Genomic DNA, 57,671 nt, shown 5'->3' on the forward strand with positions numbered 1-57,671 from the left:
CTATGGCAGTGGATGGCATCAGAAACAGATGCTAGCAACCAAGGTTGGGATCGAGATTTTCATCCAGCATTGATGTGATCGAGGAATGAATGGATCATCGGATGGACTTGAGCTCCTTTAACGAGTTTACCGCCATTTCAGGGTGAGAAGGGGACGGCATGGTGCCGATCCAGCCAGAGGCCGACGGCAAGTACCGCCAGCAGCAGGCTGAGCTCCAGGGCCAGGCCCTGGAGGAGGAGGGCCCCGCCCAGCAGGGCGGTGGCACCGATGTACAGGCTGGCCACCCGGCTGTGGGGCCAGCCGGCCTGATGCAGGCGTTGGTACAGATGCAGCCGATGGGCCTGGAAGATGGGTTGTCCTGCCTGCCAGCGGCGCAAAACGCAGAGGCAGGGGTCGCCCAGCAGGGGAAAGCCAGCGAGCAGCAGGCCCAGGGCCATGGCCGAGGTGGCCTGCTGCAGCGCCATGCCGGCGATGACCGCCCCGAGGAACGTGCTGCCCACATCCCCCATGAACACCCGGGCCGGACTCCAGTTCCAGGCCAGGAAGCTCAGCAGGGCCCCGATCAAGGGGAGCATGCCGTTGCCGCCGATGGGAGCCATCGCCAGCACCGCAACGCTCAGCAGCACGGAGGCGCAGCCGGCGACGAGTCCATCGAGGCCATCACTGAAGTTGACGAAATTGATCACCGCCGTGACGGCGAACCAGGCCACGGGCAGCAGCCACCACGCCAGAGGAAGCGGGGTGATCGCCACCAGGGCCAGGGCTGTGGCGATCTGGATGCCGTAACGCCCTGCTGCCGGCAGATCGAGGCGGTCGTCCAGCAGACCCACGAGGGCCAGTGGCAGGCAGATCAGCGGAATCCAGGCCGGCCAGCCTCCACCGGCCAGGGGAGCCAGTCCACTGCCGACCAGGACAAAGGCCAGGCCCCCGCCCCGAGGGGTGGGCCGCTTGTGGGAGCTGCGGGCGTTGGGCTGATCCACCAGTCCGCGCCGCAGCAGCGGCAGCAGCAGGTGCAGGAGCAGCGCCCCCAGGCCCCCGCCCAGCAGCAGAACGGCCGGACTGTGAAGGGCGGTCATGGTGCCAGCGGCAGCACGGGAAAGGGTTCAGGTGGTACCCCCAGGATGCGATGGGCTGGGGTGAACCTGGCCAGGTCGGCACCCATGCGCTGCACCGCCTCGAAGCGCTTCGGGGAGAGCAGCAACAGTGGCGAGGCGAGGGACAGAAAGAGGCGCGGCGGCAGGGCCAGCAGACGGCAGCGACGGGCCCGATCCCCCGGGTCGGTCGCCTCCTGAAGACGCCGCAGCATGGTGGCGTAGGTCAGGGTGTCATCACCGCCGAGGGGGAGGTGGACCGGCTGGGACGGGTCAAAGCCTTCCTGGGCCAGTTGGTCGGCCAGGTGCAGGGTCACGGCGGCCAGTTGGCGGCAGTGGATCGGTTGCCGCAGACCACCCTGCCCGGGCAGGGGCAGGATGGGCAGGCGGCGCAGCAACTGGCGCAGTCGGCTGAGGTTGCGGTCGCCCAGGCGGCCCGATTGGCCGTAGATGAGGGTGGGCGCCAGGATGCGCAGGGGGAGGGCCTGGGCCGCGCAGGTCAGGGTCAGCTGCTCTTCCGCCTGTCGCAGCCGTTGCACCAGATCCCGGTCGAAGCCGTTGGCGGCGAACCGTTTGGTGATCACCGAGGAGGAGGAGCAGGCGATCACCCCCCGCAGGGCGGTGACGCCGGCCGGGTCCCTGGCGGCCCAGCGGGCCAACCAAGGGGCGAACGTCCAGATGGGGGCAAAACTGATCAGCATCCCCAGCGGCGCCTCGCCCGTCTCGCCGGCTTGCTCCAGATCACAGGGCAGAAACGGTTGTGGATCGCCGCCCCAGGCCGGCGGCAGAGGAGGACGTCGGCCCGCTACCACCAGCGGCCGTCCCCTGGCCAGTTCGATCAGGGCCTGGCCGCTCGGGCTGGTGGCTCCGAAGAGAGTGATCGGCACGGGGGAGGGGAGGGCCAAGGGAGGGATCAGAGGCATTCGTTGCCATCCAGACGGCCATCCCACCCCGTCAGGCGCCAGAGGGAGGCGCGCAGCTGGTCGCGCCAGAGCCGCAGTTGGGATTCGGGCCGCAGATCACCGGTTTCGGCATCGGAGCCCGTCACCTGCCAGCCGGTGCCGGCATAGACGATCCGGGCGATCGCCAGGGTACGGGCCATGTGGGTTCCGGCTGTCACGAAGGTGAGCTGTCCGGGTCCGGGCCTGGTCTCCAGGATTCGGGCCAGGGCGGTCACCTGGCCGACGGTGTCGCAACCGGGAAGCAGGCGCAACAGATTCGAGGTGTCCTGGGGCCAGAGCCTTCGGTTGCGGAGGTGGTTGTAGGTGATGGCCTGGTACTCGGCATTGCCCTGCAGGACGAGCAACGCCCCTGGCCGCTCCCGCCAGAGCAGCAGGGCCGATTGGCTCCGCCAGGGATCCTCGATGAAAGCGGTGATCACCTGGGTTCCTTGTCTCTTGTTCGCCTTGGGCTCCGCGATGGTGTCTCTCGTCGGCCGTGACCCCGGTCCCCTCGTTTTCTGCCAGGCAGGAGCGAAGAACCAGGCGACCATGGCGAGGCCGGCCAGGGCCACGGACCCGAAGCGGGCTCGGCGGTTGGCCCAGAAGCGTTGCAGGGGGGTGGCCTGGATGGTCCGGGGGGCGCTACGACGCACCCGTTGCCGCTGCCGTTTCCGGTCTGCCCCGGCCGGCCCGCTCTGCTCTGGCAAGGGAATTGACGCGCAGGCTCAGGGGAGTTTATCCGCCCCGTCCCGGTCGCTTCCACGCGCCGCTCAGCGACGGCATCCGACTCCAGAGACGCCTGACGTAGCGAAGCAGGAAGGGGATCCACCAGAGCCAGCCGAACGCCCGCCCATAGGCCAGCCGGACCTCCTGAAGCCGCCGGCGGGTCTGCTGGCCGCTGACACCCGCCTCGCCCATGTGCACCAGCTCCAGATCCAGGGCCCGGTACGAAAGGTCGGCGCAGGCACTCAGGCGGAGGAAGTAGTCGAGGTCGGCGGAGAGCCGGAAGGGTGCGGCGAACTGATCGACGCGGCGGCGGGCCCCCGGCCCGATCAGGGTGGCTTGATGGGGTGGGGTGGAGCCCAGAAACAGGTTGAGGCGATAGGCCCCACAGCTGGAGAAGGCCGTCCTGCGTCCCAGCCGGACCGCCCCGTCCTTCCCGGGCCCTGCATAACGGCCACGGCAAACCACCAGATCGGGTGGGTCGCCCCCTGGCGTGGCCGGACGGGTCGCCTTGAGCGCCTCCTCGAGTGCGCTGGGGCTGGGCGCCCAGTCGTCACTGCCCCAGCACAACAGCCAGTGGTCCGCGGGCGCGGCAAGGAAGCCCTGGTTCATGGCCCCGAAGATGCCGGGAAACGCCGGCTCCTGGGGCTGCCAGGTGAAGCGCTTGTCCCGGTGGCAGAGGGCCTCCAGCCAGGCCCGGTGCTCAGAGCCGCTGGGGCCATCGATGAACAGCACCCGCCAGTGGGGCCAGCTCTGACGCTGCAGGGAGGTGACCAGCCGGGGCAGCAGCCGGTGGGAATCGAGGGTGGGAACGATCAGGCTGAGCCCGGTGGCGGCTCCAGGGGGCAGCGGGGCGCCTGCGGCAGCGGGGGAGCTCACCCCTGGCGGCGGATCAGCACATCACCCAGGACCAGCAGGTCCATGCGGGTGCGCAGGAAGCAGTCGAGGGCCTGGGAGGGGGTGCAGACGATCGGCTCGTTTTCGTTGAACGAGGTGTTGAGCACCATCGGCACACCCGTCTGATCGGCGAAGGCCCGGATCAGGCGGTAGTAGCGGCCGTTGTCCGCCGCGTTAACGGTCTGGAGACGGCCGCTGCCGTCCACGTGGGTGACGGCCGGGATGCGGGCGCGCTGCTCCTCGCGGATCGGATACACCTGCATCATGAAGGGCACCTCCCCATCGAGGCTGAACCAGTCGCCCACCGCCTCCTCGAGCACCGAAGGGGCGAACGGACGGAACGATTCCCTCCGTTTGATCTTGAGGTTGAGGATGTCCTTCATGTCGGCGCGGCGGGGGTCGCCGAGGATCGAACGGTGGCCGAGGGCCCGCGGTCCCCATTCCATACGTCCATCGAACCAGCCGATCACCAGCCCCTCGGCGATCGCCGCCGCCACCTGCTCACAGAGGGCGTCTTCCTCCGGTCGCTCCAGGCTGCACTGGGCCTGCTCCAGGGCCGCGCAGGTGTTAGGGCTGGCGAGCAGCTCCTCCACTTCTCCTGGTGCCGGCTGGCTGCCCAGGTAGGCATGGCGCATCGGCGCGCTGCGGGACCGTCCCAGGCCGTGCCACACATCCAGGGCGGCGCCGAGGGCGCCCCCGGCGTCACCGGCGGCCGCCTGCACATAGACCCGCTGGAACGGGGTGGCCAGGGTCACCTTGCCGTTGGCGACCGAGTTGGCACCGCAGCCGCCGGCGATGCAGAGCTGGTCGCTGGGGTGGCTTCGGTGCAGGGCCCGCAGCAAGTGGAAGAAGGCTTCCTCGTACATCGCCTGGGCCGAACGGGCGATGTCCATGTGGTGCTGCTGGAGTGGCTCCTCCGCCTGGCGGGCAGGGCCGAGCAGGGCTTCCAGCTCCGGGCTCCAGTGGCCGCCCACCACCGGGGCCCCGTTGCTCCACTGGTGTGGCAGCTTCTGGGTGGCGTGCAGGAAATAGCGCAGATCCAGCCGATAGGTGCCGTCGGACTGGAGCCTCACGATGCGGCGCATGGCCTCCATCCGGGTGGGCTGGCCGTAGGGCGCCAGTCCCATCACCTTGTATTCGTCGCCGTAGTTGGGGAAGCCCAGGTACTGGGTGATGGCTGTGTAGAAGGCGCCCAGGGAATGGGGGAACCAGATCTGACCATCGAGGCTGAGCTGGTTGCCCTGGCCATGGCCCCAGGCGCCGCTGGCGAAGTCGCCGAAGCCATCCACCGAGATCACGGCCGCCTCCTGGAAGGGGGAGGCGAAAAAGGCCGAGGCCAGGTGGGCTCGGTGGTGCTCCACGAAGTGCAGTCGGGCCCCGATCTCGGCCCCTGGGAAGGCCAGGGCCAGCTGCTGGGCCAGGCCGGCCCGTTCGCGTTTGTTGCGCCAGCGCGCCACCAGGAAGCGGGGATCGGGGCGGTGCCCCAGGGTGTAAGCCACCTTGCGCCAGCGGTGGGCCCCCGGCTGGGAGTTGATGGCGATGTGGTCGAGATCGGCCGGCCCCACGCCGGCATCGGCCAGACACCAGGCCATGGCCTCGGAGGGAAAACCGGCCCAATGCTTGATGCGACGGAAGCGCTCCTCCTCGGCGGCGGCGACGATCACCCCATCCCGGACCAGGGCGGCGGCCGCATCGGCGTGGAAGGCATTGATGCCCAGGATGAGCGTCATGAAGCGGGTGAACCGGTTGGCGGGGGCGGGGTGTCGCTGGAGGCGTCGGCCAGCCTCGGACGGGTCCGAGGCTCCACGCACCGTTGCAGCGTCATGGAGCCGGGAGGCCGGCTCTCAGGATCGGATCGGCCTCGACATCCCCGAATGGAAGGACGGAACACGGGAGCCAATGACCCGGCGGGTTGGGCATCCAGCGGCAGCCGGATCCTAGGGGACATGTCCAGGGGCAACCTGAGGGCGCAAGGCGGCGTGTCGTTCACGGGTGTGGGGCCGCAGACAGGCTGACGCCGAGGTGAACCTCCAGCCAGTGCTGCAGCACCATCAGGCTCCAGCGCCGGTACCAGGGCGCCAGGTCGATTCCCCGGGGGGTCGTGGGCAGTCGCAGGGCCAGGGGTGAGGCCGGGTCGTCGAGCCACAACTGGAACGGGAAGCGGAACCCCTGCTTGGGGCGGTTCAGAAACCAGCCGGGCAGCTCCGGCAGGCTGTCCGCCAGCAGCTGCTTGCCTTCCGCCAGCCGCAGGGCGGCGGGGATCGGCGCCAGCCGGCGCTGCAGCTGGGCATCGACCAGGGGCAGGCGCAATTCCAGGCCGGCAGCCATGGCCATCACATCGCTGTCCGGCAGCAGCTGGTTGCGCAGGTAGCGGGTGCCTTCCAGCCAGGCCACCCCTTCGCGCCCGCCCGGTGCCTCTCCCCCGCCAGCTTCGCCGGCCGCCGGCGCGCCAGGAGAGGCGCTGAGCCCCCAGTGCGCCAGTAGGCGCTCGGTTTCGGTGGGGGAGAACAGTCCCCGGAAACATCCGTAGGCCTGGCCGAGAGACGCGGGGGCCTCCAGCAACCCCGTGATCCGCTGCAGCCTGGCCCGGCGCCCCTGGGGCAGCCGGTGCAGGAGCCACGCCGCCGGCGGACCGGCCGGCCCGATGCGGCGGCGCCAGCGGCAGAGTTTCGGCACCATCCGGAAGCTGGGGTAGCCCCCGAACAGTTCATCGCCGCCAAGACCGGAGAGGGCCACCTTCAGCCCGTGTTCCGTGGCCAGCCGGGCCACACACCAGGTGTTGTATCCGTCGATGGAGGGCTGGTCCTGGCTGGCCAGGAAGGCGGGCAGCCACTGCCGGGCCTGGTCGGCCGTGAGGTTCAGGGGCGTGTGATGGGCCCCGAAGTGAGCGGCGATGCGGCCCGCCGGCCCGGATTCATCGAAGCCGTCGGCTCCTGCCGCCTCGAACCCGATGGTGAAGGTGTGCAGGCCCCGGGGTGCCAGCGCCAGCAGGGAGGCGGAGTCGAGTCCGGCGCTGAGGAACAGCCCCACGGGCACATCGCTGACCATGTGGGCGGCCACGGAGTCCTCGAGCGCCGAGCGGGTGAGGGCCACGGCCTCGGCCGCCGTCATGCCGGTGTCGGTGGTGGCACCGGCGAGGCTCTCTGGCAGGGCCCCCCAGGGATGCACGGCGAGCTCACCCTCGCGCCAGCTGGCGGCGTGGCCGCAGGGCAGGCGCTGGACCCCTGCCACCATGGTGGCGGGCTCCGGCACCGATCCGGTGGCCAGGTAGCGAGCCAGGGACTGGCGATCCAGCTCGGGCTGCTGTGGATCCGCCGCCAGCAAGGCCCGCAGTTCCGAGGCGAAGGACAGGGACCCCCCAGCACCGCTGCGCAGGTAGAGGGGTTTGATGCCGTGGGGATCACGGGCGAGCAGGGCGCTGCGCTCGCGGCTGTCGTACAGGCAGAAGGCGAACATGCCGCGCAACGCCTCCAGCCCGTCCCGTCCCCAGCGGATCAGCCAGGCCAGCAGCACCTCGGTGTCGCCGCTGCCTCGGAACTGCTGCCCCTCCGCTTCCAGCCGGCGGCGCAGCTCGGCGTGGTTGTAGATCTCGCCGTTGAAGACCAGCTGCCAGCGGCCGCAGGGGGAGGCCATCGGCTGGTGGCCCAGGGGAGAGAGGTCCAGGATCGCCAGGCGCCGGTGGACCAGGCAGGCGCCGGCGTCCTGCCAGACGCCGGCGTCATCGGGTCCCCGGTGGGCGAGGCGGGGGCCGACCCTGGCGGCGAAGTCGCCCGGTTCCCGGCCCAGCTGGCCCGCGATGCCGCACATCCGCTCTAGGCCTCCAGGTGGGCCCGAAAGGTGCGGCGGGCCGCCTCCGGGCTGGCCTGCTCCCGCACCCAGGCCAGCGCCCCAGCGGAGAGGCGGTCGCGGAGGCCGCGATCGGCACAGACCGCCGCGATCGCCGCCGCCATGGCGGTGGGCTCGTTGGCCACCAGCTGGCCCGTGCAGCCGGCGATCACGTAATCCTCGGGGCCGCCACAGCGGGTGCTGACCACGGGGACCCCGCAGGCCATCGCCTCGAGGGCCGCGATGCAGAGGCCCTCCTGGTGGGAGGGGATCACAAACAGATCCAGTTCCTGCAGCACCTCCGCCAGGGCGCTGGGGCCAAGACAAGGGTGGCACTGCACCCGTCCTTCGAGTCCCATCGCCGCCAGGGGGCCCTCAAGGCGATGGACGTCCTGTTCGCCCGCCAGGACGAGTTGCACCGGACGCCCCCCCGCGACGAGTCGGGCCACGGCCTCGAGCAACAGGGTGATGTGTTTGCGCGGGTCGCCATAGCGACCGGCAAAGCCAATGCGCCAGGGCACCAGGCGATCGGGGGCGGGATGGAAAATGGCGGGATTCACCGGCATGCGCATCACCCCGTCCATGGGGCGGTGGGCGATGGCCTCAAGGGCCGCTGCCGTGTAGCCGCTCAACGCCAGGATCCTCCCCCGGGGGGCCTGGAGCACCTGACGTTCCAGCCGTCGCAGCACCGGGCCGTTGAGGCTCCGGTCAAGCAGCCGCCTCGGCCTGGAGAAGCGTTTGACGCGGTCGACCCGGTCGTCCTGCCAGGGGGTGGCCACCCAGGCCAGAAAGGGGATCCCCAGCCTGGCGAAGGGGGTGGCGCAGAGGGGATTGCCGGTGACCGACAGATGCAGATCGCAGCTGGCGATCAGCTGGCGCCAGGCGCGCCTGGGCAGGTAATGGGTGAACTCCAGCTCCGGCAGCCAGGCCCCCAGGCCATGGCCTTCATGGCCTCCATAGACCTGCCGCTCCATCTGGCCAGGCCGCCGGCCGCTGGGGATGGCATGCAGGGGAACGGACAGCCGTCGATGGGTGCTCCAGGGGGCATACCAGGCGAAGACAGGCTCGATGTCGAGCTCTTCGAGCATCCTGGCGACGGCGGCGGTCATGGCGGGTACACCCCCATCCACCGGCTCGATGGTGCTGATCAGGGCCCGTGGCCGCCTCATTGTTTGAGCCAGCCGAACAGGTCCCGGTTGTCGCGAACCCAGCGGATGAGATGGCGCACGCCCGCATCGACGCTGATCTCCGGCGACCAGCCCAGCTGCTCGGCGGCCTTGGTGACGTCGCAGATGAACACGGGCTGGTCGCCTGGTCGGGACTGGCCGCTGAGGGGGGAGAGGGTGATGGCCAGCTCCTCCTCGAGAAAGCGCAGAAGATCCCGCAGACAGAGGGTGTTGACGGGGCCGCCGCCGATGTTGAAGGCCTGGCCGCTGATCGTGTCGCGGTGGTTCCAGGCGGCTTCGTAGGCCCGGGCCAGGTCTCGCACGTCGAGCACGTCCCGGGTCTGCCAGCCGTCGCCGTAAAGGGTGATCGGCCGCTCCAGCAGGGCGGCGATGCTGAACCAGGCCACCCAGCCCTGGTCCTCGATGCCGAACTGGCGGGTGCCGTAGATGCAGGACTGCCGGAAGGCACAGGTGTGCAGGTCGTAGATGCGGGCGTAGTCGATCGTGTACTGATCGGCGACCCCCTTGGAGCAGCCGTAGGGGGAGTGGAAGTCGAGGGGCTGGCTCTCCGGGACGCCGGCGGGCAGATCCCGGAAGCGATAGCCATGGGCTGTCAGTTCCACCGGCACGGTTTCCATGCCGCCGTAGACCTTGTTGGTGGAGGCGTAGAGCACGAAGCTCTCGGGGGAATGGAGCCTGACGGCCTCCATCACGTTGAAGGTCCCCAGGGCGTTGATCTCGAAGTCTTCCCGCGGGTTGGTGTAGGAGGTGGTAACCGCCACCTGGGCCGCCAGGTGCAGCAGCATCGAGGGGCGCAGGCTGGCCACGACGTCGGCAAGGGCCTCGGCCTGGCGGATGTCGACCCGATGAAAAACGATGGCGGGATGCTTCTCCAGCAGCCAGCGGAGGTTGTCCTCGGTGCCCCGACGGGACAGGTTATCGAGGACCACGACCTCCCACCCCAGGGAGGCGAAGTGCTGGGCGGCGTTGACACCGATGAAACCGGCGCCGCCGGTGATCAGGATCGAAGGCATCGAGATGGACGAGGCGAGGGAACCGACGGGAACAGGGCGGCGGGCGGAGGAGACTTCCGATCGCGAAGGGTATGGAAGAGCGGCGGAGAGTGGAAGCCTCCGGCGGTCAGGCCGGACCTTAATCCAACATCCAGATCCTTAGGGATCTTGCGCTCTCTCACGGTGGCGTTGAGAGGCGGGGGTGATCCTCCAGAAGCATGAGATGCAGCAGGAGTTCGGCATACATGCGCTGCTGGGCATAGGCCCAGCCGCGCCAGCCCTCGAGCAACCCTCCTTTCCAGAGCAGACAGAACAAAAGGGCGGCGAAGGGAGCCAGGGGTGTGTGCTTGCGGAGTCGATCCGCCAGCGACAGTTGGCCGGAGGGAGTGACGCGCAGTTTGGCGGCTTCGATCGCCAGGTAGGTCCCCTGGGAGGTCAGCCAGCGCTGCAAGGGTTTGCGGTCGTCGTGGAAGATCGGCTGCCGCAGGGGTTTGATCAGGCCCGGAAGAGCGATGCGGTGCCCATGGCCGTCGTTCTGATAGCGGCCCAGTCCCCGGCGGTAGAGGCTGATCCTGGGTGGCAGCATGCCGCTGCGCAGGGGACGGCCGCCGATGCAGTAGCGGAACGGGATGGCGAAGCCTGAGACTTCTGTGTTGTCCGGATCCCTGATCACCGTTTGGATTTCGCTCGCCAGCGACGGCGGGATCCGGTAGTCCGCATCAAGGCTGAGGACCCAGGGGGTGTCGATCTGATCCAGACCGAAATTGCACTGGTCAGCGAAGTTGTCGAAGGGTCGGTGGAGCACCCGTACGGCGGCATTCGTGGCGAGGATCGAGAGAGTGGCGTCGCTGCTGCCACTGTCAATCACCACGATGGAGTCCAGCCAGCCCAGATGATCGAGTGTGCGGGCAATATTCGCCTCCTCATTGTAGGTGAGAATCAGTGCACTCAGGAGATTGCCTGGGTTCTCTGACACTCTCATGCCAGGGGCTGGGAGCGTTGCTCCATAAGGATCTGCCGCTGCTGAAGTTGTTGCTGTTGCCACTGAGCCCACTGTTCCTGTTGCTGGGAGGCCAGAGTGGGAATGGCCAGGAAGGAACCCAGGGAAAGACTCATCAGAATCAGCACGAAGGGGTCGCCATAGAGCTGGGCGGCAGAGAAGAACGCTGGGACATTGGCCAGAGCGAAGGACATGAGTCCCATCAACAGGGCCGAGGTGGACTGAGGTAACTGCTTGAGGAGTCGGAAGTTGCGCAGCAGCACCAGGCCCAGCAGCACAAGGATCACCCCGAGAATCACCATGCCAGGGATGCCGAGTTCCAGGATCAGGCGCCCGCCGCCACCTTCGGAGACGAAGGCCACACTCTGGATCGCGTCACGGGCGGCATTTCGGACAAGGCCGCCCGTGCTGGCGCCTGCTCCCACCCCCATGCCAATGCCATCGGAGATCTCGATGGCCCTCAGGGTGGCGCCGATGCCCTGGGAGTCGAAGCGCTCGACCAGATCCTGTTGGATCGTGAGGGTGCGGTTGGTGTATTCACCGAAGTTCTCACCAAGATTCTCCGAAAGGATGAACGCGTAGAGGGGGTAGGAGATCCCTGCCACTCCAAGCACACTGGAGATCACCCGCTCCTTGGAGGCGGGGCTGGCCCTGCGGCTGAAGAGCAGCAGATAGATGGCCACGAAGGCCATGATCAGCACCTGGGCTTTGCGACGACCGGTCAGGAGGGTGAGGAAGGCAAACCCTGCCGCCATCAGCAACAGCCCGAACTGGTTGGTCGGCTTCTGGCTGGCAATGCCCATCGAGGCGGCAATGCAGGCGGCGGCCGACAGCTGCCAGGAGGCGATTTCACTGGTGCGCCAGAACCCCGAGGCCCCCTGGGCCGAGAATCCAAAGCGGAAGGTGATCAACAGCCCCTCGCCCACTTCCTTGAGAGTGGGATGGTCGACCCCCTGAAAACTGAGATAGACCGTGAACGCCATCACTGCCGAGCCGACCAGATACACGGTCAGCAAACGTTTCAGCAAGGGCAGGTTGCATCCCACCTGGAAACCCACCCACAGGCCAAAGGCCGGCGCCAGATAGAAGGCGGCTCCGATGGCGGTGAGGCGGATATCGGAAAAGCGGGCGAAACTATTGAGGCTTTGCAGTGCGATCAGGCTGAAGTAGATCGTTACCCAGCCATCGAATTGCGGTACGGTCCAGAACATCGCCCGCAGATTGAAGCGTCCCGCCCGTTCCAGGAGCACCACGCCACACAGAGCGAAGCCGATCAGCACCAGGCCGACCATGTAGGCAGGTTGGTCGGGCGTGATCTTGCGCAGGGGGTCCTGGACGAAGCCGATGATCAGCGTGACCACCAGACCGGCGCGCCAGTCACCATCGAGGAGCACGGCGGCGAGAGCTCCGAAGAGCACGATCAGCAGCAGGATGGTCATCGGCCGGCGGAGGGGGGCAGCACCTGGCGGTAGGCGTCACGCAGCTGAAGGGCGATCGTGCTCCAGGAAAAATCCGATTCCGCCAGGTTAAAGGCGGACGTCCGCATTGACAGCGAAGGCCGCACCAACGCGGTGGACAGGGTCATTGCCAGCGCTTCCGGGTCGCTGGCACAGACGAGGCCGGCTCCGGCGCGGGCCACGTCGGCAGCCACGGCCACCTCAGGAGAAAGGATGACGGGGGTGCCCATGGCAAGGGCTTCAACGGCAGCAATGCCGAAGTTCTCCGCCGCCGACGGCAGGACGTACCAGTCGGCGGCGCCCAGAGCCCGCCATTTCTCGTCCCCCTCCACGAAACCCAGCCAGCGGCAGCGGGTGTCGATGCCCAGCTCTCTGGTCTGCACCTGCAGCGCGGTGACATAACGGGGGTCCCCATCGCCGGCGATGGCCAGTTCCCAGCTGGCTTCGGGCCGCTGCCGCTGCAGCAGGGCCAGGGCCTCCAGCAACTTCTCCAGTTGCTTCTTCGGGTGCAACCGCGAGAGGAAGAGGAAGCGGACGGGCGTCGAAGGCTTCCGGACAGCCGCTGGCGCTGCCAGTGGGTCAGGGCCGCGCACCCCCAGGGGCAGCACCAGGCTCGGCGGGGCCAGGCCGAGGGCGGCCGCTTCGTCCCGCTCGGCCGTGGTGGTGAAGTGCAAGGCAGCCGCCTGATTGAGGTTGCGCCGTTCGATCAGGCGCAACAACAGACGTTTGCGGCCGCGGCTCTGGGCCAGGCTCCACGGGCTCAGCTGGCCGATGCTGCGCAGGATGTAGGGAACTCCGGCCCAGCGGGCCTGGACCATGGCGCTGGTGGAGGGATAGGAGAAAAGGGCATGGATGTGGAGCAGGTCGTACTGCTTCAGATGCCGGGCCAGCCAGAGGCTGAGCGCAGGGCTGAAGGCGAACTCCCGCAGGGCGGCCACCGGCGGACTCCAGCGGGGAAAGGCCAGCACCGGCACCCCCTGGTGCCACTGCCAGCGTCCGGTGACCAGATCCGGGTGCAGGCCTGGGCCATGGTCGTTGGTGGTGAGGATGGCGGCGTCCACGTCCTGGAGGCGCAGGGCCGCCACCATGTCGATCACGGCCCGGCTGGGGCCGCCCCGCAGCGGGCTGATCGAGGGGATGACATGCAGGATCCTCATGGCAAGGGGCGAGACGCCAGGAAGCCATCGAACGCCGCGGCCCAGGATCTGGCCACCCGGGGGGCGGCATAGGCATCGATGGCGTCCGGGTTGTGGCGCTGGTGGTCCCGGTAGGAGCCGGCCTGGCGTTGCAAGGTCACGAAGGCCTCGAAGATGGCCTCGCTGCTTTCAATGTCGCAATAGAGGCCCTTGTGCAGGTCGTTGAGGATGGCCTCGAGCGGGTTGCCAGACGGACCGGCCACCAGCACCGGGGTGGCGTGGGGGAGGTATTCGAAGAATTTCGAGGGCAGGTTGTCCGTGTGGCGAGGCCCGATCAGCACCAACAGGGCATCGGCTTGTTCGGCCAGTTGATGGGAGCGCTCGTTGCTCACGGCGGCATGGACCCGAATGCTGGTGCTCAGGCTGGGGTCGCTGCGGATGGCCGTTGTGGCCGCTTTGTAGAGATAGCCGTAGAGAAGGATTCTCAGCTCTCCGAGCCCCTCCCGCTGCCAGCGCCGCACGGCCTCCAGCAGGGGCTCGATCGGCCGCCAGGGGCCCAGGTTGCCGGGGTGGAACAGGGTCAGCGGGGTGCCGGCCGCCACCGTTGGCTCCCCGGGGACTGGCAGGCTTCTCCTGGCGGCTGGTGGCGGAAACGTGTCGACCTCGAAGCAGTCCGGCAGGAAGCGGGCGGGGGTGGCTCCCAGCAGCCCCTGCTCCCGATAGCGCTGCAGGGTGAGGGGTGAGGCGAACACCGCCCCCGTCGCCGCGGTCAGCACGGCCCGCTGGCGCTCGGGGTGGGCCGGGTGAAAGTCGCCCTTCTCCCGATGGCCGCAAGGATCGTCATAGATGGCGATGAAGGGTTTGCCGAGCTGGCTGGCCACGTCCCGGGCCACCTCAAGCACCCGGAAATCCGGGCAGATCCCCGCCACGACATCGAAGGGGATCGCCGCTGCCGTCTCCAGGGCTGTGCCCCTGAGGCCCTCGAGGGCGTGGGTCTGGGGGTCGTGGCCACCCAGCCGCTCCAGCCGCTGGTGGATCAGCTGGCGCAGGCCGAACCACAGGTGGAGCGGGTTGCCGGCCCTGCGGCGGTTCTTGCGGATGGCGCAGCGATGGGAGCGCGAGACCCGCTGGCTGTAGTGGCAGAACCGTTCCTGGCCGGGGAAGGGCTCCGGTGTGATGGCATCCAGCCGGGGATCGGGACCGACGACATGGAACTCCCAGCCCGCCGCTGGCAGATGGGGCAGCAACTTGGCGTAGCGACGGGCCTGCACGCCGCCACCCCCCGGGGGTTGCAGGGACAGGATCAGGGCCCTGGCCATCTCAGCGCGGCTCCAGCAGGGCCAGCCCCTCCAGGATGCCCTCGGCGGCGTTCCGCACGCTGAAATGGGCCTGGACGAGCTCTTTGGCCGTTGCTCCCATGCGGGCGGCCGCGGCCGGATCGGCGGCCATCTGCCCCATGGCGGCGGCCAGGGCCGCTGGCTGGCCGACGGGGCTCACCAGGCCCGTGCGGCCTTCCAGCACCAGGTCTTCGGCGCATCCCACCTGGTCGCTCACGATCGCCGGCAGGCCGCAGGCCATGGCCTCGTTCACCACCAGGCCCCAGGTTTCGCCGTGGTCGGAGGGCAACACCAGGCTGTCGGCCACCGCGTAGGCCGACGGCATTTCGGATTGATTCAGGAAGCCGGCGAAACTCACCGGCAGGCGGTGCTGGGCGGCCAATGCTCGGCAGGCCTCCTCCAGGGGGCCGCTGCCCACGAGCAGCAGATGCACCATCGGGACCAGGGGGTCGACCAGGAGTAACCGCAACGCTTCGAGCAGGTCGAGGGGACGCTTCTTGGGCTGGAGTTTGCCGGCGAACAGAAAGCAGAACGCCCCCTGGGGGATGGCCCAGCCCTGGCGCAGCTCATCCCGGCGCGGGCGCAGGGCGCTGGCCCGGTCACTGAAGTAGGCGTTGTCCACGAAGTGGGGCGAGGGCACCAGCCGCTTCTGGGGGACGCCGAACTGGCGGTACCAGCGGGCATTGGCCGTGCCGACGGGAAGCCCGACCGAGACGCCCCGGAACAGGAACCAGTAGGCGAGCGTCAGGGGCCAGGGCCTGGGGCGGAAGGCATTGGAATCCATGCGCAGCAGCACCGGCAGGCCCTGCAGGCGGGCGGCGATGAACAGCTGAACCATCCCCAGGAAATGCCAGCCGGTCAGCAGCAGGGCATCGGGCCGCTCCCGGCCGGGACCGAACCCCAGCTCCGCCAGGGGGCGTGCCAGCCAGACGCCCCGGTAGCCGGAGGTGATGCCGCGGCCGCGGCCGCTGCTGGCTTCGTGCCAGGCGTAGCCCTCCAACAGAGGCACGTCCCACTCGAAGTTGACCCCGAACCCCAGCCCCTGGGTCCGGGCGTCCGGAAGGGTGAGATACAGCACATCGCTGCGCACACCAGGGGAGGCGGCGAGGGTCTGGAACAGGGGTGTCTGGTATTGCACCGGATGGCTGCCGGCGATCAGCAACCGACGTCGGCGCGTCGGCAGCAGGGCCGGACCCCGCTTCTGCAGCCTCAGGGCCCAGACCAGGCCACGCCCTTCGGCGACCAGGGTGGGGGGGATCCACCAGGGATGGCGCAGATGGTGACGGCTGCGCACCGACCCCAGCCAGCCGCGCAGGCACCCCGCCAGGGCCGCCGGCAGGGGCTGGGTGCGCAGCTGGAAGTAGTAGCGCCCCACGGCGTGGTCGGGCTTGACGGTGGTGAGGTGCTTGCCGTAACTGCGGGTACCGCCCCGCTCGGCCCTGAGGTGGTGGATCAGGGCGCCGGGCACGTACTGGATCGGATGGCCGGCCTGGCGCCAGCGAAAGGCGAATTCAGCCTCGAAGCGGTAGGCCACCCGCACGAAGTTCTGGTCGAACCCGCCCAGGTCGAGGGCCAGCCGGCGGGGGATGGCCACGTTGCCCCCCATGAACTCCTGCACCGAGCGGGGCCGCAGGCTGTTGAACAGGAACGGTCCCTCCTCCGGATCGCTGCAGCCCCGGTGCCAGGGCTGCAGCACCCGTCCGGCGAGCATGGCCTCGGGGTCAGCGGCACCGGCCTGTGCGTGGGCGTTGAGCAGGTCCGGGTCCGGCAGGATGTCGTCGTCGAGGAACAGCACCCGCTCGCCGCTGGCCTCCTGCAGGGCCACGTTCATGGCGCCGGTGATCGAGGGGGTCGGCAGCCGCAGCCACCGGATCCGTCCCTCCGCCTGCCAGGCGTCCAGGCGCGCTTCGCAGTCGGGATCGTGGCGGGGCGTCTGGTCGACGACGAGCAGCTCGAACGGGGGGGGATCCAGCGCCAGCAGGGCGGCGACGCTGTCAATCAGCACCTGATCGCGGCCGTAGGTGGGAATCGCGACGCTGAGGGTCATGGCAGGGTGGCCAGCTTGAGCCGGGCCTTGAGGTGCCAGGGGTTGAGGCTGAGGGCCTGGCGCAGGTACTGGCGGGCCAGGTCCGGACGCTCCTGGCTGAGGCAGGCGCCAATGAAATAAGCCCCATCGGCCTGCCGACGGGGTTGGGCCCGCGAGCCGCGGCAACGGTCGCTCAGGGCCTCGGCCTCGGCCAGGACGGGCGCCTCGGGCTGGCCGCCGCGGCGGGCCTGGGTGGCCGCCACGATCAGGGCGTGGAAGGCCTCCTGTTCCTGGCGCCGCGAGCCGCTGATCGATCCTGGGGAGAGGGTGGCCTCGTAGAGCACCTCCGGCACCACCAGGTGGCTGCCGAACTCCACCATGCGGCTCCACAGATCGATGTCCTGGGCGAAATAAAACATCGGCCGATAGCCTCCGGCCCGCTCGTAGGCGCTGCGGCGCAGCATCACCGAGCCGTGGATGGCCGGTCCGGTGAGGCCATCGGCGAGCTCCTCTGGCTTCGGTGCGTTCACCCGGACCGTGGCACCCTCGGGCACCACCAGGCGCACGTGGGTGGAGCAGAGGCTGGCGTCCGGGTTCTCCTCCAGGTAGCGCAGCTGGCGCTGCAGCCGGCCCGGCAGGGAGATGTCTCCCGCATCCTGACGGGCGATGAAGCGACCGCGGGCCACCTGGCAGCCTTCGATCAGCGAGCGGGTGAGGCCCCGACCCTGCCGCTCCAGTACCCGCAGGCGCGGCTCCAAGGCGGCGCGGGCCGCCAGCAGGGCGCCGGTGTCATCGCTGGAGCCGTCGTTGATCACCACGATTTCCAGATCCACCCCCTCCTGGCTGGTAAGGGAATCGAGGGTGGCGGTGAGGCCGGCGCCGCCATTGCGAACGCCCATCACCACTGACACCAACGGTGCCGTGCCGGATTCGTGCTCCACAGGCTCCTGCATCACCTCAGGTCATGTTCCCCCCTGGGCGGGATCCTGGAGGCAGCCGTGTCCGGACCCCCATGCTCAACCGGGCCGCCCGTCCCCAGCCCAGGACGGCGGCCAGCAGCCCGTACAGGACGAACTCCAGCCGCCGGCGCCCCTGCCAGGCCCCGGTGCGGCGGGCGAGCTGGAACAGCCGCTCTGAGGCCTGCTCCGCTCCGGCGGCGCCGCACTGGCGGCTGAGCAGGAAGGCGGAGCGTGAGAAACGCGCCATCTCCGGGCTGCGGCGATCGACGCCGGCGGCCAGGGCGCTGCGCAGCAGGGAGTCCTGCGCCCTGGCCCGGTCCGCCAACTTGCGGGGGTCGAGGTGGCCCCGGTCGCTGAGGTGATCGTCGCCCATGTGGATCCGCCGCACCGATACCTCGCCTGGCACCCACACCAGCGGGGCTCCGGCGGCACCGGCCCTGCCGTCGTACTCCCAGTCCTCCTCATTGATCCACGGCTGCCAGGGGCCGATGCGGTCGAGCAGCTCGCGCCGATACAGCGGACAGCTGGTGGTCCACCAGCGCTCCAGCAGCAGCAGCGGGAACAGGCGCCCCAGGGGCTTGCCGGTGGCCCGCATCGGGCCGCGGCGCTGGATCGGGCGCCGCGAATGGTCCTCCTCCAGGCTGGGGCCATAGGCGATCTGGGCCTCGGCAGACCGCTCCAGGGCCGCCACCTGGGCGCTGAACTTGCCGGGCAGCAGCAGGTCGTCGCTGTCGAGATACTGCACGAACTCGCCGCGGCTGTGGTCGAGCCCCCGCTGGCGGGCGGCGCCGGGCCCGCCATTGGGCTGGTGGATCACCCGGATGAGGTCCGGATGGGTGGCGGCCAGGCCATCGGCCACCTCGGCGGTGTCGTCGCTGGAGCCGTCGTCGACGATGACGATCTCGATCGGCCGGTGGTCCTGGGCCAGAACGCTCGCCACCGCTTCCCGCAGCAGGGCGGAGCGGTTGTGCACCGGGATGATCGTGCTCACCAGACCGGGGGTCGCTGCGGGCCGCAGGGCAGCGATGCGCTCGAGGGCAGGACGCTGCATCACGGCGCGGGCCCGCTCCAGGTTGGGGTTGTCCCGCTGGTGCTTGAGCGGCTGGCCGCGGTGCCAGAGGTGCACGATCGGCTCGTAGCCCCAGATCCAGGTGGGACGGGTGAGGCAGCGGTCCCAGAACTCGTTGTCTTCGCCGCCCCAGCCGACGAAGCCCTCATCCATGCCCCCGATCGCGGCATAGGCCTCGGCGGTGATCGCCATCGAGCCCCCGGCCTCCAGGTTCTGCACGATCGCTTCGGCGGGCCGCTCGGCGTAGGTCTCCGAACCGGCGAGCACCGAGGCGCTATGGACCGCATCGAGATAGAAGACGAATCGCTTCGGGTTCACCACCGCATAGCCGCGGCCGATTCTCTCCAGCAGGCGGCTGGCGTAGCCGGCCGGCACCAGCATGTCGTTGTCGTGCAGCAGCAGCACCGGAGCGTGGGCCTGGCGGGCGCCCAGGTTGAACGTGTGGGAGCGGTTGTAGGGGGCGCCGGGGTCGGGCAGGGGCCCGTGGATGTGGCGCACCCAGGGGGGGAGCTGCCCGGCGATGCGGGGTTCGCTGTCCTGCTCGATCACCAGGCACTCCAGGCGCACGTCCTCCTGGGCGGCGAAGGAGTCCAGGGTGGCCAGCAGCAGGGGCAGCCGCTCGAGGCCCCGGTGGCCGATCAGCACGCTCAGCTCCGGCGGCCCCTCACTCCAGAGGGGCGCGGCGCGGCGCCGGATCGGCGCGGCCACCAGGCAGCGCTCCAGCAGGCGCCTGCCCAGTTCCGGCTGCAGCCGGGGCGCATGCAGGCGGGAGGTGAAGCGCCACAGACAGGACTGGCCAACGCCATCGGGGGCCGCTTCCAGCCGCTCGTCGCGGTTGGCGATCGCCAGGTGGGCTGGCAACGGACGGCGCAGCAACCACTCGTAGCGCAGCCGCTCCTTCAGCCAGACGCCCAGCCATTCCTTCCGGGAGGGTCCTGTCGTTTCAGTCATGGGGAGCACCGGGATGATCGAGCTGGCCCGCCGCCGCCAGCAGGTCCGCTTCTGCCGCCCCATCGGCCTCGCCACCGGAATGGGGCCACTCGCTGCCGGCGCTGCCGTGGCGGAAGCGCTGCCCCAGCAGCCGGCGCAGATCCTCGCCGCGGCGCCGGCCCAGCCAGCGATCCAGCCGTCCCGCGGGTGCCGGTGCCGGTTCAGGGGACATCTCTGAGAGCGGGGGCAGCTCCATCACCTGATGAAGCGCCCGCCGCCAGGCCGCCAGTGAGGCCGCCTCGCTGTAGCGCCCGGCCACCAGGGCGTGACCGGCCCTGGACAGCCGCTCCAGCAGGGCGCCCTGCCGCAGTCGTGCCAGCTGGGCGGCGGCGGCGGCGACATCGCCGCAGGGGAAGAGCAGGGCCGTGGCGTCGTGCTCCAGGGCCCCCTCCAGGCCCGACCCCACATAGCGGCTGCTCACCACCGCCATGCCGCTGGCCATGGCTTGCCAGGCCACGATCGGCCCCGTCTCCCAGGCGGAGGTGATCACCAGGGCATGGTGATGGCCGTAGATCTCCTCCGCCAGCCGGCGCTGGTCGACGTGGCCCAGCAGTCGCACCGTGCCGCCTGCGATCCAGGGCGCCAGGGATCGCTCCAGGGCCGGGCGCTCCTCGCCATCGCCGGCGACGCTGAGCTGCACCTCGACCCCCAGGGCCTCGAGCGCCGCCAGCAGCGGCGGCAGATCGTGCACCCGTTTCTGGGCCTGCTCCAGCCGGCCCACCCAGGCCAGCCGCAGCGTTGTGGCCGGATCGCCGCCAGGGGCCTGCCATGGCGGCACCGGCACGCCGTAGGGGGCATAGAGCACCCGGGCGGGGTCGATCCGGCCCCGCTCGCTCGCCAGCCGGCAGGCCAGCCGATTGGTGGCGATCACCGCATCGATGCCGGCGCCGTGGCGCTGCAGGTCGTCGAAGTACTCCGCCTGCAGCGCATGCAGGGTCATCACCACCCGTCCGTGAAAGCGTCCCTGGCGGCGGGCCCGCTGGGCCGCGGGGTAGAGGTCGACCAGATTGACCCCGAGTACGAGCTCGGGATTGAGACTCCCAAGCAGGGTGGCGATGGCGCGAACCCTTCCCTCGACGCTGCCGCTGGGGTTGCAAAGCGGTTGGGCGGCAAGCGCCGGATAGGCCCGGGCGTAGGGGCCATGGCGGTGATGGTCGCCGTCGGGCACCGCCACCGTCACTTCCAGTCCGCCGGCCCGCAGCCCCGGTACCAGACTCGCCAGCCAGTCCTGAACCCCGCCGAGCAGGTAGGCGGAGGGGGCGAGCACCAGCACCTTCATGGCGTTCGATCCAGATACACGACCCCCGCCCCGGACGGGATGAGGGGTGGCGTGGTCAGGAGCGGCAGGGGGGCGATGGGGCGCACGTGGTGGCCTAGCTGGCGGATATAGATCCCCTCCGGCGCCGGGCAGCTTTCCCACTTGCGGAAGAAACTCTCCTGGTTGGCGGAGGTGTATTTGCCCCAGACCCGCGCCGATTGATCATCGAAGGAGGTGGTGACCGGCTGGTCGTTCGCATGGTGCAGATAGGGGCAGTCCACTCCTCTGATCTCGACCCCGGCCAGGCTCGCCCGGGCGGTGTAGTCCATGTCCTCGAAGCCGATGCCGCTGAAGCTCTGGTCGAAGGCGCCGATGCGCTCCCAGCAGCGCCGGCCGATGGCGAAATGGGACCAGGTGTTGTTGAGCAGGGTGAGATCCACCGACTCCCAGGCCATGGCCTCGGCCCAGCGCCGCAGGTAGGGGTCGATGCGCAGATCGTCGTTGAGCACCAGGGTGGTGGCCGTCGGGCTGGCCTGGAGCAGTTCGTTCCAGAGCTGGCAGAGCCCTACCACCCGATCGTGCAGCAGGAAGCGGCGATGGGACGGCTCGCCGCTGGCCAGTTCACCGCAGATCCGCTCCAGATAACGGCTCTGGCTGGCCTGATCGCCGTGGCCGTTGACGGCCACCAGGATCGGCACCTCGGGGAACGTGCGTCGCAGGGAGCGGTAGAGGGGACGGAAGTAGCTCTCGTAGCGGGCCTCGAAGGTGGTGATCGCGATCGTGAAGCGATCGCCGAGGGGCCGCCGTGGCGGCAGCAGTGCCCTCGGAATGCGGCGACGGCCGCCATGGAGCACGGCCCGGGTGGCGAGGTAAAGACGAAGGTTGAGGCTGGAGCGGTTCATGGTGTTGGTGGTGGCTCCCGCCTCAGGGGTGCCCGAGGGCGCCGATCGCCTCCACCAGGGCGCGGTAGCGCTCCTGGGGGCGGATGTGATCGTGGAAGCAGCGGGCGCAGTCCTCCCGCCGGGCGTCCAGGTCGGCCCCCAGGTGGTGGGCTGCCGCCAGAAAGCCGGCGCCGTCGTCGACCATCACGCCGCAGCCGAAGTTTTCGACGAACTGGAAACTGGCCTGGCGGCTGCAGATCACCGGCACTCCCATGGCCAGGTACATGCAGAGTCGGTTGGAGCTGACCCCCATGGCCTGGAACTGGGGCGCCGGATTGGTGTAAACGGCCAGGCCGATGTCGTAGCCGACGGCCGATCGCCAGGCCTCCTGCCAGGACAGCCGCTCGGTCTCGATGTGGAGTCGGCCGCCCAGGCTCAGGCGCCGCAGCAGGTAGAGGGCCAGGGGATCCACCCCCAGGGGCTGGATCACAGCGCAGAGCGCCGGATCCTCATGCAGGGCATCGAGCAGCCAGTCGGCACCGGCGGTGAGGTTGAAGCCCCCGGAGATGGCCAGGGTGAGGGCTTGTGGCGCGAGGCCCCAGCGCTGACGGAGCCGCTGACGCACGAGCGAATCCCGTTCCGGCGGGTTGCGGAAACAGCCGGGGTAGACCAGCACCGGCTGGGCCGCCGGCAGGCCGGCGTAGTCACGCACCAGGGGCACCCGATGGGTGTCGTTGACGATGGTGAAGCGCGCCCGCCGGTAGGCCTGCAGGCAGAGCTGCTTCCAGCGTTTCGAGCGGGGGCCCCGGTAGCTGCCGGCGCGGATCTCGTCCCCCAGCACGAAGCTGGCTCGGCGGTGCAGACGGGCCAGGACGCCCACCACGGCGATCGGATCCTCGGTGGTGCCCGAAAAGCAGCTGTAGCGGCGCCAATGGGGACGCCAGGCCTGGCCCAGCAGCCAGCGCATCGAATAGGAGACCCGGTGGGTGGTGACTCGCTCGCCGTAGGGAGCGGTGCTGCCGCAGGGCCCCGGGGCATAGACGTGGACATCAAACCCGTTCTCCAGCAGGGCCGAGATGATCGCCTCGTTGGGGGGCGAATGCAGCAGCTCCGGCACCAGGAGGAAGTGGGCGGCGATCGGCCGTGGTGGCGAGGGACCGGTCATGGAGGAAGGGATGGCTAAAGCGCTCGGGGGGTGCGGGTGGTGCTGAGGTCGGTGGGTAGCTCCAGCCTGCCGGCGCTGTAGTCCTCCAGCAGGCGATGGGTGTAGGAGCGGATGAACTCCACCGGAAAATCCTTGCGGCCAGGCGTCGGTGCCGGTTCGCTCTTCTCCCGGGCGGCGATCCGGTCGTACCAATTGTGGTAATGGGTGATCGTGCCGTCGAGGCCGTAGAAGTTGCCGAGGCCGTAACGCAGATAGGCCAGCTCGTCGCTCCAGACCGCCGGCGGTGAGGCTGGCGTGAACAGTGGTTCGCTGGCCCGGTTGGAGACGAACACGTCCATGGGCACCCAGGTCAGCTGGCGCCGCTCCAACTCCATCGGCAGGTGGTGGGTGATGTGTGGGCCGTGGAAGTCGATCTCCAAGCGGGGACGCGGCCAGCGCCCCTTACGTCGCCAGTGAAGGCGCCGGCAGCGGCGGAAGCGCTGCGTGTGCATCAGCAGGAAGGAGCTCTCCGGCATGCCGGCCCCGAAGGGGCGGGTGAGCGGCCCGCAGCCGATGTCCTGCGGCGACACCAGCGCCACCCCATCGGTGAGACGGGAACGGCAGAGGCTGAACCACTGCTGGGACAGCAGGATCACATCCGCATGCAGCAGCAGCGTGTAGGGGGAGCGGGAGCGGCCCAGCAGGGCATTGAGCGCCTCGGGCTGGCTACAGGAGCGCTGCACCACCTCGGCGCCTCGCTCCCGGGCGATCGCCACGGAGCGGTCGGTGGAGCCGTTGTCCAGCACGCAGATCCGGGTGTTGAGCCCCCGGGTGGTGGCTTGTAGCGCCTCCAGGCAGTGGGGCAGGAACAGCTCGCTGTTCCAGCTGGTGATGCCGACGAAGAGTTCCGGTGTCGTCATGGTCGGGGAAGGAGGCGCAGGCGCCGCAACAGCCGCACCGGCAGCTGACGTTCCAGGGCCTGGAGGCGCTCGCCGAGGGCAGATTTTTCCTTCAGCAGCCGCTGCACCAGCCGCTCCAGCGGCTCGCTGGCCCCGTAGCGGGCGTAGATGGTGGCCAGTTCGGACGGAAAGCGTTCCCCCTGGCGCCGGGTCTTCACGGTGGCGTAGTAGCGCATGGCCCCCAGTTTCTCCTGGGTGACCAGGCCGCTGCAGCGCTGGGAAAAGCGCCACCAGAGGTCGTAGTCCATCAGCAGGCTCAGGCCCTCGTCCACCCCGCCGGCCTCTTGCCAGAGGGAGGCACTCCAGAAGCAGCTCTGCTGCAGCAGGAAGCAGTCGTTCTCGATGGCCAGCAGGGTCTGCTCCGATCCCTCCCGGGCGGGCACATGGCGCAGAAACTGCTGGTCGGCACTGATGATGTCGCCGCTGCCGATCACCCAGCGGCCGGAGGGGTCGGCGGCGAAGCAGGCCAGAACGGAGTGGAAGGCTCCCGGCAGGTAGAAGTCGTCGGAGTTGAGCCAGGCGAGGACCGACCCGCTGGCTCGGCGGAACCCCTTGTTGATGGCGTCAGACTGGCCCCGGTCGGGTTCGCTGATCAGCACCCTGATCCAGGGCCGGTAGCGCTCAAGCACTGCCGGGGTGGCATCGGTGCTGCCCCCGTCCACCACGATGATCTCGACGTTGTCGTAGCCCTGCCAGAGAATCGAGAGCAGGGTGTCCTCGATGTAGGGCCCCTGGTTGAGGGTGGGGATAACGATCGAGAACAGGGGCCGGCTAGGGTCCTTGCTGAACCGTTCGGGCACGCTGGGCGGGGCGGCTGAGGTCCAGCCGTAGAGGGGATGAGTGGCGGGCAGGGGGGCCTCAACCATGGTGGGGCCGCTCCACCGAGATGGCCCGTCCCATGCACCCCGACGGCAGGAGAACCACGTCATCTATGCCGGACTCCCGGCGTGCCCTGGCCCGACTTCGTTCCCAAGGGCCGTCGCTGTCGCTGAAACCCACGCTGGCCGCGGCCGCGGCAGCCCCGTCATGAGAGGAAACTTCGCGGCAGAGAAGGCCATGGACGGCATGGCGCCGGAGGATGGCCATGCCCCAGGTCGGAGTCGGAAGCCGAATGAGGTGCCGCCCCAGCTTCAACATCGGAAGGTCGTGTCCAGCCATAATTACCGCCGGCTGGGTCCGGGATGCGCCGGGTGGGGGATCGGCGAGAATGCGCTTTGCACAGACGATGAGAAGATCCAGCGGCTGCTTTTCGTGTAAGGAGTGCTTGTATGAATGTACCCATTCGGAAGGTGAAGCTGCATTGATCAACACCCATGGTGACGATGGCACTGTCATCGACTTATATGTAGGCGTGATGAATGGCGTCCATGAAATCCGCCGACCTCACATCTCGCATGGCGAACAGGGCAGCAGGATTTCGAAGCAAAGCGGCATCTTCATGGCGTGGTCGAGGCTTGACGCTGTCTGTTGGTCAGGGAATTGCATTGCCCCCATGCATGGAAGTTTAGCTGAACAAAAGCATGCTGTGTTCCGTGATTGATTCCGTCATGAAGTCACCCCCAGAACCATAATTTACCACCTGCGTCGGGAAGATCAACAAAGTCCTCCCGATCCGGGCGAAACGGTGGCGGCACCCAAGCCGTCGGTTGCCACCTGGGCGGAACACAATCTCCGAACTTCCCTTTTCGGCGGGTTTGAGTCAGGGGGCATCCTCCGCTCCCTGCAGAACCAGGGGATCAAGCCCCAACTGATCGCGATAGGGAGCAAGCACCTGTCCACCGATGCGTGGGTAGCCCTTCGCATGGCCCTTGACGACGGGGGCCAGCATGATCCGTTCAGCCTTTGATTGGAAGTCTGCAGGCCCGCATCTTGCAGACCCACTTCCGCACCTTTGTCGCAGCTGCCTCCGAAGACCCCATCACCTTGACGAATCCCGCCGATGCGGCGGGGCCGCTGCGTCTTCTGCGGACTCCGCTCGAAAGTGGTATCAGGATCCACACACTCAGCACATCTTCGATGCCCACCGATCTGGCATCGCTCGCGCTCTAATCCTGGTCTTGCGACTCACCATGATCCACCGGCCATTCTCTTCATCCTGCGGAGACGTCACCCAGACTCCCTACGCCTCTTCGCTGTGGGTCCTCATCAAAGGCCACCGGCCTGGTTCCCAGTCTGATGAGCAATGGAGAGAGCTCCAAAGCCACGCTCCAAAGAGCCGCAATCGCACTGATGATTCACCGTGATCACCGCCCGCACTGGAATCGGTGTAGTGCCAGTTGCTAGCTGATCTCAAGGTGGACTTCTTGCTCAGTACCGATACGGCCCAACAAGCCGCCTAGGTGAAGTACTTTCTCTGCCAGCAAAATATCCGTCACCCAAGGCTGACTCAAGTGAATGTCGGTCCCCCCACGGTTGCGATGTGCTGCCTTTCCGATGTTGTCTCCAGCAATGCCCACGAGCCATTCAGGTCAACGGCTTCATCCGACTCCATTTCCACCAGGGTCTCCATCTGGTGATGGGTATGCAGGAAGAGTAGGGACAGGGTTGGCTACTTCCCATTCCCCCGCCTTCTCCTTGGTCGTATGGCTGAGGACTGCCATCGAAATTGGTGCAAGCAGCAGGGATCGCAGAAAACGCAGCGTCGAGCTCATAGTCCTGGCGATTCAGCCGATGTTTTCTGCTGGCAAGACTGCCATCCGCAAGTCCTCTCTAGTTGCTCAATTCGCATCCTTTCCTGGTGAGACCTGGATCTTCAAGGTGGTGGAGAAAATATATTCTGTCTGATCTTTTTTAAGGGGCTTTAGGAGCGCCCATGGTCTCCATTCCAGAATCGACTTCTTGGCAAATGAGAGTAGCGTTCCATATCCTTCTGGCAGCTAAGCGGGTACGGGATTGATGTGAACAGCTCACGAGCAGGGTTCTTGACGGATGGTTGAAGCTCCGAGCCATTCTTCATCATCGCGATCTGGATCAAACAGGGATGCTTGGAGGGTTGTCCATAGAGCCTCCATCAACGAGAACTGAGCTGGCGGCTGGCCTGCTTTCATGGGGCCTGAATCGCATCCGATGCTGAAGCAGGAACATCTCTGTTGAGGATCGCCTCCAGGAGTTGAGGCAGCAGTTTCTCAAGTGAGTACCGTTGCTCACATTCCTTGCGGGCACGCCTTCCAAGCGCCTTCCTCCTGTCGTGGTTTTCCAGCAGCTCCTTGATCGCCTCGGCCATGGCATTGGGATCTGATCGCTCTACAACGACGCCGCATCCCCTGGTGATGAACGATTCCGCACCTGCACAGCCCCGATAGCAGATACTCGGAATCTCCAGTGCCCCGGCCTCAAGGCAGACAGCTCCGAAAGGTTCTTCCCGCGATGAGAGTAGAAATAAATCCATGGAATCGTAGTAAGGATAGGGATTCTCCTTGGGGCCTAGAAATAGCACTGTAGACTCTAGGCCCAGTTGCTTGATATCACAACGCATCTGATACTCGAACAGCTCGTCATTGAATCTGCCAACCCAGACGAACAATGGTGGGTATTCCATCGTATCAGCAAGTTGTTTGGCTATCATTAAGAAAAGGTCAGGACCTTTTCTCCATTCAATCGTGCCAGCCATCCCAACGATGGGCCGGCTTGGTGAAATGCCATGCTCTTTGCGAATCAGGTCCTGGCCTTTCCATCTGAGCACTTCCTTGACATCGCAGTATTCATCAATCACAATATAGTCTGAGATACCTAATGTTAGTTCAAGATTTCTGCCGGTCAGGCTTGAATCAGCAATTATGGTTGAATTGAGGCCCTGGAAGCTTTCCCTTTTTATGCCTGAACGCTGTACCCAATAGCCCAGCTCTCTTACGTGGATGGTTGTCTTTGGCAGGGGCAAGCCCGTGTTGTTACCAATGAAGTCTTCAAGCCATTTCAAGGCCGGCAAGGTATTGCAGTAGAGAGCATGAGGCGTGATTAATAATCGTACCAGCTTTCTGCGATGCAGCGGTGACTCTATTCGGTGAATCAAGCGACGCTTCCTTGGGGCCAGATGAATAACTTCTTCCACATTGGATAATTGTTCAAGCTTTTTTCTTACTTCGCCATCATACCGATAAAGAATATCGAAGCCATATTCAGGGTGAGCGGAGGCAGCCCATCTTAGGAACCGGTAGAGCAGTAAGGACGATCCATCATAATGAAGATACGGAGTGATTACCGTCACGCGCTTAGGAGTCGTCGTTGTCATTTCTCGATAACTCGCTTCATCGCTGCAAACTTTCTAAGCATAGAGAGACTCCCAAGGTAGCAGAACATTCGCAGCGGAGTTGTGCAGCGAACCACACTTGCTGGCCATGCGAACAGCAGCAATGGGGCCAGCCTCAAACCATGGAGCCTCCAGAGGACCCCGTATGCATCACGACATTTTGCCCAGTTCACTGGAGAAGCTGGCTCCAGTCCAATCCCCAGCCACAACGCTAAGAGATGCTGTTTCAATGACAATAGCTCAGTGGGAGATTGCCAGGCATTTGTGTGATCAAGAATAAAACGAGTGCAACGTACGCATTCTTCAAAATAAACATTATGACGGCTATTGCGAACGCTCCCCGCCAGGAATCGGAAATGATTCAGTGGCTCAGCGACGAAGGAGATCCTGCGGTTTAGCATTATTCTCGTCCACAACATCCAATCGCCGGCCAAGAGAAGAAAAGGTGGCACGGTCACAGGGCTGATGTAATAGTCTCTCCGGAACACCACGGCACTTGCATTGGGAATGACGCACTTGACTGCCATGTACTGGATGCAAAAAAAGTTGCCATCCATTGAAAAGTCCTGGTTCCATAGATGATGGCTGTAGCAATCAGTCCATCCTTTGATTTCTGAAATGACAGTAGACGTCTCGTCAATGCCCCGTGATTGGCAATACGCCAGGGCCGAGTCCGTGCGTTCGATACTGCTGATCAGCTTCTCCAGTAGCATCGGCTCTGCCACGTCATCTGATTCCGCCATCCAGATATATTTGCCTGCTGCCAAAGAGAGGCCTTTGTCCCACTGCATGAAGGTGGAGCCGGAGTTTCTTTCGTTTATAGCTAGTTGATAGTCATGGCCGGAAAGGCAGGCTTTGATGATCTGCAGCGAGTGATCCGTAGATGCATCGTCAAGCACGATAAGTTCAAAGTCCTGGAAGGTTTGACGAAGTATGGACTCGAGACGCTCTTCCAGGTAGAGAGCATGATTGTAATTTGGAACGATAACGCTGACCAGTGGATTCTCGTGAGTTGTCTTCATAATTGCTTCAGCGGCGATAGTTTCAAGGATCGGGCCTTTGTAAATCTATTCCCCCTAGTCGAGGCTCTTGTGACGCTACCAATGGCTCTCGCCCGGAATGAATTCAAGGCGTGTTGGATCAGCTTCCGCTGGGTCAACATGAGACACCTGCTTCCAACCGGTGGAACCCTTCCGCCAAGTCCCACTATACTCCTTGTTCTCATGATGAACCAGATGGCGCGTCTGGGAAGCACCTCGCCGTGAATAGTTGAGAAGTCATGGCAAGTCATTGCCCATGGCCAGTCATTGATTGGCCTTTGAACTGGAACGTCGACCATTGCAAGCTTATGTTGTCCATTGGTGAGTCCCGTCTTCACTGCATGCCAGGAAGAAAGCCACATGCTTTTGGTTTGGCGCTCTGCCAGCAAAGAGTCAAGTCTTGAGCCTTGATCCTGAATGCCCAAAGTCCTTCTCGTTTGTAGGCAGTCGTCTTTGTCCCAGTTCCGACCCTTGGCGATGGCGGTCACTGCTGGACTCCCCGTCTTCCATTGAGCACGTTGGCGATGGTTTCTCCTTGAATATATTTTGTTGCCAACAGCAATCCGGTAATGCCTGAGGGGCATCCGCAGCCCCTTCGTTCTGCACATCGCAGGATCAGAAATCATGGTCCCATTGTTGGGGATGCATTCGTGGGGTTTATGGGGTACACCACTTCCACATTCATGCTGACGAAACTCACTCACGGCTGACCTGGATGAGATTCGAAATTGCTGCCACCACCTTGACCTGGAAGTGGTTTGTGGCCATGTACCGCAGCCGTCTCTTCAGAACATCGTATTGCGGCTCGATCGCGTGAAATGGGTTCTCTACCCTGGCACTGGCCTGGGACTTGTTCGTCTCAACCAACCCCAGCCAGCAGCCATCCGGTGGATCTTGAAGAGTTCGGCGTTTGCCTGGAGGCATGGCTATTCTGACTACCGTATCTTTTCCGGCCTCGGCGTGGGCAACCTCCTTATCCTCATGCAGCAGTCCGGCGACTGGGGTGTGGCAGACACATGGGTGTCTGTGATTTCCATGGAATGGATCAGTCCGGATATTTCGTCGCTGCCAACGCCCAGCAGGATTTTCTGCCCTGTTATGTCCTCGTACGTCTCGATGACGGTCTTTGACACCCGGCGCCGGCGCCGTTCCTGGCTCTGAACCTCTGGCTGCTCCGCGACGCGTCTGACTGGGCCTTTCGCCACAACGCCGATGCGGAGGGAATGCGATCCGTGTTGACCGGTCCGCTCCTTTCGGTTTTTGGTGGATGGGGCTTCGGTGGATTCCACCTTCTTGGGTCGTCGCTTCTCGTCCTGCATCCACAAGATCAGCGGGGAAGCCCCCAGCAGGGCGCGGCCCGCCAGGGCCCATTGCCCCTAAGCGCCACGGACGCTTCTATGGCCGTGTCCCGCTTCAGCCTGGGAAGCAGCAGCAGGGGGGGCCCCACTGCGGGTGGCCATGTGGGAGACAAGCAGCACCCTCATGGGGTGATCACCTGCTTCCAGTAGATCAGGGTCAGCAGGAAAGCCAGGGTTCGGGTCCTGTCGGTGCCATGGCGATGGGCGTCCAGAATCCTGCCAAGCAACTCCGGATCCACAAGATCGTCGATCAGCCCGCCGTGCTCCAGCAGGAAGGCATGCATGCGGGGGTCGCGGTACCAGTCGGAGCTGAGGTCGTAGCTCACATAGCGGGACCGCCGCAGGGGTGGTGTCCAGTAGAGGGGAGGGGCCTTGGTCAGCATGCGGCCCCGGTCGAAACCGTTCTCCTCGGGAAAGCTGAGCAGCTCCGGGCAGTTGCGGGCAATGGCATGGCGGTGCCAGTTGGAGCCCAGCTTCCAACCATCGGGAAGATTCCAGATCGCTTCGATCCAGCTGAGGTCGTGGAAGGGGGAGCGCCAGGCACTGGAGGCCCGGTACATGCGGATGCCGTTGGCATAGAAGTTGGGCACCCGCTGCTCGAAGTAGTAGCGGGTAAGGCCTTCGAGGAACCCACCCCGACAGAAGCCGGCAAGCCTGGCGGCGCGCTGGCCACGACCCTCCGGCATCAACTGGGCAGCCAGCGGTGGGGCCAAATAACGCAGTTCCTCGGCTGAGAAGCTGAGGTGACGCTCCACTTTCATTCGCCAGAACTGGCCCAAGGCGGCTTCGGGGGCCAGAGCGGCGATCCGGCCGAGCCAGCCCCGGTCGAAGTAGTACGTACGGGCGAATTCCCCCAGCGTGCCGACGAAGAACGTGGCATCGGCGGGAATCTTGGCCTTCAGCGGATAGAGAAAGGTGTGCCAGTGGCAGGCGGTTTTGGTGCCGTTGGTGAGGCTGGAGATGCGGGGCGCATGGGCGAAGAATTCCTCGAGGTCCAGGTTGATCAGCTGGTGGGGCAGATCGAAGCGCCGGGCCATGTGGCGGGCCACCTGAACGTCGGTGGCTTCCTCCCTGCCCATGGTGATCAGATGGGGGCGCAGCCCCTGGTGAAGCATCGAGGCCAGAATCACCCTGGAATCGAATCCGCCCGAAAGGGATAGGTAGGGGTTGGCCCCCGCCAGCCGGAGCACTGCGGCATTGAGGGCTTCGACGGCGGCGTCCGGGTCGGCAGGTGCCGGTGGGATTCGGTCGAGAACCGACTCGGAGCGCAGCGCCACGCGGCCGTCGGTGAAGTGCAGGATGCTGCCGGGGGGAACCCGATGGATCTCGGGGTGGAGCGTCTGGTTGTCGGTCAGGTTCTCCAGCTGGCAGAGATCGCCGAGGGCTTGCCAGTTCCAGCGCCATTCGAGACCACTGCGGCGCTGGATTTCCGCCACCTGATCGCCATGGAACAGGCGACCGTTCTGCTCGGTGTAGTAATAATGCGTGGCACCGATAGGTGAGGTGACCACCGTCACATCCCCTGCGTCGGTCTCGATCACCAGGGTGTATTCCCCTGCCGTGGCTGTCAGGGCGCGGCTTCCTTGGCGCAGGAAGCGTCCCAGCAGGTCAGCCTCCGAGCAGTCGCAGTAGCCGATGCAAGTGAGCCGGTGATCGCCGAGCTGGATGGTCATGGTTCCCTACGGCTTGAGCTTGTTGAGCATCTGCTTGCCTGCGCACTTGATCCGGAAACGCAAGGCCCCGAGCCGATCGCCAAAGGACGTGGTGGGGATCCCCTCCAGGGGCAGGCTCGCCCAGGGGGTCTGCTGGCGAATCTCCAGGTAGCGCTGGCGCCAGGGATGGGTGCAGCGATGGTGCCAGGGTTTGGCTAGCCCTGAACCTGCGAAGTGGATCACGGCGGGGCTGACCCGAGCCGCCTCTGCCTGCCGGCCAAGGGAGGTGCTGGCATCGGCGTATTCAGGATGCATCCAGAGATGGGGCAAAGCGTTAAAGCGCCAGTCAAGGGGCAGCCAGCGGGCTTCAAGCAGGGAATTGAGCACATCCTGATCCCAGTGCTTGATGCGCTCGGGGTGGGTGTTTGCGAACTCCAGGCCCGTGGCCAGGATGTTCTCCCTGCGCCAACGGCCCAGATCGATCAGCATCGCTCCTGCGTTGAACACCAAAGAATCCTCTGCCAGAGCGAGGCGATGGCGGTCGAACTCCTGGTTGTGTTCCTCCACCGCAGCGATGCTGTTCTCTCCCAGAGCCGTTTGCCAGAGATCCCGAAGCGAGTCGACCACGATGAGGTCGGAATCCAGATAGATGACCTTCTCCACCGCATGGGGAAGGGCCGCCGGCAGCAGCAGCCGAAAGTAGGTGGCAAGGGTGATGTGGCCGAAAACCGGGAATCCGGCAAGCATCTCCTCATCCAGTTGAATGAAGGAGACTGAAGATAGAAAGTCGCCAAGGTAGGCGGCCAGCCGAGCACGTTCTCCAGAATCAATCACACCATGAAGAATATAGACACTGATCGATTCGGTTGGGTTGGAAAGCTGAAGGGATTTCAGCATCACAGCACAGTGCCGGATGTAGTTGTTGTCGATCGTGCAGGCGATGATCATTTGAAGAAACCCATCATTGTGGTTAGCAATATGGGAAAAAGCCGTGTTGCGGGACGACCACGATCCTGTTGATGGATGCTCATTGGGTTTGATGCCATCAGACGGATGATGCTGTCACGGGTGACTGTTGAGGATGCTTGGATTGGTCGCTCCAGAGTTTTGCGTAAAGGCCCGAGTGGCTCAGTAGTTCGTGGTGCTGGCCCCGTTCGAGGATCTTTCCCTCTGCCATCACACAGATGACGTCAGCATTAACGATCGTACTGAGGCGGTGGGCGATCACCAAAACGGTGTGGTTGCGCTCAAACTGTTCAATGGCCTGCTGCACCAATCGTTCACTCTGACTGTCAAGGGCGCTGGTTGCCTCATCCAGGATGAGCAGCTCTGGTTTGCGAAGAATGGCTCTGGCCAAAGAAATTCTCTGACGTTGACCGCCACTGAGACGATAGCCGCGTTCACCTATCTTGGTGTCGTAGCCCTCGGGCATCTTGTTGATGAAGCCGGCGGCTTGGGCCTTGGCAGCTGCAGCCTTGATGTCTTCGAGCGTCACATTCTCGACACCAAAGCCAATGTTGCTGGCGATGCTGGCGTTGAAAAGAAAAGTGTCCTGACTGACGACGCCAAGCCTTTGCTGCCAGCTGGAAAGATTGATGTCTCGGAAATCCACTCCGTCGATAAGTATCCTTCCTCCGGTTGGCTCATAGAGACCCGCCAGCAGATCGGCGATGGAGCTCTTGCCGGCGCCACTGGAGCCGACCAGGGCGATGGTTTGACCGCGCCCTATGCTGAGGTTGATGCAGGAGAGAGCTTCCGGAAGATCAGGTCCGTAGCGAAGAGAAACACCATCCAGCTGGATCCCCTTTTGAAGATCTGTGAAAGGAACGCCTCCGGAGCGAATGAATTGCTTGTCATCATCACGGAGTATGTCGTTCAGTCGTTCCACATTGGCGCTATTGGCTGCATAGCTTGTGGCCAGTCCTGTCAGGCTGCCGACCCGCTGATTGAGTCGTTGCAGGGCAATGATAAAGGTCACCAGACTTGGGAGTACGCCACTGCTACGGTCCTTGAACACCAGCAGACTCAGTGAAGCGATAACAGCAATCGAGATGATCGGCAGCATGTTGGAAATTGGCTGCACTAAGTTGGAAAGTTTGCTCTGCCTTATCGACAGCCTTTTGCTTTCGCTGAGTAAACTTTTCAGCTTGGCTCTTGAGCTCTCCAGCTGGCCCATGCTGTGGAGCAAACGGAGGCCTTGGATCTGCTCGTTCTGGTGGCTGGAAAGCTCCACGTTCACGATTTGTTGCTCCCGCGAGTTCCTGCGGATGCGCGGCAGAAGAACTTTTTGTACCGTCTGCATGGCAGCGGCCATGCCCATCGCCACCAGCAGTAGCCACGGCGAGATCGCCACCAGGATTGCCAGATAGATCAACAGTTGCAGGCTGTTCATCAAGAGTCCGTTGGCGAGGGAGATCTCTTTCTGAACGGTTCCGCCACCGGAGCCGACATAGTTCAGAAGATCGCCAACGCGATAACGGCTGGCACAGCCGAAACTCAGGGACAGCACTCGATCGTTCAGCTTGCTGGTGATTTCCGTTCCCATTCGGGTTCCCATCACGGCAGAGCTGATGCTGTTCACGTAGCTGGTCGCCGCCATAAGGGCCTGCAGGGCTACCGCGAAGGCGAGAAGCAGCACAAAGATGCCATCACGACCAGTGCGCGTACTAAGGGCAGTGGCAAGCCAATCTTGGAGCCAGGGGAGCTGGTTCAGGGATCCGAGGAATGAAATCTTGCTCCAATCGCTGTTCTCCGGAGCACTGATCAGGCTCACGGAAAGAAAAATAATCCCGAGGGTGGCGCCCTCGCTGAGGCTGGCGGCCAGGCTTGTGGAAAAGTTAAGCGCCAGGAGCTTCCAATGTTTCTTCGCTGATTGCCGAATCAGGCGCGATGCAGGTTTCTGGTCAGTGAGAGGAGCACGAAGTGGCTTGGGGAGTCGTCTGACAATGCGATGGAGAAACGGCATCAACGGCGAGGCAGAATGGGGGCTGAAACTGGAAAGTCAGGGAGTAACTGTTTCGCTGATCGATGCCTCTGATCGTGGGGTGCGTGGCATCGATAGATTTAATCAGGCCACCTGATCAGCGTCGTTGATCAGGCCGTTGGAACAGAGGCGGTCGATGACCAAGGCACAGCCATGCATTATGAACCAAATCTAGGCCGTCACCGGCAGCCTGCACGACGGTGGTCTGGGCTTTCCCTGACCCGTGAGGGTAGGTTGTAGGAGTATTCGGTTCTTGATGCGAGGGTTGTGACTCGCATCCACTAGGCACTTTGATCCGGCGCCTCCCCCGTCATCAGCGCCTGAGGATCCACCGTTTCCGCTGTGGCGATGGTCAGGCCACCGCCTCTGCGACCAGCCTTCTCACTCCCAATGCCCGCTGAGTCTTCCAGGGGACTTCAGTCGAGTCCCTTCCGCCGCTGCCAACTCACGCTGCTGTCGCCGCTGGTGCTGCTGGCCCTGACGGCCAGCCAGGCCCTTCCTCGCGGACCAAGGCCCACCAGTGTCGAGACCTTTTCGCATGGTCCCCTCGACCATCGCCACCTGGCGATCATCATCAACGCTGCCGATCCCCTCAGCGAGACCATTGGCCGTGCCTACCAGAGCGCCCGCCTGATTCCCCCTGACCAGGTGATCCGGGTGCGCTTCCCTCCCAGGACCACGGCTTTGAGTCCGACGGAGTTCCGCCGCATCAAGCGCACGGTGGACAGCTTGACCCCTGGCCATGTCCAGGTCTATGCGCTGGCCTGGGCCGCTCCCTATCGGGTCGGCTGCCAGTCGATCACCAGTGCTTTCACCTTCGGCCTTCATCCACGCTTCTGTGCCGTCGGTTGCCGGGCCACCGCCTTGAGTCCCCTGTTTGCCCGTGGCGATGTGCGCCGTCCATGGGATCAGCTGGGGATTCGGCCCAGCATGTTGCTGGCGGCGACCAGTCTCGAGATGGCCAAGCGTCTGATCCAGCAGGGTGTGGCGTCCGACGGTACGGCTCCTCCGGGGACGGCCTATTTACTGAGCACCAGGGACGCCAAGCGCAACACCCGAGCATCGGGCTATGGCCGGGTCGCGGCGGCCATGGGGTCAAGGTTCCGGGTCAGGGTCGTCGCTGCCGATGCCTTGGTGGGAGCCCAGGATGTGATGGCTTACTTCACCGGACTGGCTTTCCCGGCGGGCATCCGTACCAATCGTTACCGGCCTGGCGCCGTCGCTGATCACCTCACGTCCCTGGGCGGCCAACTGACCGACAGTCCGCAGATGAGTGCGTTGCGCTGGCTCGAAGCCGGTGCCACCGGCAGCTATGGAACGGTGGTAGAGCCATGTAACTTCCCGACCAAATTCTCAGATCCAGCTCTGCTGCTTGCCTATTACAGAGGCGGTGACACCTTGATCGAGAGCTACTGGCGCAGTGTGGCGATGCCCGGCCAGGGGGTCTTCATCGGTGAACCACTGGCCAGGCCCTGGCCAGTGCGCGAGGACCTCATGCCTGGTGACGCCTCTGGTGCCAGGCCCAGGCATGCTCGATGATCGTTTCCAGTTCCGGGTAACGGGGCCGCCAGCCCAGCTCCTGGTGGGCCCGCGTGGCCCCGGCCACCAGCTGGGGAGGATCACCCTCGCGCCGTTTGGCGACGTGGGCCAGCAGACCCCTGCCGGTGACGGCCTTGGCGGTTTCGATCACCTGCTGAACGGAGTAGCCCGTACCGTTGCCGAGGTTGTAGATCAGGGGCTTGCGCTCAGTCTCCTCCCGCTCCCGCAGTCGCAGCAGTCTTTCCAGGCCCAGAACATGGGCGTCGGCCAGATCGGCCACATGGATGTAGTCGCGGATGCAGGTGCCATCCGGGGTGGGGTAATCGTCGCCAAAAATCTGCAGGTAGGGTTCCCGACCGCTCATCGTGTCGAGCACCCTGGGGATGAGGTGGGTTTCCGGGTCGTGGTCCTCACCCAGATCGCCGTCTGGATCGGCACCGGCGGCGTTGAAATAGCGGAAGATCACACTAGGCAACCCGTAGGCCGCCGCGAAGTCGGTGAGCAACTGCTCCACCATCCACTTGCTGCGTCCGTAGGGGTTGATCGGTGCCTGGGGATGGTCCTCGGTGATCGGCACCTGCTGGGGAATCCCATAGGTGGCGCAGGTGGAAGAGAAAACGATCGGTAACGGGCGCTCGGTGGCCACCAAGGCCTCCAGCAAGGTGAGGGTATCGCCCAGGTTGTTGCGGTAGTACTTGGCAGGATCGCTCACCGATTCGCCCACATAGGCATAGGCGGCAAAGTGGAGCACCGCCTCGATCGGCTTGCCTTCCAACGCCGTCCCATCGAGGGCGGGGTGGCGACCGCGCAGCAGAGGCTCGAGCACTTCACGGTCGCCCACCTGCCCCAGAACCAGGGGAACTTTCAGAGTTTTCTCGACGATGTCGGCATGGCCGTAAACGAGGTTGTCGAGAACCACGGGTTGGTGACCGGCTCGGGTCAGGGCCCTGACGGCATGGCTGCCGATGTAGCCGGCGCCGCCGGTGACGAGGATCCTCACAGCCGCACCTCGGCGCCGCTGGCCCGTTCACTGACGAACTCGGCCACGGTGCGTCGCAATCCCTCCTGCAGGGTGATCTCTGATCGCCAGCCGAGGGCGGCCAAGCGGCTGACATCGAGGAGCTTGCGTGGGGTGCCGTCTGGCTTGGAGGTATCCCAAGCGATTCGGCCGCGGTAACCAACCGCCTCGGCCACCATCGTTGCCAGGTCCTGAATGCTCACGTCGGTTCCTGTCCCCACATTGATGTGTTGTAGATCCTCGGTGCCCGGTTGCCAGTGCCGCAGGCAGAACAGCGCCGCGGCCGCCAGATCATCGACGTGGAGGAACTCACGGCGTGGCCGGCCACTGCCCCAGCAGACCACCTCTTCGGCGCCGGCTTCACGAGCCTCCTGGAAACGCCGGATCAGGCCGGGAAGCACATGGCTGTTGGTGGGGTGGTAGTTGTCGCCAGGCCCGTAGAGGTTGGTGGGCATCAGGCTGATGGCGTCGAAGCCATGCTGCAGGCGTAGGGCGCGGCACAGCTGGATGCCGGTGATCTTGGCGATCGCATACCACTCGTTGGTGGGCTCGAGCGGCCCCCCGAGCAGGGCCTCCTCCCGGATCGGTTGGTCGGCCAGCTTGGGATAGATGCAGCTGCTGCCCAGGAACAGCAGCCGACGGCTCCCTTGCCGCCAGGCACTCTCGATCACGTTCTGCTGGATCTTGAGGTTGTCAAGCAGGAAGTCGGCGGGGTAGGTGGCGTTGGCCAGAATTCCACCCACCCGCGCCGCCGCCAGCACGACGACATCGGGCCGCTGGTCGGCGAGCCACGCCGCCACCGCCGTTCCGTCCATCAGGTCGAGGTCCGAGCGGTCCACCGTGAGCAACGTCTGGTGGCCTTCCGCCCTCAGGCGTCGGGTGATGGCCGAACCGGCCATACCGCGATGGCCGGCGATGAAGATCCGATCGTTCGGTGAAATCAGCATGGGGAAAGACTCAGGCCCCTGGGCCGTTGCGCGAGGTGGACAATCGCTTGTGACGGCACCGTTCCTGCCGTGATTCTCTTCGGCGAGAGCTGGTCACAGATCTGACCATAGCGGCGTTTCGGATCTCTTCTCACGGTGCGGCCTTGAGTCCGACCTGGGGAGGATTCTCCATGGAGCCGACGACCTTGAAGCCCTCCCGGCGCAGAGTGGCCTCCTTGGCGGCTTCCTCCTTGTCGGTGGCAACCATTTCCGCCACCAACTCTTCCAGGGTGGTGGTGGGCGTCCAGCCCAGCCGTTCCCGCGCTCGGGTCGGATCCCCGAGCAGGGTCTCCACTTCCGCGGGGCGGAAGTAGCGGCGGTCGATGCGCACGACGGTGGCACCGGTGTCGCGGCGGGCGCCCGTCTCCTCAACCCCCGTGCCCTCCCAGACAATGCCACCCCAGCCCAGTTCCTCGGCTGTGAGTTCGATGAACCGTCGCACCGATTCCTGTCGGCCCGTAGCGATCACAAAGTCTTCAGGCTGATCCTGCTGCAGCATCCGCCATTGCATTTCCACATAATCTCTGGCGTGACCCCAATCGCGCAGAGAATCAAGATTTCCCATGAAAAGACCCTGGTCAAGACCTGCATCGATTCTCGCCATACCTCGAGTGATCTTCCGGGTCACGAAGGTCTCGCCCCGACGGGGACTTTCATGGTTGAAAAGAATTCCGTTGCAGGCATACATCCCATAGGCTTCTCGGTAATTGACCGTGATCCAGTAGGCGTAAAGCTTGGCGACGCCGTAGGGGCTACGGGGATAGAACGGCGTGGTTTCTTTCTGGGGGATCTCCTGGACCAGGCCATAGAGCTCACTGGTGCTGGCCTGGTAGATGCGGGTTTTTTCCGTTAAACCGAGAATGCGGACGGCCTCCAAGATGCGTAGGGTCCCTAGCGCATCTGAGTTGGCCGTGTATTCAGGGCTTTCAAAGCTTACGGCCACGTGGCTCTGGGCCCCGAGGTTGTAAATCTCATCCGGTTGAATCTGCTGAACAATCCGGATCAGATTGGTGGAGTCGGTCAGATCTCCATAGTGAAGAACCAGTCGCGGATCGCGCTCGTGGGGGTCCTGGTAGAGGTGGTCGATCCGGTCGGTGTTGAAGCTGCTGGCCCGGCGCTTGATTCCATGCACCACATACCCCTTCTCCAGGAGCAACTCCGTCAGGTAGGAACCGTCCTGACCGGTGATCCCGGTGATCAGAGCCGTTTTGGTCATGGGGTTGCCTGTGCTGTCAAGGGTTGAAGTGGTGCGCTGGACGCCCGTGGGTGCAGGAAGATCAACGGCCTAGGACGAGGGCATGTTGACGGTTGGAAATCCAAGGAAGCTTAGCTGGAAGCTCGCAGCCAGTCAGAAACTACCAAAAATGATTGTTTGAAGCCCTGTGGCAAGACCTTGTGAGTGTTGAACCTCCCTGACAGAAAAAAGGACCTGTTCTTTACGGACAGGCCCCAGCAAGGTCATCAGAGAGAAGGAACTGAATGATTCAGTCTCGCCGACCGCCGCCCTGAAGAGCAATGATCAGCCTCAGGATGAAGATGAAGAGATTGATGTAGGTGAGATACATGCCCAAGGCACCGGCCAGGTATTGGTCATCGCTGTAGGTGCGGGGCATGGTGTAGAAGTCGACGAAGGCGGCTCCCACGAACAGCACGGTGCCGAAGCCGGCAATCATCAATTCGAAGGTACCGCCAGTAAACATGCCAGGGGCGAAAATCCCGCCCACCAACTGCACCACCATGGCGATCAACAGCCCGATGATGCCGAGGCCCACCACACCGCTGAGGGCTTGGCCGACGTTGTCGCTCATGCGGCGGCCAAAAAAGGACGCGATCACGAAGGTGATGCCCGTGGCCAGGGCGGCGGTGCCAACGGCGCCGACACCAGCCGACGTCACCGCGTAGCTCACGATGCCGCTAAGCGTGAAACCGGTGATCAGGCTGTAGGTGGCAAGGATCGGCAGGGCCGTGCCGCTGTTGCCTTTCATGGCGGCGTTCTGGGCCACGAAAAACAGAATGAAGTTGCCGATCAGGGCCACCCAGAACAGGGGCATGAACAGGGCCGGAGCGCTGGCCATCAGCGACATGCCACCGAGGACACCACCAGCGGTGAGCACCATCCCCCCTCCCACATAGGGGAGGGCCTTGTTGACAACGTTGGGACCGATCAGGGCGCTGGACTGGGCCTCGCGTATGGCGTCCTGGAAATTGCTTCTGGCCGGCATGGCTTCGATGGAATCGAATTTCCACCATCCTGCCAGCGTCCCCCGGCGGTCGGTAGAAACCCCTGTGCGGATCTCCCTATCGGAGTTCGGTGGCTCGGATCAGCGGCCCTGGGGGGAGGCATCGCGGCGGGCGTAGGCCTGCACCAGTCGCTGCACCAGCGGATGGCGCACCACGTCCGCATCGCTGAACCGGCAGATGGCCACGCCCTCCACCCCGGCCAGCACCTGCTCGGCCTCCACCAGGCCGCTCAGCTGGCCCGGGGGCAGATCGATCTGGGTGGTGTCGCCCGTCACGACCATGCGGGAGTTCTCCCCCAACCGCGTCAGCACCATCCGCATCTGGGCGCAGGTGGTGTTCTGGGCCTCATCAAGGATCACGAAGGCATCGGCGAGCGTGCGTCCGCGCATGAAGGCCAGGGGCGCCACCTCAATCACCCCCTTCTCCAGGAACTGGGTGGTGCGTTCCTGGCCCAGCAGCCCATGGAGGGCGTCGTAGAGGGGGCGCAGATAGGGATCCACCTTCTGTTGCAGGTCACCGGGCAGGAAGCCCAGCCGTTCGCCGGCTTCCACCGCCGGCCGAGTGAGCACCAGCCGCTCCACCTTGCGTTCCTGCAGCATCCGCACGGCCAGGATCGTGGCCAGAAACGTCTTGCCGGTGCCAGCCGGGCCGATCGCCAGCGTCAGGTCGTGGCGTTCGATCGCCTCGACGTAGCTGTTCTGACGCAGGGTTCGCGGCCGCAGGGGCCTGCCGGTGACGCTGGTGGCCAGCATCTGGAGCCCCATGCTGCGGTGCTGGTCGGAGCGCCCCGTGTCCAGGGCCGTCAGGGCCGCCTGGATGTCCACCGGGCCGATGGATTCGCCCCGTTTCCATAGCGGCTCAAGCAGCTGGATCAGGGCCTGCAGCCGCTCCACCTGGGAGCTGCGGCCCCGGATCTGAAGATCGAGGCCCCTCAGGACAACCTGGGCACCCGTCAACGCTTCAAGCCGCCGCAAGGCGGTGCCGTCCGTGCCGGCCAGGGCGATGGCGGCGGCGCTGTCCGGCAGGGCGAACGTGGAGGAGAGTTCGCTCAGGCCTCGGCGGCGGCAGGTTCGGCGTCGACGGCTGCGGCCGCTTCGGCGGCGGCGGCAGCCTCAGCTGCCTCTTTGGCGGCGGCTTCCTTGGCAGCCTCGGCGGCGGCGGCCGCCTCCTTGACCGCGGCGGCAGCGGCGGCATCACGGGCGGCGGCCTGCTGGAGCTTGCCGACGGTTTCGGCCGGGCGGGTGGTCTTCTCGATCAGGCCGCCCTTCTCGAGAAGGCTGCGCACGGTGTCGGTGGGCTGGGCTCCCTGGCCCAGGCGGACCCGGATGGCCTCGGCGTCGAGGCGGGTTTCCTTGGTGCGGGGGTTGTAGAAGCCCAGTTCCTCGAGCGGACGGCCATCGCGGCGGGAGGTGCTGTTGGTGGCCACGAGACGGAAACTCGCTTCCCGTTTCTTGCCGAACCGCTTCAGCCGGAGCTTGATCATCGGGGAAAACCAGCTTGAGAACACAGCCCAACATCCTACAGGCCACCCTTCCCTTACTGGTCAGCCCGCCGCACTGGGCCAGGAGCCTGCTGCGGCGGGGCAAGCGTCAACGGAGACCGGCTGCTGCTGGTCTCCGTTGACGCCCCTTCCAGGATCCCTTTGAGGACGAACGGACGAAGTCTGTGCAAGACGTTCGGATTGAGCGCTCATTAGGCAGCGTTATCAACGCAATCTGCCGCGTGATAAGATGTAAAGGATGAATCAGTTCATTGAATTGATGATGTTCTCCAGGGTGAGGGGGCGCCTGAAGCCAATAGCTGAACGCCTCCGGTACGAGCTAATCTACGGCCGTGAATGTTGCCGGGCATTCCGAAAAATTCCTAATCTCTATCTGATCCCTGAGTCCAAGGCCCTGTTCGTTCACCTTCCGAAGGTCGCAGGTACATCGATCGGATCTTCCAGCCTTTTTGACCAAGCCCGCCAGGTCAGCGGCCGTCGCCCTTCGGGGCATCTGCCCCTGCATGAGGCCAGAGTTGTTCTGGGGGATTCGTTCATGCGGAAAATCAAGGTCTTTACGTTTGTCCGAAACCCAGGCTCCCGCTTTATTTCTGCCTATCGCTATATTCTTGCTGGGGGTAACCATAGTGGTGACAGGATCATTGCTGATCACATCAAGGCCAACTATCAAGGCATTGAAGATTTCCTCGAAAGGTTCCAGACAGATTCCTTCCTTTCCCAATGCCCCCATTTTCGACCGATGTGGACCTTCCTTGGGGCGACAGAATCCGATGCTGAAGCTGCCGTCAATCGCCTGATATTTCTCGGTCGTTTCGAGACCTTGGGGGAGGATTGGGCCCACCTGACTAAGGTGCTAGGGAAGCCTGCTGCTGCGTTGCCAAAAGCAAATATCACCAAGTCTTCCCTCCCACGGCTGAACGTTGAGGTGGCTGATCTTGAGAATAGTCCAAGTTTTGTCCATTGTTATAGGCACGACTATCGCCTATTTGGTTATTCATTGCCTCATTAATCAGGGCATGATCCGCAGAAGGGCTTAGGGCTTTTGCCCGCGCAAGTTCAGAGCTGGCCAAATCCCTTGCGCTTCTTGGCCGGCTTGGGGGGTTTGCGGGGCTGGCCGCCGCCGCGGCCACCGGGGCCGCCCATGCCCGGCATGCCGCCCATTCCGGGCATGCCGCCACCCATGCCGGGAAAGCCGCCCATGCCCGGCATCCCGGGCATCCCGGGCATCCCCGGCATTCCTCCGCGGGTCATCTGCTGCATGAAGCCGCGCATCTTCTGGAAGTCAGCGAGCACCTTGTCCACATCCGCCGGGGTGTGGCCGCTGCCGGCGGCGATGCGGCGACGGCGGGAGGGCTGGGCGGCGAGCAGTTCGGGCTGGCGGCGTTCGGCCTCGGTCATCGAGCCGATCATGGCCTCGATGCGCTTCAGCTGGCTCTCCCCCTGGCGGAGCATGCCGTCATCGATCTTGTTCATGCCGGGGATCAGCTTCATCAGCCCGCCGAGGGAGCCCATGCGCTTGATCAGGCGCATCTGCTGCACGAAATCGGAGAAATCGAAGCTGGCTTCCTGCAGCTTGCGCTGCATCTTCTCCACGTCGGCCAGCTCCACTTCCTTGGTGGCCTTCTCCACCAGGGTCAGCACATCGCCCATGCCCAGGATCCGGCTGGCCATCCGTTCGGGGTGGAACGGCTGCAGGGCCTCCACCTTCTCGCCGGTGCCGATGAACTTGATCGGGGCGCCGCTCACCTTGCGGATCGAGAGCGCCGCCCCGCCGCGGGAATCGCCGTCCAGCTTGGTGAGCACGGCGCCGGTGATGCCCACCTGCTCGTGGAAGGCCCTGGTCAGATCGGCCGCCTCCTGGCCGATCATGGAATCCACCACCAGCAGCACCTCATCCGGTGCCGCGGCTTCCCGGATCCGGACCATCTCCTCCATCATCGAGGCGTCGATCTGGAGCCGGCCGGCGGTGTCGACCAGCACGGTGTCGAAGCCCTCGTCCCGTCCCTTGGCCACGCCGGCCGCAGCGATCGCTTCCGGGGCGGCGTCGCTGCCGAGGCTGAACACCTCAACGCCGATCTGGCGGCCCAGGGTCTGGAGCTGGTCGATGGCGGCCGGCCGGTAGACGTCGGCGGCCACCAGCAGGGCACGCCGCCCCTGCTCCTTCAGGTGCAGGCCCAGCTTGGCAGTGGCGGTGGTCTTGCCGGCCCCCTGCAGGCCGGCCATCAGGATCACGGTGGGCCCTTCCGCGGCCCGGGCCAGGGGGGCATTGGCGCCGCCCATGGTCTCGACGAGCTGCTCGTGCACCAGCCGGATGAACTGCTGGTCCGGGCTCACCCCACGCACCACCTCGGCGCCCACCGCCTTGCGCCGCACCTCCTCGATGAACTCCTTCACCACCGGCAGGCTGACGTCGGCCTCCAGCAGGGCCCGCCTCACATCGCGGAGGGCGCCATCGACGTTCGTCTCCGAGATGGCCGCCTGGCCCCGCAGCCCTTTGACCGCGTCTTCAAAGCGCTGGGAGAGTTCGTCGAACATCAGTTGAGGGATTGGGTGGCCACCAGGCGCCAGCTGTCGCCGTCGCGTCCGAATACATAACCATTGCGCAGCTCCATCGGCGCCGTGGTCTCCAGCACCGTCCCGTTGGCATCGAGGCGCCGGTCGCTGTAGCGCAGACGAGCGACGGCGACGATGCGCCTGGGGCCATTTTCCGACAGGCTGAGATCGATGATCTGAACGTCCAGTTGCTGGGTCTGTCCCCGGGCGAGATCGCCGCGGCGCTCCCTGGCGAGCAGGGCCATCGGCCCTTCCCGGGCGATGCGATCGAGGTCCCGAGGCGTCGGCTCGCCCGCCAGCACGCCGCTCTTGACCGTCAGCCAGTTCTCCAGCAGGCGGCGCACCTGGGCCGCATCGGGACGACTCGCGGTGAGTGGGGTGATGCGCAGCCCGGCCACAGGCCTCGGGGTGGGCTTCGGAGCGGGAGCCGGGGCGGTGACCGGCGGTACTGGCGCCGGCGACGGTGGGGGCGAGCTCTGACGCTGGCGCAGCACCCAGGCCGCAGCCAGCACCAGCAGCAGGGCGGCGCCGCTTCCCAGCAGCCAGGGCCGCGGGGGCCATGGCCAGCGCAGGGGGACGTCGTCATCGAGCTCCCCGTCGTCCTCAGGGTCCGTTGCCCCGTCGGCCTCCGGGAGTGGGGCGAAGCTGCCAGCGCTGCTCCCATCCAGGGTCAGGGGCACAGGGGGCGGCAGTGTTCCCAGGCCGAGGTCGTCGTAGGGGGGAAAGGCTGAGCCTGGGGCAGGCTCTTCGGCTGCCGGGGCGGCGAGATAGGCGCGACCTCGGCGTTGGTCCTCCCGCTCGACGTAGGCCACCACATCCCGGTCGCTGAAGTAGGCCACCAGATCGGGCTCCGCTTCCAGATCCCGGTAGCCCGGCAGCACATCCCGCACCAGCCAGTCGCTGCAGTAGGCGCAGAGCTGACCCAGGGGGTCGGCACTCTTGCCGGCGGCCCAGTCCTTCAGCTCCTGGCTGGCGCCCCGGTCGAAGCAGGTCCGTGCCGTGTCGGCCTCCCCCAGCAGCAGATGCAGATTGGCCAGCAGCGGTTCGATCCCCTCCCGGCCGCTGCGCTGCAGGCGGTGTCTGGCTTCGGCAATGCGCTCGGGTTTGCGCTGGGCGAACCCGGAGGCGGTCAGGGCGATGGTGGCCAGGAAGTCGGCGGCGTCGGAGCCGGTGGCTGCCCAACGGCTGAACAGATCCACCTGCTCCTGGACGGTGAGGAAGGCGCGGATCTGGTGGAAGAAGGGCTGGAAGTCCTGGCTGGGGAACTGGGCATCGCCATCGCCCTCAAGACCCCCGCGCCGCTGCACCAGTTCCTCGAGCAGCTCCAGGCCCTCCTGTCGCTCGACACCGGCGACCAGATCCCGGCTCAGCAGGTCGAGCACCCGGTAGGGCGTGAGGTGTTCCAGCTGGGAGTGCATGGTTTCCCTGAGGTCGGGTTGCCTGCCGAGGCGTTGCAGCAGTTGCAGACCTTGCTGCAGGGTGCGGGCAGCGGCTTCGAAGCGGCGCTGCTCCTCCAGTTCGCTGGCGGCTGCGAGGCAGGCCAACCCCGCCAGCAGGGTGAGATCGGCTTCGCGGCCACTGCCGAGGGTGGGCGACTGGGGGGGGTGCAGCGAGCGGCTGGCCAACTCGAAGGCCTCCAGGGGCTGGCCCCCCTCCATCAGCAGCACCAGCCCACCCACCTGACGGGCGCTGGCGATCTCCAGGGCCGGCTGGAGGCTGCCGTCGCTGCCGGCCAGACTTGTCAGCTCCGCTTCGTAGGCGGCGCGCCGATCGGCATCGCAAAGCAAGTCGGCGCTCGCCCTGAGCAGCTCCGCCCGTGTCTGCAGGGTTTCGGCGGTGAACCCTGCGTGGGGCGGACGGTCCAGGCGCGACTGGAGGGTGCGCAGGACCCCCTGGGCATCGGCGGACGGAGGCACGCCCAGCAAGCGGAAATGATCGATCGGCAGGTCCAATCCGATGGTGACGCTGGGGCGCGACTGTAGTCAGAGGCAGTGGTTTTGACTGTCACCAGGGAACGGACCCCGTACAGTCGGGGCCACGAATCGCATCGCCTTCCTGCCATGACTCAGGAATTGACCGCGGCGCGGGCAGCCCAGCCCGCCAGCCCTGGGGCCGCCGCGTCTTCTGAGGAGGCCGGCAGCCATGCGGTGCGCTTGGAGGGTCTGTATCCGGCGGAGCGGGCCAGCATCAGCCGGGACGAGGGTCTGATGCTCTACCGGGACATGACCCTGGGGCGCCGCTTCGAGGACAAGTGCGCCGAGATGTACTACCGGGGCAAGATGTTCGGCTTCGTGCATCTGTACAACGGTCAGGAAGCCGTCTCCACCGGGGTGATCCGGGCGATGCGGCTGCAGCACGACTGGTTCTGCAGCACTTATCGCGACCACGTGCATGCCCTGAGCTGCGGAGTGCCGGCCCGCGAGGTGATGAGTGAGCTGTTTGGCAAAGCCACGGGCTGCAGCAAGGGTCGTGGGGGGTCGATGCACCTGTTCTCGAGGGAGCACCATCTGCTCGGTGGCTATGCCTTCATCGGCGAGGGCATCCCGGTAGCCCTGGGAGCGGCCTTCACCAGCCGCTACAAGCGTGACGCCCTCGGCCAGGCCGACAGCGATGCCGTCACGGCCGCCTTCTTCGGGGATGGCACCTGCAACATCGGCCAGTTCTATGAGTGCCTGAACATGGCCTCGCTCTGGAAGCTGCCGATCCTGTTCGTGGTCGAGAACAACCGCTGGGCCATCGGCATGGACCACAACCGGGCCACCAGCGAGCCGGAAATCTGGCGCAAGGCGGCGGGCTTCGGCATGGTCGGCGAAGAAGTTGATGGGATGGATGTGCTGGCCGTGAGGGCCGCGGCCCAGCGGGCCGTTGAGCGGGCCAGGGCTGGCGAAGGCCCCACGCTGCTGGAATGCCTCACCTACCGGTTCCGTGGCCATTCCCTGGCGGATCCCGATGAGCTCCGTGAAGCGGCAGAGAAGGAGTTCTGGGCCAAGCGCGATCCCATCAAGCAACTGGCGCTGCGCCTGACGGACATGGGCCTGGCCACGCCCGAGGAGCTCAAGGCGATCGAGAAAGAGATCGATGCCGAAGTGGCCGATTGTGTGGAGTTCGCCCTGGCGGCGCCCGAGCCCGATGGCAGCGAACTCACCCGCTACATCTGGGCCGACGACTGAATCCGTTCAGGGGCATTGATTTCTCCTCATTTCTCTCCTGTCCAATGCCCCGAAGTCTCCAGGTCTGATGACCAAGCGTGTCCTTGTCACCTTCACCGACAGCCGCATGAAGCTGGCGCGGCGCCGCTTATGCAGACAGGCGAAGGAGATGCAGGTCTACACAGATATCGTTGGGGCTTCGGAGCTGGATCTCAGCCCTGAATTCCGGCAGCGGTTCAAGGACTATCTGACACCCGAGCATCGTGGCTTCGGCTATTACGCCTGGAAGCCCCAGATCGTGCTGCAGACCCTCGAGCGCCTCCAGGACGGCGACCAGGTGCACTGGATCGATTCGGGTTGTCACCTCAATCCCGCCGGACGGGAGCGGCTCCAGGAGCTGTTCGCCATGACGGTGGAAGCGCCTTCGGGTGTGCAGGGTTTTGAATGCCTGCCGCCGAATGGATCCTTGGTGTACAAGGAGCGGCAGTTCCCCGATCAGGGGGAGAGCCACTGGACCAAAGGTGACCTGCTGGATCAGCTGGGCGTTCGGGGCCGGCCGGACATCACCACCACCCAGCAGCTGGGGGCCACGACCTTCTTCGTGCGTAAATGCCCTGCCTCCATGGACTTCATGCGCCACTGGATCCGGGTGTTCAGCGAAGATTTTTCCATGATCGATGATTCACCCTCGCTGTCTCCCAACCTGGAGGGCTTCATCGAGCATCGCCATGATCAATCCATTTATTCGATCCTTGGCAAGTTGCTGCCGATCTCGACGATCTCCGTGTTCGAATTCTGGTTCCCGCGGACCGACAACTGCTGGCTGCCGGACTGGGAAATGGTTGGCGATTCTCCAATCCAAATCCGCCGTGATCGCGGCCTCAAGGGAGAGAGTCGCCTGAAGATCGCCACGCTCCAGGCCAAGGGCAGGCTCAAGCGACTCCTGCACGGGTGGCGTCCCCACTGAAGCCCTGGACGATCAGGACAGAGGGGTGGAGCGGGTGGACAGGCTGCGCAGTTTGCGCAGGGCCTTGAGTTCGATCTGGCGGACCCTTTCACGCGACACATCCAGTTGTCGGCCGATCTCGGCCAGGGTGTGGCGCTCCATGCCGTTGAGACCGAAGCGCAGGGCAAGAACGTCCTTTTCCTGGGAGGAGAGGTGGCCCATCAATTCGGCCAGCTGTTCCTGATGCATGCCCCGTTCGATGCGGTCAAGGGGTTCCTCGGCGGAGCCATCGGCGATCAGATCACCCAGAAAGCTGCGGCCATCCTCGGCATGAATGGGGGCATCCAGGCTGGAAATGGTGAGGGCCTGCCGCAGCAGGGAGTCGAGCTCCTCAACGGGAATGGCCATCGCTTCGGAGATTTCGCGACGGCTCGGCATCGCGCCGAGCTTGTGGGCCAGCTCAAGGCTGACCTTGCGGATCGTGGTGAGCCGCTCGCTCAGGTGCACCGGCAACCGGATGGCCCGGGACTGGCAGGCGATGGCCCGCGTCATGCTCTGACGGATCCACCAGAAGGCATAGGTGGAGAACTTGTAGCCGCGGGTGGGGTCGAACTTTTCGACGGCGCGCTCCAGACCGAGGGAGCCCTCCTGAATCAGATCCAGCAGCTCCAGGCCCTTGCCTTGATACTTCTTCGCCACGCTCACCACCAGCCGAAGATTGGCGCGCATCATCCGCTCCTTGGAGCGCCGACCGATCTTGATCGTCTTGTTCTCCTGAACGGAGTAGCCGCTTTTGGACTCTTCCACCAGATGCATCATCGCCTGCACCTGATTACCGAGCTCGATCTCTTCGGCTGGGGTGAGCAGCGGCTCTCTGCCGATCGAGGTGAGATACCAGGTGATGGAATCACTCCCTCTGCGGCTGGAGCCCTCCCTTCTCGTTGCGACGGCAGAGGCGGTCATAGGAGGGGGGCGAAGTGGCGCCATGGATTGAGATATCGAATTATCCACCCACTGGGATGGTCAGACAGTGTCTGGAATGACTTTTAAGCCTTTGCCTGCGAAACCACACACAATCGCTTTTCTTTAGCGATTGACTTTGTTTGCATGAGCAAAGGGCTAATTTCCGAGTTCAAGTAGCGGAGAATGGCAGGCTTGCCAGATTGGAAAGTGGCCTTGCCGGTCCTAATCCTCCAGTCCTGGATCTTCAACGCCTGTCCCCATCGGCCGCTGCCGGTTCTCGCTGGGCCAGGGCTTCGGCCACCGCGAGTGGCGTGACGCCCCCCGCACCCTTGTGGTCCCGGCAGTGAAGACCGGCGTGGGCATGGTCGAGAGCCGCGGCCGCCAGCCAGGCCGTATCGGCGCTGGCCGCGGGCCCGCTCGGCAGTGCCGCGGCAGCCAGGGCCATGGCCCCCCGCCCCGCGGCGTAGCCGGCGAGCACATCGCCAAGCCCGGCCCTGGCGGCGTCCGGGCAGGCCGAGAGCAGTTGCCATCGACGCCCGTCGGGGGCCGCGACGACGCTGCGGGCTCCCTTGAGCAACACGCTGGCGCCGCAGCGGCGCGCCGCCGCCAGTGCCGCTTCTGGCCGGGGCCGCGGGGCCAGATCGGGAAAGAGTCTCCGGAACTCCCCCTCGTGGGGAGTGATCCAGGTGGGGCCTCGGCGGCCCTGGAGCCAGTCGGCGCCCATCGCCGCCAGGCGGTTGAGGCCATCGGCATCGAGCATCAGCAGTCCCGTGAAGGCAGCCAGCTCCTGCCAACGCTGCCGTTCCCGGGCTTCGATCGCCGCCGCAACCGGCACACCGGGGTTGCCCAGCCCGCCCAGGCCCGGACCCAGCAGCACCGCATCCAGCCGATCCAGCCAGCCCTCGTCCAGATCCGCCAGGGCCAGGCCCCCGGCCGGGGTCGCCCCAAGGGCGGACTCCAGCACCACGTGGGGATGGACCTGCCAGAGCTGGGTGGCGATCTCCCGAGGCGGGACGGCCCGCAGACTGCCGCATCCGGACGCGGTGGCGCCCGCCAGGGCCAGGTGGGCGGCGCCCCTGAAACGGCGGCTTCCGGCGAGGACCAGCAGCCGCCCCCGTTCGTATTTCCCGGCTGCCGGATCCGGCTCGGGCCAGGGGGCCGTGGTCCGATCAGCGGCGCTCAGGCCCAGCAGCGGATCGCCGGATGGTTGGCCCAGCAAGGCGGACGGCAGTCCGAGGCAGACCCGCTCCAGCTGCCCCACCCAGCGCAGGGCGCCATCCTGCACCAAGCCCTGCTTGATCAGCCCGATGCAGTAGGTGGTGGAGGCGGTGGCGGCCACCGTGCCGAGCAGGGCCCCGTCATCCGCGTCCAGTCCGGTGGGAACGTCGATGGCCACCAGGGCGCCGGGCCGCAGCCTCTGGCGATCCCGCAGCAGGGTTTCGATCGTGTCATCGGCCGGGCGGTGCTGGCCGATGCCGAACAAGGCATCCACCCAGAGGGCGGAATCGGCGGGGTCCGGAGGGTCTTCCAGCAGGGGAAGACCCAGCCAGCGGGCGTGGCGCAGGTGGGCGTCGGTGAGGGGGCGGAGGCGCTCGAAGGGGCACCAGATCCGTACCCGGCCTCCGGCCAGATGCCACTCCCTGGCCACCACCAGCCCATCACCGCCGTTGTGGCCCGGCCCCACCAGCACCAGCAGGCCGTCGTGGCGATCCCGGCCCGGCCGCTGCTGCAGGCGGCGGCTCACCGCCAGGGCCGCCTTCTCCATCAGGGCCTCCACCGGCAGGCCGCTGGCGAACAGCTGCTGCTCGATGGCCGCCATCGTCTCGCTGCTCACCAGGACGTGGTCGGCATCCAGCGGTGGCCAGGAGGCGGGCATCGGCCGGAAGTCCACGTCGGCCCGCGCAGTGCTCTCCCATGATGGGACGGTCTGTTCCATCCACCCACCGGGATCCTTGAGCCCCGCCCCCGCCCTTTCATCGGACACCGCCGCCAAGAGCCCCTCCCCAGAGGTGGCCGCCGTGTTGGAGCTGCTGGGCGCCTGGCCCGGCGATCGGCGGGTGGCCGTGGGACTCTCCGGCGGCGTGGACAGCTCGCTGACCGCGGCCCTGCTGGTGGCCGCCGGCTGGGAGGTGGAGGGTCTCACCCTTTGGCTGATGAGTGGCAAGGGCTCCTGCTGCGCCGAGGGCCTGGTGGATGCGGCCGGCATCTGTGAGCAGTTGGGGGTGCCCCACCACGTCGTTGACAGCCGGGCCCGCTTTCAGGACCAGATCGTCGATTTTCTGGTGGAGGGCTACGGCGAAGGCCTCACACCCTTGCCCTGCTCCCGTTGCAATCGGGCGGTCAAGTTCGGACCGATGCTGGAGTGGGCTGCGGCGGAGCGGGGCCTCAACCGCCTGGCCACCGGCCACTACGCCCGGCAACGGCCCGCTGGCGCCGCCGAAGCTCAGGCCCTGCCAGGGGACGGGGCCGGCCGCCATCAGCTGTTGCGGGGCCTGGATCCCCTCAAGGACCAGAGCTATTTCCTCTACGACCTGCCCCAGGCGGTGCTGGGCCGGCTGGTGTTTCCCCTGGGTGAGCTCACCAAGGAGGCAACCCGCGTCGAGGCCGCACGCCTCGGCCTGCGCACGGCCGAGAAGCCCGAGAGTCAGGACCTCTGCCTGGCCGACCACCATGGCTCGATGCGGGCGTTCTTGGATGCCTACCTGCCGCCACGCCAGGGGGAGATCGTGCTGCCGGATGGCACGGTGCTCGGCTCCCATGACGGCATCGAGCATTTCACGATCGGGCAGCGCAAGGGGCTGGGGGTGGCCTGGAGCGAACCGCTCCATGTGGTGCGGCTGGATGGCGCCATGAACCGGGTGGTGGTGGCCCCCCGCCGCGAGGCGACCCGCCAGGCCTGTGTCGTGGGCGCCATCAACTGGGTGTCGATCGCCCCGCCGGAGCAGACGATCGCGGTGGAGGTGCAGGTGAGATACCGGAGCCTGCCGGAACCTGCTCTGCTGAGCCCCCTGCCGGAGACGGCCGCTGACCACGCTGCCGACCGACCCCACCGGGCCCGGCTCGACTTCGCCGAGCCCCAGTTCTCGGTGGCACCGGGGCAAGCGGCGGTGTTCTACTGCGGTGAGGTGCTGCTCGGCGGCGGATTGATTCAGGCCGAGGGCTGACGGGTTTCGCTGCGGAACCGGTTCATGGCCGATTCGATCACGACGTGCATGTCCATGTACTTGTACTCGGATAGCCGGCCCCCGAAGATCACGTTGTCGGTGCTGTGGGCCAGCTCCTGGTAACGGCGATAGAGCGATTGGTTGGCAGGGTCGTTGATCGGGTAGTAAGGAATGGCGTCACCGCTGCAGGCCTTGGGATACTCCCTGGTGATCACCGTGACGGGCGAGTTTGCGCCCTCGAAATGCTTGTGCTCAATGATGCGGGTGAAGGGCTCACTGGTATCGCAGTAGTTGATCACGGCATTCCCCTGGAAGTTCTCCAGCTCTTCGATGCTGGACTCGAAATCCAGGGAGCGGTACTCCAGGCGGCCGAGCTCGTAATGGAAGTACTGGTCGATGCAGCCGGTGTAGACCACCTTCCTGGCCATGGACGTCAGCTGGGGCCGGTCGTCGAGATAATCGACGTTCAGGCGCACTTCAATGCCCTCCAGCATTGCCTCGAAAAGGGCCGTGTAGCCGCCGATGGGGATGCCCTGGTAGCGGTCGGTGAAGTAGTTGTTGTCGTAGGTGAACCGCAGCGGTAAACGCCTGATGATGAAGGCCGGAAGCTCGCGGGGATCCTTGCCCCACTGCTTGCGGGTGTAGTCGCGAATCAGAGTCTCGTAGATGTCTTTCCCCACCAGGGAAAGTGCCTGCTCTTCAAGATTGGTTGGTTCTCCTAGAAAACGCTGGGCCTCGATCGTCCGCCTGGCTTCCGCAGGCGTTCGTGTCTGCCAGAGTTCGTAGAATGTGTTCATGTTGAAGGGAAGCGAATAGAGCTTCCCCCCTGAGATCGCTTTGGGAGAATTGATGTAGTTGTTAAATTCGGCGAACCGGTTCACAAAGCTCCAAACAGCCTTGTTGCTCGTATGGAAGATGTGGGCTCCATAGCGATGAACGTTGATGCCGTCCTGCTTTTCTGTGTAGCAGTTGCCACCGATGTGCGGGCGGCGGTCGATGACAAGACAATGCTTGCCGGCGTCAGTGGCCAGCCGTGCGAAGGTGGCCCCAAACAGTCCGCAGCCGACGATCAGGTAGTCGTAGGGGAGGGTGGTCACTCCTCAGCGGAAATCCTTCAGGTCGACGGGCAGGAGATCTTCGATCGATTGCTGGATTTCTGGTGGTTCCTGCATGCCATAGGTGGCAAAAATGTTGATGCCGCTGCTGGTGCATTTCCTGCAGAGGTCGCTGGCATAGCGCTTGGCCTGCATCGCTTGGTAGGGCGTATCGAGATAGTTGGCGATCGAAGGAGCTGATGGGGATTGCACGCAGCAGACGGAAAAATTACCTTCATGATCCAGGCAGACCTGGGATTCGCGCATGAAGCAATTCTGGGACCGATGGCTGCCGATGGCCTGCTGCACCAGCTGGGGGCTGTAATAGATGTATTCCAGTTCCGGGGGAACCTCCTCCAAGCCATCAAACATCTTGTCGATGGGCATGTAATAAGCATGATAGGGAGAGAACTTCATTCCCAGCTTGTCGCAAAAGTGCTTGAACAGATGCACTTCGTGCTGGTTTTGCTTGTGAACCAGGTAGCGCACGTCAATATTTTTATAGCACTCCCAGTCGCCCAGGGTCTCCGAGATGCGGATCAGGTTGGCGAGGACGGGCTCGATCCGCCCTCCTTTGTGATTGATCTGATAGGTGCGCTGGGTGAAACCGGACACCGTGATGGTGAAGTTCCAGAGATGCAGCGGTTTAAGGAGGGACCAGTCGTAGTCGTAGTTGAGGTTCGAGGAGATCCCACAGGGCACACCATGGCTCTCGGCACAGGCGATCAGCTCATGGAGCTTGGAGTGAAGGGTCGGTTCTGTCCAGTTGTACAGGCCGAATCGGCAATTGTCATTGGTGTCTGCCTTCGCCTTAAGGCAAATCTTTTCGAACAACTCAATCGGCATCTCCGTCAGCTTCTGGCCGATGCTGTTGGTGTACTCGGGCATGCCGACGGGGCAGGCCGTGCAACGGAGGTTGCAACCACTCACCACATCCACCCAGAATTCAATGACTTTCTGACCGGGAGTGGCAGGGGAGTACTCAGGCCACAGCAACCGCTTGACTGCCGATTGCACGTTGCTGGGAACAGCACGCTTCAGGACTGTTGGCAAGGCCATCGAGATGTCTACCTGAACGTGTTACGTCTTTTTATCGTAGCTCCTGCCCGCTGACAGCGAAGTCCTCTGGCGTTTCCGTTCCACGATGTCGAGCGAACGGCGTGGCGAAGTGAGGATTTCAGCGGTTCGTCGAACCGCTGGCTTGCCTGGCGTCAGCACCAAGGAGTCGCCCCAGACCCCTGACCATTCGTTGGCGCCGCCGCCACCAGCAGCTGATCGGCGGAGGGGTCAGCCAGTTCCCCAACCGATGGAGCTGCCGACTCCAGACCACAGACCGGTGCTGGGCGCGTCTGTCCCGACGGCACCTCGCCAGGTGGACGGCAGAAGGCCCCCGGTAGGCCGGCAGATCCAGTTGGCGGGCCAGCTGACCTGTGGCTTCCTGCCAATAGCGGGTGGCCTCTCTCTGGATCTGCCAGCACTCCCGGATCGACACCACGCTGAGCAGCGTGTCCGGATCGAAGCGCTCCACCTCGAGCAGGCCCGGCAGCCCAAAGGGATTGGTGCCCTTTTCGCTGATCACCAGGCATCCATGCAGGGGCGCCTGCCACATCCGGCCGGAGAGGGTGGTGCCCCGTTGATAGGGATACATGAGCCCGTAGCAGCAATAGGCCCCCGCCAGCCGCCGGTTCGCCTCCAGATAGCTGAGCCCGTGGGTGCTCAGGCCGATCTTGTCCCAGTGGCTGCCATGGACGTCCACCAAGCCCCTGCGGGCGAGAAGGGCCAGATCCCGCTGGTAGGGATCGTCACCCATCGGCTTGAAGTTGGCGATGTGCAGGGGCCTGCCGGCCCGTTTGCGGAACGGAAGCTGCTGCCAGAACTCGGGAATCACCGGCAGATACCCCTGCACCCAGCGGACCCCCTCAGGCAGCACGGCCGGCCGGAGGAGGGAAATCAGCCGAATCTCGCGGGCGTGGGGAAAGCGGGAGCGCCAGTCCACCTGGAGTTCCTTGACATAGTCATAGATGTGGACCGTCCCGCCATAGGTCTGGTGGGACAGGCCGGGATCACCCCGCAGGACCACCAGCAGCTCCGGATCTGAGTCGACCCTTTCGCGGAGCAGCGAATAGCCTGCAGCCAGATAGAACAGCCGCACATTCCAGATCACATCGAGATCCTGGAAATCGAGCGAGAGGACGTGGCACCGGGGGGTGGAACTCACACGCGCTACCAGAAGGGATCGCTGGCCAGGCTCACCGTCAGCCGGCCACTCGCGCTTGAAGGAACGGTGGCGATGCAGGCCCGCACCATGCGTCCGTTGACCTCGATCTCACAGGCACCGCAGCTGCCCCCCAGGCAGCCGGTGGGGATCACCACCGTCGCCTGACGCGCGGCCTGCAGCCAGTCCTGGCCGGGTCGGGCCGAGCTGGTCCGCCCGTCCGGCCACGTGATGGTGATGGCAGGACGGGGGAGGCTGATGGCTGCAGGGTCGCTCTGGCGGAAATCTAGGGGCGGCTATCGGATCAGGGGCGACAGATCGATGTGGTCCTCGAAGGCGTCGGCGAGGCGGTCGAGCAGGGCGTCCCGCTGACGGGCGTGGTGGGGTTGGTGTTCATCCAGGGGCGGCAACTGGCTCCGTTGGCGCAGCTGGTTCAGCCAGCGCCTGCGCCAGGGGCCGTTCTCGAAGATGCCGTGCAGGTAGGTGCCGGCCACCAGACCCCCCTGGGTCCCCGAGGACGTCCACCAGCCCAGCTGGCCGTCCTCCGCCAGGGGGGCGCAGCCCGCCCGGTCTGTCGGCTCGCTGCGGCCTTGGTGAAGCTCAAATCCCTCCAGCAGCGGCGGTTCGCCCGGGCCCGGTGGCCAGAGGGCTCGGCTGCGCCGTTGCCGCAGGGCCTTGCGGCCCTCGAACACAGTGCGCAGGGGCAGCAGGCCCAGCCCGGCCACCCGGTCTCCGGAACGGTCCCCCTCCAGGCCTTCGGGGTCGTAGAGCTCCTGGCCCAGCATCTGCAGACCACCGCAGAGGGCGAACACCTGCCCACCCCGGGCCACGTAGGACTGCAACGCTTCCGCCAGGCCGCTGTTGCGCAGACTCGCCAGGTCCCGCAGGGTCTGCTTACTGCCGGGCAGGATCACCGCATCGGGCTGGCCCAGCGGCTCACCGGGCCGCCGCCACAGCAACTGCACGCTGCTTTCCGCCTCGAGCGGGTCGAGATCGGAGAAGTTGCTCAGGGAGGGCAGCCGCAGCACCGCGATGCTGAGTTCGCTGCGGGACTTGCGGCTGCCCCTCTCCAGCAGATCGAGGGAGTCTTCCGGCGGGAACAGCTCATCGAGCCAGGGCATCACACCGAGCACCGGCAGGCCGGTCTGCTG

Annotated in this window: 47 protein-coding genes (1 of these 47 running past the window's edge); 5 read left to right on the top strand and 42 right to left on the bottom strand. The window is 65.3% G+C overall.

What is annotated here, in order from left to right:
• Positions 1–137: 137 nt before the first annotated feature.
• The 27 genes from VB739_RS01620 to VB739_RS01750 all read right to left on the bottom strand — a co-directional run bounded on the left by VB739_RS01620 (position 138) and on the right by VB739_RS01750 (position 35,133).
• Positions 138–1,076, bottom strand: a complete 939-nt coding sequence (locus VB739_RS01620) for a glycosyltransferase family 4 protein (RefSeq protein WP_323355399.1) — start codon at positions 1,074–1,076, stop codon at positions 138–140.
• Positions 1,073–1,996, bottom strand: coding sequence for a hypothetical protein (locus VB739_RS01625; RefSeq protein ID WP_323355400.1), 924 nt, complete (start codon positions 1,994–1,996; stop codon positions 1,073–1,075). Before VB739_RS01625 ends, VB739_RS01620 begins: the two co-directional genes overlap by 4 nt.
• A gap of 8 nt (positions 1,997–2,004) precedes the next feature.
• Positions 2,005–2,739, bottom strand: coding sequence for a hypothetical protein (locus VB739_RS01630; protein WP_323355401.1), 735 nt, complete (start codon positions 2,737–2,739; stop codon positions 2,005–2,007).
• 28 nt (positions 2,740–2,767) lie between these two features.
• Positions 2,768–3,634 carry a glycosyltransferase family 2 protein gene (locus VB739_RS01635; protein WP_323355402.1) on the bottom strand — a complete coding sequence of 289 codons (867 nt, stop codon included), beginning with the start codon at positions 3,632–3,634 and terminating at the stop codon, positions 2,768–2,770.
• Positions 3,631–5,382: a carbamoyltransferase gene (locus VB739_RS01640; RefSeq protein ID WP_323355403.1), complete on the bottom strand. Its 1,752-nt coding sequence runs from the start codon at positions 5,380–5,382 to the stop codon at positions 3,631–3,633. The genes VB739_RS01635 and VB739_RS01640 overlap by 4 nt, the downstream gene beginning before the upstream one ends.
• 256 nt (positions 5,383–5,638) lie before the next feature.
• Positions 5,639–7,459: an asparagine synthase (glutamine-hydrolyzing) gene (asnB, locus tag VB739_RS01645; protein WP_323355404.1), complete on the bottom strand. Its 1,821-nt coding sequence runs from the start codon at positions 7,457–7,459 to the stop codon at positions 5,639–5,641.
• Positions 7,460–7,464: 5 nt separating this feature from the next.
• A complete protein-coding gene (locus VB739_RS01650) occupies positions 7,465–8,646 on the bottom strand; it encodes a glycosyltransferase family 4 protein (protein WP_323355405.1) in 1,182 nt (393 codons plus the stop codon).
• Positions 8,643–9,677 carry an SDR family NAD(P)-dependent oxidoreductase gene (locus tag VB739_RS01655; RefSeq protein WP_323355406.1) on the bottom strand — a complete coding sequence of 345 codons (1,035 nt, stop codon included), beginning with the start codon at positions 9,675–9,677 and terminating at the stop codon, positions 8,643–8,645. The genes VB739_RS01650 and VB739_RS01655 overlap by 4 nt, the downstream gene beginning before the upstream one ends.
• 157 nt (positions 9,678–9,834) lie before the next feature.
• Positions 9,835–10,638, bottom strand: a complete 804-nt coding sequence (locus VB739_RS01660; RefSeq protein ID WP_323355407.1) for a glycosyltransferase family 2 protein — start codon at positions 10,636–10,638, stop codon at positions 9,835–9,837.
• A complete protein-coding gene (locus VB739_RS01665) occupies positions 10,635–12,095 on the bottom strand; it encodes a hypothetical protein (protein ID WP_323355408.1) in 1,461 nt (486 codons plus the stop codon). The genes VB739_RS01660 and VB739_RS01665 overlap by 4 nt, the downstream gene beginning before the upstream one ends.
• Complete coding sequence (locus VB739_RS01670; RefSeq protein ID WP_323355409.1) at positions 12,092–13,270, bottom strand: glycosyltransferase; 1,179 nt, start codon at positions 13,268–13,270, stop codon at positions 12,092–12,094. Before VB739_RS01670 ends, VB739_RS01665 begins: the two co-directional genes overlap by 4 nt.
• The gene (locus VB739_RS01675) at positions 13,267–14,568 is read right to left on the bottom strand and encodes a hypothetical protein (protein WP_323355410.1); all 1,302 of its coding nucleotides are present in this window, start codon (positions 14,566–14,568) and stop codon (positions 13,267–13,269) included. The genes VB739_RS01670 and VB739_RS01675 overlap by 4 nt, the downstream gene beginning before the upstream one ends.
• A gap of 1 nt (position 14,569) precedes the next feature.
• Positions 14,570–16,633, bottom strand: a complete 2,064-nt coding sequence (locus VB739_RS01680) for a glycosyltransferase (RefSeq protein WP_323355411.1) — start codon at positions 16,631–16,633, stop codon at positions 14,570–14,572.
• Entirely contained in the window at positions 16,630–17,565 is a 936-nt protein-coding gene (locus VB739_RS01685; protein WP_323355412.1) for a glycosyltransferase family 2 protein, read from the bottom strand. The genes VB739_RS01680 and VB739_RS01685 overlap by 4 nt, the downstream gene beginning before the upstream one ends.
• Before the next feature lie 4 nt (positions 17,566–17,569).
• Positions 17,570–19,591 carry a glycosyltransferase gene (locus VB739_RS01690; protein WP_323355413.1) on the bottom strand — a complete coding sequence of 674 codons (2,022 nt, stop codon included), beginning with the start codon at positions 19,589–19,591 and terminating at the stop codon, positions 17,570–17,572.
• Entirely contained in the window at positions 19,584–20,909 is a 1,326-nt protein-coding gene (locus tag VB739_RS01695; RefSeq protein WP_323355414.1) for a glycosyltransferase family 4 protein, read from the bottom strand. The genes VB739_RS01690 and VB739_RS01695 overlap by 8 nt, the downstream gene beginning before the upstream one ends.
• Positions 20,906–21,790: a hypothetical protein gene (locus VB739_RS01700; protein ID WP_323355415.1), complete on the bottom strand. Its 885-nt coding sequence runs from the start codon at positions 21,788–21,790 to the stop codon at positions 20,906–20,908. Before VB739_RS01700 ends, VB739_RS01695 begins: the two co-directional genes overlap by 4 nt.
• Before the next feature lie 22 nt (positions 21,791–21,812).
• Positions 21,813–22,934 carry a hypothetical protein gene (locus VB739_RS01705; protein ID WP_323355416.1) on the bottom strand — a complete coding sequence of 374 codons (1,122 nt, stop codon included), beginning with the start codon at positions 22,932–22,934 and terminating at the stop codon, positions 21,813–21,815.
• 14 nt (positions 22,935–22,948) lie between these two features.
• Complete coding sequence (locus VB739_RS01710) at positions 22,949–23,833, bottom strand: glycosyltransferase (protein WP_323355417.1); 885 nt, start codon at positions 23,831–23,833, stop codon at positions 22,949–22,951.
• On the bottom strand, positions 23,830–24,738 hold the full coding sequence (locus VB739_RS01715; RefSeq protein WP_323355418.1) for a glycosyltransferase family 2 protein: 909 nt from the start codon (positions 24,736–24,738) through the stop codon (positions 23,830–23,832). Before VB739_RS01715 ends, VB739_RS01710 begins: the two co-directional genes overlap by 4 nt.
• An 833-nt stretch (positions 24,739–25,571) precedes the next feature.
• Positions 25,572–25,700, bottom strand: a complete 129-nt coding sequence (locus tag VB739_RS01720) for a hypothetical protein (RefSeq protein ID WP_323355419.1) — start codon at positions 25,698–25,700, stop codon at positions 25,572–25,574.
• 1,215 nt (positions 25,701–26,915) lie between these two features.
• Positions 26,916–28,076, bottom strand: a complete 1,161-nt coding sequence (locus VB739_RS01725) for a glycosyltransferase family 4 protein (protein ID WP_323355420.1) — start codon at positions 28,074–28,076, stop codon at positions 26,916–26,918.
• 20 nt (positions 28,077–28,096) lie between these two features.
• Positions 28,097–29,140 carry a glycosyltransferase family 2 protein gene (locus tag VB739_RS01730; RefSeq protein ID WP_323355421.1) on the bottom strand — a complete coding sequence of 348 codons (1,044 nt, stop codon included), beginning with the start codon at positions 29,138–29,140 and terminating at the stop codon, positions 28,097–28,099.
• Positions 29,141–30,093: 953 nt separating this feature from the next.
• The gene (locus VB739_RS01735; RefSeq protein ID WP_323355422.1) at positions 30,094–30,477 is read right to left on the bottom strand and encodes a hypothetical protein; all 384 of its coding nucleotides are present in this window, start codon (positions 30,475–30,477) and stop codon (positions 30,094–30,096) included.
• Between the two features lie 161 nt (positions 30,478–30,638).
• Positions 30,639–32,189: an asparagine synthase-related protein gene (locus VB739_RS01740; RefSeq protein ID WP_323355423.1), complete on the bottom strand. Its 1,551-nt coding sequence runs from the start codon at positions 32,187–32,189 to the stop codon at positions 30,639–30,641.
• 6 nt (positions 32,190–32,195) lie between these two features.
• Positions 32,196–33,116, bottom strand: a complete 921-nt coding sequence (locus VB739_RS01745) for a glycosyltransferase family 8 protein (RefSeq protein ID WP_323355424.1) — start codon at positions 33,114–33,116, stop codon at positions 32,196–32,198.
• A gap of 97 nt (positions 33,117–33,213) precedes the next feature.
• Positions 33,214–35,133: an ABC transporter ATP-binding protein gene (locus VB739_RS01750; RefSeq protein WP_323355450.1), complete on the bottom strand. Its 1,920-nt coding sequence runs from the start codon at positions 35,131–35,133 to the stop codon at positions 33,214–33,216.
• Between the two features lie 408 nt (positions 35,134–35,541).
• On the opposite strand from VB739_RS01750, the gene VB739_RS01755 reads away from it, so the two are divergent.
• Positions 35,542–36,690: a TIGR03790 family protein gene (locus VB739_RS01755; RefSeq protein WP_323355425.1), complete on the top strand. Its 1,149-nt coding sequence runs from the start codon at positions 35,542–35,544 to the stop codon at positions 36,688–36,690.
• On the opposite strand, the gene galE is transcribed toward VB739_RS01755, so the two are convergent.
• The 6 genes from galE to rpsP form a co-directional block, all read right to left on the bottom strand.
• Complete coding sequence (gene galE, locus VB739_RS01760) at positions 36,644–37,690, bottom strand: UDP-glucose 4-epimerase GalE (RefSeq protein WP_323355426.1); 1,047 nt, start codon at positions 37,688–37,690, stop codon at positions 36,644–36,646. The genes VB739_RS01755 and galE overlap by 47 nt on opposite strands.
• Positions 37,687–38,655 carry a GDP-L-fucose synthase gene (locus VB739_RS01765; RefSeq protein WP_323355427.1) on the bottom strand — a complete coding sequence of 323 codons (969 nt, stop codon included), beginning with the start codon at positions 38,653–38,655 and terminating at the stop codon, positions 37,687–37,689. The genes galE and VB739_RS01765 overlap by 4 nt, the downstream gene beginning before the upstream one ends.
• Positions 38,656–38,785: 130 nt before the next feature.
• Complete coding sequence (gmd, locus tag VB739_RS01770) at positions 38,786–39,910, bottom strand: GDP-mannose 4,6-dehydratase (protein WP_323355428.1); 1,125 nt, start codon at positions 39,908–39,910, stop codon at positions 38,786–38,788.
• Positions 39,911–40,178: 268 nt separating this feature from the next.
• Complete coding sequence (locus VB739_RS01775) at positions 40,179–40,916, bottom strand: Bax inhibitor-1 family protein (RefSeq protein ID WP_323355429.1); 738 nt, start codon at positions 40,914–40,916, stop codon at positions 40,179–40,181.
• A 99-nt stretch (positions 40,917–41,015) separates the two neighbouring features.
• Positions 41,016–41,987 carry a PhoH family protein gene (locus tag VB739_RS01780; RefSeq protein WP_323355451.1) on the bottom strand — a complete coding sequence of 324 codons (972 nt, stop codon included), beginning with the start codon at positions 41,985–41,987 and terminating at the stop codon, positions 41,016–41,018.
• Positions 41,984–42,418: a 30S ribosomal protein S16 gene (gene rpsP, locus VB739_RS01785; RefSeq protein ID WP_323355430.1), complete on the bottom strand. Its 435-nt coding sequence runs from the start codon at positions 42,416–42,418 to the stop codon at positions 41,984–41,986. The genes VB739_RS01780 and rpsP overlap by 4 nt, the downstream gene beginning before the upstream one ends.
• 256 nt (positions 42,419–42,674) lie before the next feature.
• On the opposite strand from rpsP, the gene VB739_RS01790 reads away from it, so the two are divergent.
• Positions 42,675–43,445: a sulfotransferase family 2 domain-containing protein gene (locus VB739_RS01790; protein ID WP_323355431.1), complete on the top strand. Its 771-nt coding sequence runs from the start codon at positions 42,675–42,677 to the stop codon at positions 43,443–43,445.
• 47 nt (positions 43,446–43,492) lie between these two features.
• Here the strand turns inward: VB739_RS01790 and ffh are convergent, their stop codons facing one another.
• Both ffh and VB739_RS01800 read right to left on the bottom strand, forming a co-directional pair.
• Positions 43,493–44,971, bottom strand: coding sequence for a signal recognition particle protein (gene ffh / locus VB739_RS01795; protein ID WP_323355432.1), 1,479 nt, complete (start codon positions 44,969–44,971; stop codon positions 43,493–43,495).
• Positions 44,971–46,905: an ARC6/PARC6 family protein gene (locus VB739_RS01800; protein WP_323355433.1), complete on the bottom strand. Its 1,935-nt coding sequence runs from the start codon at positions 46,903–46,905 to the stop codon at positions 44,971–44,973. Before VB739_RS01800 ends, ffh begins: the two co-directional genes overlap by 1 nt.
• Positions 46,906–47,049: 144 nt before the next feature.
• Between VB739_RS01800 and pdhA the strand changes: the two genes are divergently transcribed.
• Complete coding sequence (pdhA, locus tag VB739_RS01805) at positions 47,050–48,159, top strand: pyruvate dehydrogenase (acetyl-transferring) E1 component subunit alpha (protein WP_323355434.1); 1,110 nt, start codon at positions 47,050–47,052, stop codon at positions 48,157–48,159.
• A gap of 67 nt (positions 48,160–48,226) precedes the next feature.
• Positions 48,227–49,105 carry a hypothetical protein gene (locus tag VB739_RS01810; protein ID WP_323355435.1) on the top strand — a complete coding sequence of 293 codons (879 nt, stop codon included), beginning with the start codon at positions 48,227–48,229 and terminating at the stop codon, positions 49,103–49,105.
• A gap of 12 nt (positions 49,106–49,117) precedes the next feature.
• Here the strand turns inward: VB739_RS01810 and VB739_RS01815 are convergent, their stop codons facing one another.
• The gene (locus VB739_RS01815) at positions 49,118–50,047 is read right to left on the bottom strand and encodes a sigma-70 family RNA polymerase sigma factor (RefSeq protein WP_323355436.1); all 930 of its coding nucleotides are present in this window, start codon (positions 50,045–50,047) and stop codon (positions 49,118–49,120) included.
• A 244-nt stretch (positions 50,048–50,291) separates the two neighbouring features.
• Positions 50,292–51,923 (bottom strand): NAD(P)H-hydrate epimerase, encoded by a 1,632-nt coding sequence (locus VB739_RS01820; RefSeq protein WP_323355437.1) that lies wholly within the window; start codon positions 51,921–51,923, stop codon positions 50,292–50,294.
• Between the two features lie 133 nt (positions 51,924–52,056).
• On the opposite strand from VB739_RS01820, the gene mnmA reads away from it, so the two are divergent.
• The gene (mnmA, locus tag VB739_RS01825; protein WP_323355452.1) at positions 52,057–53,211 is read left to right on the top strand and encodes a tRNA 2-thiouridine(34) synthase MnmA; all 1,155 of its coding nucleotides are present in this window, start codon (positions 52,057–52,059) and stop codon (positions 53,209–53,211) included.
• Here the strand turns inward: mnmA and glf are convergent.
• The 5 genes from glf to VB739_RS01850 form a co-directional block, all read right to left on the bottom strand.
• Positions 53,196–54,308, bottom strand: coding sequence for a UDP-galactopyranose mutase (gene glf / locus VB739_RS01830; protein ID WP_323355438.1), 1,113 nt, complete (start codon positions 54,306–54,308; stop codon positions 53,196–53,198). The two genes, mnmA and glf, sit on opposite strands and share 16 nt — an antisense overlap.
• Positions 54,309–54,311: 3 nt before the next feature.
• Entirely contained in the window at positions 54,312–55,364 is a 1,053-nt protein-coding gene (locus tag VB739_RS01835; RefSeq protein ID WP_323355439.1) for a hypothetical protein, read from the bottom strand.
• A gap of 118 nt (positions 55,365–55,482) precedes the next feature.
• Positions 55,483–56,523 carry a hypothetical protein gene (locus VB739_RS01840; RefSeq protein ID WP_323355440.1) on the bottom strand — a complete coding sequence of 347 codons (1,041 nt, stop codon included), beginning with the start codon at positions 56,521–56,523 and terminating at the stop codon, positions 55,483–55,485.
• A gap of 5 nt (positions 56,524–56,528) precedes the next feature.
• Positions 56,529–56,753 (bottom strand): 2Fe-2S iron-sulfur cluster-binding protein, encoded by a 225-nt coding sequence (locus VB739_RS01845; RefSeq protein WP_323355453.1) that lies wholly within the window; start codon positions 56,751–56,753, stop codon positions 56,529–56,531.
• Between the two features lie 63 nt (positions 56,754–56,816).
• Positions 56,817–57,671, bottom strand: the 3' portion of a protein-coding gene (locus tag VB739_RS01850; protein ID WP_323355454.1) for a cobyric acid synthase. It continues 633 nt past the right edge of the window; only the last 855 of its 1,488 coding nucleotides appear in the window; its start codon lies off the right edge, out of view — the gene reads right to left on this strand; the stop codon is at positions 56,817–56,819.

This window comes from Cyanobium gracile UHCC 0281 (assembly GCF_034931305.1).
In the GTDB taxonomy this organism is placed as follows: Bacteria; Cyanobacteriota; Cyanobacteriia; order PCC-6307; family Cyanobiaceae; genus Cyanobium; species Cyanobium gracile_A.

Coding starts and splice junctions, on each gene's coding strand:
- VB739_RS01690 (WP_323355413.1), bottom strand. CDS start 19,591: ATGACTGAAACGACAGGACCCTCCCGGAAGGAATGGCTGGGCGTCTGG.
- VB739_RS01670 (WP_323355409.1), bottom strand. CDS start 13,270: ATGAGGATCCTGCATGTCATCCCCTCGATCAGCCCGCTGCGGGGCGGC.
- VB739_RS01685 (WP_323355412.1), bottom strand. CDS start 17,565: ATGCAGGAGCCTGTGGAGCACGAATCCGGCACGGCACCGTTGGTGTCA.
- VB739_RS01750 (WP_323355450.1), bottom strand. CDS start 35,133: ATGCCGTTTCTCCATCGCATTGTCAGACGACTCCCCAAGCCACTTCGT.
- VB739_RS01715 (WP_323355418.1), bottom strand. CDS start 24,738: ATGGTTGAGGCCCCCCTGCCCGCCACTCATCCCCTCTACGGCTGGACC.
- VB739_RS01675 (WP_323355410.1), bottom strand. CDS start 14,568: ATGGCCAGGGCCCTGATCCTGTCCCTGCAACCCCCGGGGGGTGGCGGC.
- pdhA (WP_323355434.1), top strand. CDS start 47,050: ATGACTCAGGAATTGACCGCGGCGCGGGCAGCCCAGCCCGCCAGCCCT.
- VB739_RS01695 (WP_323355414.1), bottom strand. CDS start 20,909: ATGAAGGTGCTGGTGCTCGCCCCCTCCGCCTACCTGCTCGGCGGGGTT.
- asnB (WP_323355404.1), bottom strand. CDS start 7,459: ATGTGCGGCATCGCGGGCCAGCTGGGCCGGGAACCGGGCGACTTCGCC.
- VB739_RS01655 (WP_323355406.1), bottom strand. CDS start 9,677: ATGCCTTCGATCCTGATCACCGGCGGCGCCGGTTTCATCGGTGTCAAC.
- VB739_RS01650 (WP_323355405.1), bottom strand. CDS start 8,646: ATGAGGCGGCCACGGGCCCTGATCAGCACCATCGAGCCGGTGGATGGG.
- VB739_RS01755 (WP_323355425.1), top strand. CDS start 35,542: ATGCCCGCTGAGTCTTCCAGGGGACTTCAGTCGAGTCCCTTCCGCCGC.
- VB739_RS01810 (WP_323355435.1), top strand. CDS start 48,227: ATGACCAAGCGTGTCCTTGTCACCTTCACCGACAGCCGCATGAAGCTG.
- VB739_RS01710 (WP_323355417.1), bottom strand. CDS start 23,833: ATGACGACACCGGAACTCTTCGTCGGCATCACCAGCTGGAACAGCGAG.
- VB739_RS01665 (WP_323355408.1), bottom strand. CDS start 12,095: ATGACCATCCTGCTGCTGATCGTGCTCTTCGGAGCTCTCGCCGCCGTG.
- VB739_RS01640 (WP_323355403.1), bottom strand. CDS start 5,382: ATGACGCTCATCCTGGGCATCAATGCCTTCCACGCCGATGCGGCCGCC.
- VB739_RS01820 (WP_323355437.1), bottom strand. CDS start 51,923: ATGCCCGCCTCCTGGCCACCGCTGGATGCCGACCACGTCCTGGTGAGC.
- ffh (WP_323355432.1), bottom strand. CDS start 44,971: ATGTTCGACGAACTCTCCCAGCGCTTTGAAGACGCGGTCAAAGGGCTG.
- VB739_RS01620 (WP_323355399.1), bottom strand. CDS start 1,076: ATGACCGCCCTTCACAGTCCGGCCGTTCTGCTGCTGGGCGGGGGCCTG.
- VB739_RS01745 (WP_323355424.1), bottom strand. CDS start 33,116: ATGATCATCGCCTGCACGATCGACAACAACTACATCCGGCACTGTGCT.
- VB739_RS01790 (WP_323355431.1), top strand. CDS start 42,675: ATGAATCAGTTCATTGAATTGATGATGTTCTCCAGGGTGAGGGGGCGC.
- VB739_RS01660 (WP_323355407.1), bottom strand. CDS start 10,638: ATGAGAGTGTCAGAGAACCCAGGCAATCTCCTGAGTGCACTGATTCTC.
- VB739_RS01775 (WP_323355429.1), bottom strand. CDS start 40,916: ATGCCGGCCAGAAGCAATTTCCAGGACGCCATACGCGAGGCCCAGTCC.
- gmd (WP_323355428.1), bottom strand. CDS start 39,910: ATGACCAAAACGGCTCTGATCACCGGGATCACCGGTCAGGACGGTTCC.
- VB739_RS01680 (WP_323355411.1), bottom strand. CDS start 16,633: ATGACCCTCAGCGTCGCGATTCCCACCTACGGCCGCGATCAGGTGCTG.
- VB739_RS01815 (WP_323355436.1), bottom strand. CDS start 50,047: ATGACCGCCTCTGCCGTCGCAACGAGAAGGGAGGGCTCCAGCCGCAGA.
- VB739_RS01740 (WP_323355423.1), bottom strand. CDS start 32,189: ATGACCATCCAGCTCGGCGATCACCGGCTCACTTGCATCGGCTACTGC.
- VB739_RS01835 (WP_323355439.1), bottom strand. CDS start 55,364: ATGGCCTTGCCAACAGTCCTGAAGCGTGCTGTTCCCAGCAACGTGCAA.
- VB739_RS01735 (WP_323355422.1), bottom strand. CDS start 30,477: ATGCAGGACGAGAAGCGACGACCCAAGAAGGTGGAATCCACCGAAGCC.
- rpsP (WP_323355430.1), bottom strand. CDS start 42,418: ATGATCAAGCTCCGGCTGAAGCGGTTCGGCAAGAAACGGGAAGCGAGT.
- VB739_RS01705 (WP_323355416.1), bottom strand. CDS start 22,934: ATGACCGGTCCCTCGCCACCACGGCCGATCGCCGCCCACTTCCTCCTG.
- VB739_RS01700 (WP_323355415.1), bottom strand. CDS start 21,790: ATGAACCGCTCCAGCCTCAACCTTCGTCTTTACCTCGCCACCCGGGCC.
- VB739_RS01765 (WP_323355427.1), bottom strand. CDS start 38,655: ATGCTGATTTCACCGAACGATCGGATCTTCATCGCCGGCCATCGCGGT.
- VB739_RS01730 (WP_323355421.1), bottom strand. CDS start 29,140: ATGAAGACAACTCACGAGAATCCACTGGTCAGCGTTATCGTTCCAAAT.
- VB739_RS01720 (WP_323355419.1), bottom strand. CDS start 25,700: ATGCTGGCCCCCGTCGTCAAGGGCCATGCGAAGGGCTACCCACGCATC.